Below are 56,621 nucleotides of genomic sequence, written 5' to 3' on the forward strand. Positions count from 1 at the left end.
TCTACGATCCGGTGGGCGGCGATCTGTTCGACCAGGCCATCCGCTCCATCGCCTGGAATGGCCGGCTACTGGTGGTCGGCTTCGCCAGTGGACGTATTCCCGAATTGCCAGTGAACCTGGCCCTGCTAAAAGGCGCTGCCGTGGTGGGTGTATTCTGGGGCTCCTTTGCCCAGCGCCAGCCCCAGGACAACGCCACCAACTTCCAACAATTGTTCGGCTGGTTCGCCGAGGGCAGGCTCAAGCCGCTGGTCTCGCAACTGTATCCACTGGACAACGCCGCCCAGGCGATCAACGACCTCGCCCAGCGCAAGGCTGTGGGAAAGGTGGTTGTGCAGGTGCGTTGACTGCATCGATGCGGCCCCGAAGCCCACGGCATCGGGCCGCGACTCCGTAATATCCAAGCGCTTGCAGCACCAAGGCCCACAACGTCGCCCGCTTGTGCCTGGGCGACGCGTTCGTTTATGAACATCCCTCCGGCAATATTTCCACTGTGCAGTGCAAAACAAGCGATGCTATTTTCGGTAATGAAACTGTAACATTCGCATTCGCAGTCATAACAAGAATCCGGAGTCCTTGAATGTTTGCTTTCTTTCGCCCTGCCGCACACCAGGCCCCCCTGCCTGAAGAAAAAATAGACAGCACCTACCGACGCCTTCGTTGGCAGATTTTTGCCGGGATTTTCATTGGGTATGCGGGTTACTACCTGCTGCGCAAGAACTTCACCCTGGCATTCCCTGACCTGATCGCCCAAGGCTATACAAAAGGCCAGCTTGGCGTGGCGGTGTCGGCGATTGCGATCGCCTACGGTCTTTCCAAGTTTCTGATGGGCATCGTGTCCGACCGTTCCAACCCTCGCTACTTCCTGCCGTTTGGCCTGGTGATGTCCGCCGCGGTGATGTTCGTGTTCGGTTTCGCACCGTGGGCGACGTCCAGCGTGACCATGATGTTCATCCTGTTGTTCATCAACGGCTGGGCGCAAGGCATGGGTTGGCCACCAAGCGGGCGAACCATGGTGCACTGGTGGTCGCAGAAAGAACGTGGCGGTGTGGTTTCGGTATGGAACACCGCGCATAACGTCGGTGGCGGCCTGATTGGCCCGTTGGCGATCCTTGGCATGGGATGGTTCAACGACTGGCATAGCAAGTTCTACGTACCGGCTGCCGTGGCCCTGCTGGTGGCTGCATTTGCCTTCATTGTCATGCGCGACACCCCGCAGTCAACGGGCTTGCCGCCCATCGAGAAGTACAAGAACGATTACCCGGAAGGGTACGACGCCAGCCACGAGAACGAATTCAGCGCCAAGGACATCTTCGTCAAATATGTGCTGCGCAACAAAATGCTCTGGTTCATCGCACTGGCCAACGTCTTCGTCTATTTGCTGCGCTACGGCATCCTGGACTGGGCGCCGACCTATCTTAAAGAGGTCAAGCACTTCGACTTCGACAAGACGTCCTGGGCTTACTTCCTGTACGAATGGGCAGGGATTCCCGGCACGCTGCTGTGCGGCTGGATGTCGGACAAGATCTTCCGGGGCAACCGTGGCCTGACGGGCATGGTGTTCATGGCGCTGGTGACCGTAGCGACCCTGGTGTACTGGCTCAATCCGCCGGGCAACCCGATGATCGACATGATCTCGTTGTTCGCGATCGGCTTCCTGATCTATGGCCCGGTGATGCTGGTGGGTCTGCAGGCGCTGGAATTGGTACCCAAGAAAGCGGCCGGTACGGCTGCCGGTTTTACCGGCCTGTTCGGTTACCTGGGCGGCTCAGTCGCGGCCAGTGCCCTGATGGGTTACACGGTGGACTATTTCGGCTGGAACGGCGGTTTCATCCTGCTGATTGCCGCGTGCCTGCTGGCCATGGCGTTCCTCGCGCCAACCCTTGGGCACAAGCAAGTCAGCAGTCAGAGCCGCGAGGCGGTGGCCTGATCGAGGGTTGATCTGCAACGCTTGAGCCGCGCCTCCAGATTCCGATCCGGCATGGCGTGGCTACGCAGGGCGTGGATGGTCTGCTCGACATAATCGCGAGTCGTGCCGAAACGCCCGCAGGCACTTTCGAACACCTGGCTCAGCACATGGTCCGGCAGGTTGCCGGCATAGCTGGGCAGGTGTCGCTCCAGCACAAAGCCCAGGGCCTGCACACGGTCGCCGTTCTCAAGGCGGCAACTGAGCCAGTGCGGGCGATAGGACGGAACCGGCATTTCCCGCTGCCACAAGGCAAACAACGAGTCCTCGAGATTCTCCTCCGGCAATCGGTAGGCGAAACCGCTGCATGAGCCGCCGCGATCCAGCCCGAACACCAGCCCCGGCAATTCCGGCGTACCGCGATGCTCGTGGGACCACAGGTACAAGCCGCGATGATAACCGTGGATCCGTCCGCGCATCCGCTCCACTGCCGTGCATTCAGGCCGCCAGATCAATGAACCGTAAGCGAACAACCAGACCGGGCCACCCTGGTGAAGGCTCATGGTCGATTGCATCGAAGCGAGCAATTGTTCTCGGGTCAGTTGCGCGCCCAAGTCGAGCCGTGGCGGGTAGAGGGCGCAGGTAATGGCGGTTTCGATAGCGGTCATGGCCGGTAGCGGAAGGCTCCTCGCAAGGATGAGAAATGGATGGCGCGCGCGTCATGGGGCTGACGCTTGTCAGAACCCACGCAAGTTGGATGCCACTGACACCCATGGCACTGGAAAATACCTGTGGCGAGGGGATTTATCCCCGTTGGGCTGCGTAGCAGCCCTAAAACCTGAGCGCTCGGTGGGTCAGATAAATTGATGGGGGCTGCTACGCAGCCCAGCGGGGATAAATCCCCTCGCCACAAAAAAGCATCATCTAGAATCGTTCAAGATCAAGGCTCAGGCGCGTGGTGCGTAGGCAAACACGTCGGCGCGCATCTGATGGGCATCCATCCCGGCTTCCACCAGCGCGTCGAGGGTGGCATAGATCATGGCCGGTGAGCCGCTGGCGTAGACATGCACACCCGACAGGTCGCTGATGTCCTCGCATACCGCTTCATGGAGCATGCCACAGCGCCCTTCCCAGCCACACAGGTCGCTGACGACCTTGTGCAGGAACAGGTTCGGCAGCTTCTTCCACTCGTCCCAATGCTCGATTTCATAGAAATCGTCCGGCCGCCGCACGCCCCAATAGAGATGCACCGGATGCTTGAAGCCCTCTGCCCGACAGTGCTCGATCAGGCTGTGCATCTGCGCCATGCCGGTGCCGGCGGCGATCAACACCAAGGGGCCGTCCGGCAATTCGGACAAGTGAGTGTCGCCAAAAGGCATTTCGACATGAACGTTGGGGTTGCGATGCAGTTGATCCAGCAGCGCCTTCGCACTGTTTTCGCGCACCAGCACATGCAATTGCAGATCGCGTCCCGAATGAGGCGCCGACGCCAGGGAAAAAGCCGACTTATCGCCGTTCTCCCGCTCGATCATCAGATACTGCCCCGCGTGATAGCGCGGCGGCTTGCCCGCCGGTGCACGCAGACTGACCCGCCAGACATCGCCGCCCACATCAACGCAGCCAGTGACCTGACACGCCAGGCGACGCACCGGCAGCTCGCCCGGCGCCAAGACCCCGTCCCACAACACCACACAGTCCTCCAGGGGCTCGGCGATGCAGGTGAAGATCTCTCCGTGATCACGCACGTCGCCAGCCTGCTGCACGCGGCCTTCCACCAGCAACGCGCCACAGACATGGCAGTTGCCGTTGCGGCAGCTTTGCGGGCATTCATAGCCCAGGCGCCGCGCACCATCGAGAATCCGCTCGGCGGGCCGTATCTCCAGCACCGCACCGGACGGCTGCAAGGTCACACGCATCAATCTATTCCTAACTGATTCCAAATGGCATCGATCCGTTGGGTAACGGCTTCATCCTTGACGATAACCCGGCCCCACTCACGGGTGGTTTCACCGGGCCATTTATGCGTGGCATCGAGTCCCATCTTCGACCCCAGGCCGGAGACCGGCGAAGCGAAGTCGAGGTAGTCGATCGGCGTGTTCTCGATCATCACCGTGTCGCGCTTGGGATCCATGCGCGTGGTGATGGCCCAGATCACATCGTTCCAGTCCCGTGCATTGATATCGTCGTCAGTGACGATAACGAACTTGGTGTACATGAACTGTCGCAGAAACGACCAGACACCCAGCATCACCCGCTTGGCATGCCCTGGATACGACTTCTTCATGGTCACCACGGCCATGCGGTACGAGCAGCCTTCCGGCGGCAGGTAGAAGTCAGTGATCTCCGGGAACTGCTTTTGCAGGATCGGCACGAATACTTCGTTCAGCGCCACACCGAGGATGGCCGGCTCATCGGGCGGACGACCGGTGTAGGTGCTGTGGTAGATCGGTTTGATCCGATGGGTGATGCGCTCGACGGTGAACACCGGGAAGCTGTCGACTTCGTTGTAGTAGCCGGTGTGATCGCCGTACGGACCTTCATCGGCCATTTCGCCGGGGTGGATCACGCCTTCGAGGATGATCTCGGCGGTGGCCGGGACCTGCAGGTCGTTGCCGCGGCATTTCACCAGTTCGGTACGGTTGCCTCGCAGCAGGCCGGCGAAGGCGTATTCGGAGAGGCTGTCCGGTACGGGCGTGACCGCCCCGAGAATGGTCGCCGGGTCCGCGCCCAGTGCTACCGATACGGGGAAAGGCTGGCCGGGGTGTTTTTCGCACCACTCGCGATAGTCCAGCGCACCGCCACGATGGCTCAGCCAGCGCATGATGACCTTGTTGCGACCAATCACCTGCTGGCGATAGATACCGAGGTTCTGGCGATCCTTGTTCGGGCCTTTGGTGACGGTCAGGCCCCAGGTGATCAGCGGCCCCACATCGCCCGGCCAGCAGGTCTGCACCGGCAGCATCGCCAGGTCGACGTCATCACCCTCGATCACCACTTCCTGGCAAATCGCATCCTTGACGACTTTCGGCGCCATGGAAATGATCTTGCGGAAAATCGGCAGTTTGGACCAGACGTCCTTCAGGCCCTTGGGTGGCTCGGGCTCCTTGAGAAACGCCAGCAGCTTGCCGATCTCGCGCAGCTCGTCGACCGACTCGGCGCCCATGCCCATGGCCACGCGCTCAGGCGTGCCGAACAGGTTGCCCAGTACCGGTATGTCGTAGCCTGTTGGGTTCTCGAACATCAACGCCGGGCCTTTGGCCCGCAGCGTGCGGTCGCAGACTTCCGTCATCTCCAGCACCGGAGAGATGGGAACCTGGATGCGTTTCAACTCGCCGCGCTGCTCAAGCTGCTGCACGAAATCCCGAAGATCCTTGAATTTCATTGAGATGCCACCCCGAAAATAGGCGTACATCCTACCTTCTCCAGCGCCCGAACAGCAGCCCGCACGTGCGCAGAGCGGTCAATTATCGGCAGTACCCAGCAGCAGTGGAGCAAACAACGGTCCCAGGCGAGCACTACCGACGTCCGACAAATGATCCTCATCCCGGTATTGCGAGTAACCATTGGCCTCGATTGGGCAGACACGATCCGAGCACATCAACGGCGTAGGGTCGATGACATGTACCCCAGCGTCGGCAGCCTTCATCGAGTCGAACAAGGCGCTCAGGAAGCGCTGGCGCGCCATGTGCTCCGAGAGTGGGCGGCCCAGCCCCTCGGCTGAACGCCCTATCCGCGCCAGACTCGTCAGTCGACCGATGGCACCCTTACGCTGCAATGGCACCTCCTTGAACAACCAGACCTGCGCACCCGTCGCCCTGATCGCTGCGACCCGTGCCTTGAGCCCTGCGGCCATGCGCGCCTCGGCTTCGGCGGTATTGTCACGAGGATCGAGCAGCACCTTCTTGTCGCCGTCCTCACGACCGTAGACATAAAGGCTCCAGTTGGATGCCAGTACTACGTCCCTGATCTTCAGGCGACGAACCTGATCCATGGTCCGCTCGTTGAAATCCTTGCAACGCGGCCTCGGGTCATCGCTGAGAATTGGCGGGCAGGCGCTCATGCTGTAAAGCCAGACCGGGCCACCACCGTGCGCGGCGCTACTTTCAATTGCCGGCAACAGCGCCGCAGCGTGACTGTCGCCCCAGAACAGCCGGGTCACCGGGGCATCCTTTTGCCCGCCCAGCAGGCATGCCTTGTCCGGACGTTTGTCTGAAGTCACCAGCATGCATTTCATCTGCCCCGCTCGCCATTCCCGCGCCTGCGCGTACTCCATGGCTTTCCCGGTAAGGCGTTGGGGAAAGCCGTCCGCCGACCGCACCACCGACCCGCTTACAGCCAGGACAGCCATGGCCAGCAGCCCTCCCACCAACACGGGTTTACGTCCAGCCAGCAGGCGCTTTTCACGGAACGGAAGCTCAACGAAACGCCAGCTCAGCCAGGCAAAAACCAGCGCCAGCAGAATCCAGCCCGCGGCCTCCCAGGGCTGGATTCCGTCGATGGAGATGGCGTTGGCATAGACGTAGACCGGCCAATGCCACAGGTAAAAGGAATAGGAAAGCAAACCAACCCAGACCAGAGCCCTGGTACTTAACACCTGAGCGACCCAGGTCGAACACCGGGCGCCTGACCAGATCAACGCCGTGGTACCGAGCACCGGGAATAAAGCGGACCAGCCCGGAAACACCGTTGTTTCGTCGAAAGTGAAAACCGCCGCCAGCACCGCCACCAATCCAGCCACGGCGGCGAACTGGCAGACCCACGGCCGAACTGCGTGCCTGGGCGCAGGCAAGACCGCCAGCATCGCCCCGCACAAAAGCTCCCAGGCACGGGTCGGCAGCGAGAAGAAAGCGACGTCAGGCTTGCGGTCGATGTAAGCGATATTCAGCCCGAAAGAAATCAGCAGCAGGGCAAACAGCATCCAACGCCAATGGCGAACGTGGCGCATCAACAGCACCATCAGCAGAGGAAAGAAGATGTAGTACTGCTCTTCAACAGCCAGGGACCAAGTGTGAAGCAGCGGCTTCAAATCCGAGGCAGGCGCGAAATAGCCATCTTCACGCATGAACAGGATGTTTGAGATAAACAGCGACTGATAACGAACCGTCCTGCCAAGCTCTGAAAAGTCCTTGGCCGTCAGTAGCAACCAGCCCACGGCCAACGTTGCCAGCAGCACCATGCTCAAGGCCGGGAGGATACGTCGCGCCCGACGCGCCCAGAAATCAGCGAAGCTGAAACGCTGCGCACTGATCTCGCGGAACAGGATACTGGTGATCAGGAACCCGGAAATAACGAAAAAGACGTCGACGCCGACAAAACCACCGCTGAATGTGCCGAAACCGAAGTGAAACAAAACAACCGGAATAACGGCCAGCGCCCTCAAGCCATCAATGTCACGGCGGTTGCCAAACGTATGCATAACGCTCCTTGTCGCTTTGAAGACCCATAATGAACACGGACACCAGCCGGCCCACGGAAGTTGTCCATTTTGATACAAAACTTTGCAAAAAAAAGAGCGCCTCATCTGAGGCGCCCTTTTTTCTACAACCTGACTTCGTGTTACTTGCGCTTCATCGACAGGAAGAACTCATCGTTGGTCTTGGTCGTCTTCAACTTGTCGACCAGGAACTCGATGGCAGCCACTTCGTCCATCGGGTGCAGCAGCTTGCGCAGGATCCACATGCGCTGCAACTCGTCATCGGCGGTCAGCAACTCTTCGCGGCGAGTGCCGGAGCGGTTGATGTTGATGGCCGGGAACACGCGCTTCTCGGCGATGCGACGATCCAGGGGCAGCTCCATGTTGCCGGTGCCCTTGAATTCCTCGTAGATCACTTCGTCCATCTTCGAACCGGTTTCAACCAGTGCGGTGGCGATGATGGTCAGCGAGCCGCCTTCTTCGATGTTGCGCGCGGCGCCGAAGAAACGCTTCGGTTTTTCCAGAGCGTGGGCATCGACACCACCGGTCAGCACCTTGCCGGAGCTCGGGATCACGGTGTTGTAGGCACGGGCCAGACGGGTGATGGAGTCCAGCAGGATGACCACGTCCTTCTTGTGCTCGACCAGGCGCTTGGCCTTCTCGATCACCATTTCGGCGACTTGCACGTGACGGGTCGGCGGCTCGTCGAACGTCGAGGCAACCACTTCGCCGCGCACGGTACGCTGCATCTCGGTCACTTCTTCCGGACGCTCGTCGATCAGCAGCACGATCAGATGAACTTCAGGGTTGTTACGGGCGATGTTGGCCGCGATGTTCTGCAGCATGATCGTCTTGCCCGCTTTCGGCGGCGCCACGATCAGACCACGCTGACCTTTGCCGATGGGTGCGCACAGGTCGATGACACGACCGGTGAGGTCTTCGGTGGAGCCGTTGCCAGCTTCCATCTTCATGCGCACAGTCGGGAACAGCGGGGTCAGGTTTTCGAAAAGAATCTTGTTCTTCGCGTTTTCCGGACGGTCGAAGTTGATCGTGTCGACCTTGAGCAGCGCGAAGTAACGCTCGCCTTCCTTCGGAGGGCGGATCTTGCCAACGATGGTGTCACCGGTGCGCAAGTTGAAGCGACGGATCTGGCTCGGCGAGACGTAGATATCGTCCGGGCCGGCGAGGTAGGAAGCGTCCGCGGAACGGAGGAAGCCGAAGCCGTCCTGGAGAATCTCCAGCACGCCATCACCGGAGATTTCCTCGCCGCTCTTCGCGTGCTTCTTGAGCAGGGAGAAAATCACGTCCTGCTTGCGCGAACGGGCCATATTTTCTATGCCCATCTGTTCGGCCAATTCGAGCAGTTCGGTAATCGGCTTTTGCTTGAGTTCAGTCAGATTCATATAGGAATGACGTAATCATTTATGGAGGGGAAATTAAGCTTTTGGCTTAATGAGGCCGCGCCGCGGAGAAGGCGACAGGATCGCGTACTTATTCGAAAGGAGTGCGTCGGCGACGGCTTGCAGGGGGCAATGGAGAAACCAGTGCGGGGCCGAATGTACCACCTGGATTTGCGAGCGTCTAGCCCCGAATAACGAAAAAGCCCCGCGATTGGCGGGGCTTTTTCAATGGCATTCGGCGCTTAGATGTTGGCGTCGAGGAAAGCAGCCAGTTGCGATTTCGACAGCGCACCGACCTTGGTGGCTTCGACGTTGCCGTTCTTGAACAGCATCAGCGTCGGGATACCACGCACGCCGTGCTTGGCCGGGGTTTCCTGGTTTTCGTCGATGTTCAGCTTGGCGACAGTCAGCTTGCCCTTGTAGGTCTCGGCAATCTCGTCCAGAACCGGAGCGATCATCTTGCAGGGACCGCACCACTCAGCCCAATAGTCGACCAGTACCGCGCCTTCGGACTTGAGTACTTCGTCGTCGAAGCTAGCGTCGGTAACGTGTTTGATCAGATCGCTGCTCATGGAAATCTCCGGGGTTGTCAGCAAAAAAACGTGGCCCATCATAGCTGCCCTTCCCGGGTTCAGGAAGTCACTGTTGATTGAGTCTCGCTATGGCGCCAGACGCATTTTGACATGAGCCAGGTCATCAGGCGGCCGGGGCGACGAAGCAGATTCCGGTGCGTAGCGCAGCGTTGCGGACATGCTCCTGCATGGCTTTCTGGGCAGAGCCCGAGGAGCGCCGGGACAGTGCCCGCAGGATTTTTCGGTGCTCCTGCCAGGTTTCCATGGCCCGTTCCGCCCTGATGAACGGCAACTTCTGGCTCTCCAGGAAGATCTCGGCGCTGGCGGTGAGGATGTTCAGCATCGCCTGGTTGCCGCCGGCCTGCAGGATTCGCCGATGAAATTCGAAATCCAGCCGCGCCGCCGCGTCGAAATCCCCTGATTTCAGCTCCCGGCGCATGGCCTCGACGTTGTCACCCAGCACGTCGAGCTCATCGGGGCTCAGCGTCGCCGCCGCCATTCCGGCTGCGAAACCCTCCAGGGCATAGCGCAACTGGAAGATATCCAGTGGCGAGACCTGGGCCGCGAATGGCCAACCCGCTGTCGACTCACCGTGAGAAACCTCCACCGACGATTGTACGAACACCCCTTTGCCGGGCTGCACGCTGATCATCCCCAGCGCACTCAACGACGACAGGGCCTCGCGCAAGGACGCCCGACTCACGCCCAGTTGCAGTGCCAGATCCCGTTGCGACGGCAACGCATCCCCCGGACCGAAGCCTTCATCGGCGATCAGTTTGCGGATGCCTTGCAAGGCCACTTCGGGAACTGCACGGGAGATGGAATTCATGTTTTTTCGGGTATATCCGGCCAGTGAGCGACTAGTTGTAAAGCTATTCGCCGCGCCCGGCAAGTCGTGCCCCAGCAGGGTTCGACGGCCGATACCGACGCTCGATAAAGGTGCGAAACGCGGCCCAACTGTTCAGACCAGTCAGACCGAGCCGCGCCAGCAAATCCGCGGCCTTGGCGGGTTTGAAATCGCGTTGGCATGGCCTGTGCTCTGTCCGAACGCAGAAATCACATCACCGACCGCGGAGATTCACCATGATCCAGCGTTGCAGCGCCCTGCTCACCGTCCTGTTTGCCAGCCTGATGCTCTGCCAGTTGCCCGCCCACGCCGACGGACTGGAGGACGTGGTCAAGCGCGGCACCCTCAAAGTCGCGGTGCCCCAGGATTTCCCGCCGTTCGGCTCGGTAGGCCCGGATATGAAACCCCGCGGCCTGGACATCGATACCGCGAAGCTGCTGGCCGACCAGCTCAAGGTCAAGCTTGAGCTTACGCCGGTCAACAGCACCAATCGCATTCCGTTCCTGACCACCGGCAAGGTCGACCTGGTGATCTCCAGCCTGGGCAAGAACCCGGAACGCGAGAAGGTGATCGATTTTTCCAGCGCCTACGCGCCGTTCTATCTCGCCGTATTCGGCCCGCCCGAGGCCGCCATCAATGGCCTGGACGATCTCAAGGGCAAGACCATCAGCGTCACCCGGGGCGCCATCGAAGACATCGAACTGACCAAGGTCGCCCCGGAAGGCACCACCATCAAGCGCTTCGAAGACAATAATTCGACCATCGCAGCCTACCTCGCCGGCCAGGTGGACCTGATCGCCAGCGGCAACGTGGTGATGGTCGCCATCAGTGAGCGCAACCCCAAGCGTGTCCCGGCGCTGAAAGTGAAACTCAAGGACTCGCCGGTGTACGTCGGCGTGAACAAGAACGAGCCCGCGCTGCTGGACAAGGTCAACCAGATCCTCGCCACGGCCAAGACCGATGGCAGCCTGGAGAAAAACTCTCAGACCTGGCTCAAGCAGCCGCTGCCGGCCGATCTCTGATCGTCATTCGAGAGGCTGAGCATGGCTTATCAGTTCGATTTTCTGCCGGTGATGCAAAACACCGAGCTACTGTTGCGCGGTGCGCTGTTCACCCTGGAACTGACGGCCATCGGCGCGGTGCTCGGGGTTGGCCTGGGCATCGTCGGTGCCGTGGTGCGGGCCTGGAAGATCCGCCCGTTCGCGGCGATATTCGGGGTGTATGTGGAGCTGATCCGCAATACGCCGTTCCTGGTGCAGCTGTTTTTCATCTTCTTCGGCCTGCCGTCCCTGGGCGTGCAGATTTCCGAATGGCAGGCGGCGGTACTGGCCATGGTGATCAACCTCGGCGCCTACTCCACCGAAATCATTCGTGCCGGCATCCAGGCTGTCCCCCACGGGCAGCTGGAAGCCGCCGCAGCCCTGGCGATGAGTCGCTTCGAGGCCTTTCGCCACGTGGTGCTGCTGCCGGCGCTGGGCAAGGTCTGGCCGGCCCTGAGCAGCCAGATCATCATCGTGATGCTCGGCTCGGCGGTCTGCTCGCAGATTGCCACCGAAGAATTGAGCTTTGCCGCGAACTTCATCCAGTCGCGCAACTTCCGCGCCTTTGAAACCTATGCACTGACCACGCTGATCTATCTGTGCATGGCGCTGTTGATCCGCCAGTTACTGAACTGGGTGGGTCGTCGCTGCCTGTACAAGAGCAGCGCCAGGAGCGACCAATGAGTGACTTCACTTTCTGGGACGTGGTGCGCAACCTGCTCACGGGCCTGCAATGGACCCTGGCACTGTCGCTGGTGGCGTTTATCGGTGGCGGCGTGATCGGCTTGCTGGTCATGGTGATGCGCATCGCCAAAGGCCCCCTGCCCCGCCATGTCGCCCGTACCTACATCGAGCTGTTCCAGGGCACGCCGCTGTTGATGCAGCTTTTCCTGGTGTTCTTTGGGGTGGCCCTGGCCGGGGTGGAGATTTCGCCGTGGATGGCCGCAGCCATCGCCCTGACGCTGTTTACCAGCGCCTATCTGGCGGAGATCTGGCGCGGTTGCGTCGAAGCGATCCCCAATGGCCAATGGGAGGCATCCTCGAGCCTGGCGCTGAACCGGCTGGAGCAGTTGCGCTACGTAATCCTGCCCCAAGCCCTGCGCATCGCCGTGGCACCCACCGTGGGCTTCTCGGTGCAAGTGGTCAAGGGCACCGCCGTCACGTCGATCATCGGCTTTACCGAACTGACCAAGACCGGCGGCATGCTTGCCAACGCCACGTTCGAACCCTTCATGGTCTATGGCCTGGTTGCCCTGGGCTACTTCCTCCTCTGCTACCCCCTGTCCCTCAGTGCGCGCTACCTGGAAAGGAGACTGCATGCCTCTGCTTAGAATTTCCGCCCTGCATAAATACTACGGCGATCATCACGTGCTCAAAGGCATCGACCTCACCGTCGAAGAAGGCCAGGTGGTCGCGATCATCGGCCGCAGCGGCTCGGGCAAGTCCACCTTGCTGCGCACGCTCAATGGCCTGGAGTCGATCAACGATGGCGTGATCGAAGTGGACGGCGAGTACCTCGATGCCGCTCGCGCCGATCTGCGCAGCCTGCGGCAGAAAGTCGGGATGGTGTTCCAGCAGTTCAACCTCTTCCCACACCTGACCGTTGGCGAAAACGTGATGCTCGCGCCTCAGGTTGTACAAAAAGTATCCAAGGCTAAAGCGATCGAACTGGCGCGACAGATGCTGGAGCGGGTCGGGCTCGGTGAAAAATTCGACGCCTTCCCGGACCGTCTGTCCGGCGGTCAGCAGCAACGTGTGGCGATTGCCCGGGCCCTGGCGATGTCTCCCAAGGTATTGCTCTGCGACGAGATCACCTCGGCCCTGGACCCGGAGCTGGTCAATGAAGTGCTCGGCGTGGTGCGGCAACTGGCCAAGGAAGGCATGACGCTGATCATGGTCACCCACGAAATGCGTTTCGCCCGCGAGGTGGGGGACAAACTGGTGTTCATGCACCAGGGCAAGGTGCATGAGGTGGGGGATCCCAAGGTGTTGTTCGCCGCTCCGAAGACGGCCGAACTGGCGAATTTTATCGGAATGGTCGAGCCTGCCTGATCCACGCTGCCAAGGGCGCTTCCTCGCCACGAGGACCCGCGCTGGCTCAAGGGTTTGGTTCAGGCGCGTTGGCGTAAGCGGTTGATCGTGGCAGGATGGCAGGGTTATCGACCGAGACTTTCCGACATGCCGCCATCCCAAGCCAAGAATCTGTCCCTGATCGCTGCCATTGACCTGGGCTCCAACAGCTTCCACATGGTTGTCGCCAAGGCCCAGAACGGGGAAATCCGCATTCTTGAGCGACTCGGTGAAAAGGTCCAGCTGGCCGCCGGCATCGATGAAGAGCGCAAACTGAGCGAAGAGTCCATCCAACGCGGGCTCGATTGCCTCAAGCGATTCGCCCAACTGATCAACGGCATGCCTCTGGGCGCCGTACGGATTGTCGGCACCAACGCCCTGCGCGAGGCGCGCAACCGTGGCGAGTTCATCCGCCGCGCCGAAGAGATCCTCGGCCATCCGGTGGAAGTCATCTCCGGCCGGGAAGAGGCCCGCCTGATCTATCTCGGCGTCTCCCACACCCTGGCCGATACACCCGGCAAGCGGCTGGTGGCGGACATCGGCGGCGGCAGTACCGAATTCATCATCGGCCAGCGCTTCGAGCCGCTGTTGCGCGAAAGCCTGCAGATGGGCTGCGTCAGCTACACCCAGCGCTATTTCCGCGACGGCAAGATCACGCCGGCCCGCTACGCCCAGGCCTATACCGCGGCGCGGCTGGAAATCATGAGCATCGAGCATGCCTTGCACCGCCTGACCTGGGATGAAGCCATCGGCTCCTCAGGCACCATTCGCGCCATCGGCCTGGCCCTCAAGGCCGGCGGCTATGGCAGTGGCGAGGTCAACGCCGAGGGCCTGGCTTGGCTCAAGCGCAAGGTGTTCAAACTCGGCGAATCGGACAAGATCGATTTCGAAGGCATCAAACCTGACCGTCGGGCGATTTTCCCGGCGGGCCTGGCGATTCTCGAAGCCATTTTCGACGCCCTCGAGCTGCAACGCATGGACCACTGCGAAGGCGCCCTGCGCGAAGGTGTGCTGTACGACCTGCTGGGACGCCATCACCACGAAGACGTTCGCGAACGCACCCTGGGCTCGCTCATGGAGCGCTATCACGTCGATCAGGAACAGGCCGTGCGGGTCGAGCGCAAGGCGCTGCATGCCTTCGACCAGGTGGCCGACGACTGGGACCTCAACGACGGGGTCTGGCGCGAATTGCTCGGCTGGGCCGCCAAGGTCCATGAAGTGGGCCTGGACATCGCCCACTATCACTACCACAAGCACGGCGCCTACCTGATCGAGCATTCGGACCTGGCGGGCTTCTCCCGGGAAGACCAGCAGATGCTCGCGCTGTTGGTGCGCGGCCACCGACGCAACATCCCCAAGGATAAGTTTGCCGAATTCGGCGACGAAGGCATCAAGCTGATTCGCCTGTGCGTGCTGCTACGGTTCGCGATCCTGTTCCACCACATCCGCGGTACCCAGCAAATGCCCCAGGTGGCCTTGCACGCCGACGGCGATCAACTTGACGTGATATTTCCCGACGGCTGGCTGGAAGAAAACCAACTGACCCAGGCCGACTTTGCCCAGGAAGCGGAATGGCTGACCCGGGTCGGGATTGTGCTGAATATCCACTGATCGGACAGCAACAGAGATCTTTTGTGGTGAGGGGATTTATCCCCTCGCCACAAAAAGCTGAGCTCGCCGTTCCTTAATTGACCGCCAACACCGGGCTGCTCAGGCGATCCAGCAACGTCGCCTGGGCGCTGCGCGGGTTCTGGTTGCCGGTCGGCGTGTTGCGGATGTAACGGCCGTCCGACTGCAAGCTCCAGCTGTGAGTGTTGTCGGTCAGATAGCTTTCCAACTCCTTCTTCACCCGCAGGATCAGCTTCTTGCCCTCCACCGGGAAGCAGGTCTCGACGCGCTTGTCGAGGTTGCGCTCCATCCAGTCGGCGCTGGACAGGAACATCTGCTCTTCGCCGCCGTTGAGGAAGTAGAACACCCGAGTGTGCTCCAGGAAGCGTCCGATGATCGAACGCACGTGGATGTTATGGGAAACTCCTGGGATACCCGGCCGCAGGCAGCACATGCCCCGGACCACCAGGTCGATGCGCACGCCTGATTGGCTGGCCTTGTACAGCGCGCGGATGATCTTCGGATCGGTCAGCGAGTTGAATTTGGCAATGATGTGCGCCGGTTTGCCATCCAGGGCAAATTGGGTCTCCCGGGCGATCATGTCGAGCATGCCCTTTTTCAGGGTGAACGGCGCATGCAACAGTTTCTTCATGCGCAGCGTCTTGCCCATGCCGATCAACTGGCTGAACAGCTTGCCGACGTCTTCGCACAAGGCATCGTCGGAAGTCAGGAGACTGTAGTCGGTATACAGGCGGGCGTTGGCAGCGTGGTAGTTGCCCGTGCCCAGGTGAGCATAACGTACGATCTCGCCGGCCTCACGCCGCAGGATGAGCATCATCTTGGCGTGGGTCTTGAAACCGACCACACCATAGATCACCACCGCACCGGCCGCTTGCAGACGGCTTGCCAGTTGCAGGTTGGACTCCTCATCGAAACGCGCGCGCAACTCGATCACCGCCGTGACTTCCTTGCCGTTTCGCGCCGCATCCACCAGGGCGTCGACGATTTCCGAGTTGGCGCCGCTGCGGTACAGGGTCTGGCGCACCGCCAGGACGTGAGGGTCCTTGGCGGCCTGGCGCAGCAGGTCGACCACCGGCGTGAACGACTCGAACGGGTGCAGCAACAGGATGTCCTGCTTGCTGATTACGTTGAAAATGTTCTCGCTGTTCTGGAGCAGCTTCGGGATCTGCGGCGTGAACGGCGAATATTGCAGCTCCGGATGACTGTCCAGGCCGGTAATGCTGAAGAGCCGGGTCAGGTTGACCGGACCATTGACCTGATACAGCTCGGTCTCATGCAGGTTGAACTGCTTGAGCAGGTAATCGGACAGGTGTTTCGGGCAAGTGTCGGCCACTTCCAGGCGCACCGCGTCGCCGTAGCGACGGGAGAACAGCTCGCCGCGAAGGGCGCGGGCCAGGTCTTCAACGTCCTCGGTGTCCACCGACAAATCGGCGTTACGCGTCAGGCGGAACTGGTAGCACCCCTTCACCTTCATGCCCTGGAACAGGTCATCGGCGTGAGCGTGGATCATCGACGACAGGAACACATAGTTGTCGCCAGGGCCGCCAACGTCTTCCGGCACACGGATGATGCGCGGCAACAGGCGTGGCGCGGGGATGATCGCCAGACCGGAATCGCGGCCGAAGGCGTCGATGCCTTCCAGCTCGACGATGAAGTTCAGGCTCTTGTTGACCAGCAGCGGGAACGGATGCGTCGGGTCGAGGCCGATCGGCGTGATGATCGGCGCGATCTCGTCGCGGAAATAGCGGCGCACCCAGGTCTTGAGTTTGGTGGTCCAGTAGCGGCGACGGATGAAGCGGACCTGATGCTTTTCCAGTTCCGGCAACAGGATGTCGTTGAGGATCGCGTATTGGCGGTCGACGTGACCGTGGACCAGCTCGCTGATGCGCGCCAGGGCCTGGTGGGGTTGCAGGCCATCGGCACCGGCTTGTTCACGGGCGAAGGTGATCTGTTTCTTCAGGCCGGCGACGCGAATTTCGAAGAACTCATCCAGGTTGCTGGAGAAGATCAGCAGGAACTTCAACCGCTCCAACAAAGGGTAGGACTCATCCAGCGCCTGCTCCAGTACGCGGATGTTGAACTGCAGTTGCGACAACTCGCGATGGATGTACAGGCTGCTGTCATCCAGGTTGGGAATCGCAATCGCCGGGGCCGGGGCGGGCTCGGCGGCAGCCACCGGGGGAGCGGGCTCCAGCTCCGGTGGTGTTTCAGCGATTTGCTCGACCACGGGTTGAGCGTCTTTTACGGCAACTTCAGAGAGTCCTTCGGTATTCATCGCAAGTTCCTGGGAGGCTATTTCTGCTCTCGTAACAATTGGGCGGCGCGCACGGCAAAGTAAGTCAGGATCCCATCAGCGCCCGCGCGCTTGAAAGCGGTGAGGGACTCGAGAATGACCCCTTCGCTCAACCAGCCGTTCTGGATCGCCGCCATGTGCATGGCGTACTCGCCGCTGACCTGATAAACAAAGGTCGGCACTTTGAATTCGTCTTTGACCCGGCAAAGGATGTCGAGATAAGGCATGCCCGGCTTGACCATGACCATATCTGCCCCTTCTGACAAGTCGGCCGCCACTTCGTGCAAGGCTTCCTGACTGTTGGCCGGGTCCATCTGATAAGAGGCCTTGTTGGCCTTGCCCAGGTTCAGGGCCGAGCCGACCGCATCGCGGAACGGGCCGTAATAGGCACTGGCGTATTTTGCCGAGTAGGCCATGATCCGTACGTTGACGTGTCCGGCCACCTCGAGGGCTTCGCGGATCGCCTGGATACGACCGTCCATCATGTCCGACGGCGCCACTACCTGGGCACCGGCCTCGGCATGGGACAGCGCTTGCTTGACCAAGGCGTCGACGGTGATGTCGTTCTGCACATAGCCGTCTTCGTCGAGGATGCCATCCTGCCCGTGGGTGGTGAACGGATCCAGCGCCACGTCGGTGATCACCCCCAAATCCGGGAAGCGTGCCCGCAGGGCGCGGGTCGCGCGCTGGGCAATGCCATCCGGGTTCCAGGCTTCGGCAGCGTCCAGGGACTTGAGCCCCGGCGGCGTCACCGGGAACAGCGCCAGCGCCGGAATGCCCAGTTCCACCCATTGGGCGGCTTCTTCGAGCAGCAGGTCGATGGTCAGGCGTTCCACCCCGGGCATCGATGCCACCGCTTCGCGCCGGTTCTCACCGTCGAGCACGAACACCGGCAGGATCAGGTCGTCGGTGGTCAACACGTTCTCACGCACTAGCCGACGAGAGAACTCATCACGGCGATTGCGACGCAGACGGGTAGCAGGGAACAGACGATTGGCGGGGGTAAAGCTCACGGCAGACTCCTGAGCCCACTAACGGGCGAGCGTGACAGTTATAAGCGGCCATTATGACCAACATATGACAGTTATGTGCACCTGTGACCTGTCGTCGCAGTTATTGTGGTTGTAGGAAATGTTCACGTCGAGACACATTTCGACACTTTCCTGAATGTGCCCGAAGGGTTAGGCTGCGCGTTCATTTCGCCAGCACCCAGACAATGCTCCAGCAATTTCTACATGACTTCGGCTATCTGGCCCTTTTTATCGGCACGTTCTTCGAAGGCGAAACCATCCTCGTGCTCGCAGGTTTCCTGGCGTTCCGTGGCTACATGGACATCAATCTCGTAGTGGTCGTGGCATTCTGCGGCAGCTACGCAGGTGATCAGCTGTGGTATTTCCTGGGACGCAAGCACGGGCGCAAGCTGCTGGCGCGCAAGCCTCGCTGGCAACTGATGGGCGATCGCGCGCTGGAGCACATCCGCAAGCATCCGGACATCTGGGTCCTGAGCTTTCGCTTCGTCTATGGCTTGCGTACGGTGATGCCGGTGGCGATCGGCCTGTCAGGCTATCCGCCGGGGCGTTACCTGCTGCTCAACGGCATTGGCGCGGCGATCTGGGCGACCGCACTGGCCGCCGCCGCCTATCACTTCGGCGCCGTGCTCGAAGGCATGCTGGGCAGTATCAAGAAATATGAATTGTGGGTACTCGGCGCGTTGCTGTTGCTGGGCTTGTGCCTGTGGTTGCGTCGACGCATCAAGAATGCGCGACTGGCGAAAAAAGTCCTCGAAGCCGAACGGCTTGAGCGCGCCACCGCTGGCAAACCTACGACACCAACCGAGCAAACCGGTTGCGACAGTAATAGAGTCCCATGAGGCTGAGCAGGCTGTAGCTGAGCAAGCCGACCCAGGCCACGGGGCCGTCCGGCCACAATCCGGCCAGCGGCGCCAGCCATACCAGCGGCAGGTTCGAGGCCAGCCGCAACAGCTCCAGCCTCAGCGCCCACGGGCGATTCTCCAGGGCCACGCCCAATACGAACAGACCGAACGCCACCGCGCCCCATCCCAGCAACAAGGCGGCGATGGGCAGGCTGTTCTCCAGGTTCATCAAATAACTGCCCAACGCGATGTAGAAGCAGAACTGCAGCGCCACGTAGCCCTGCTGGCGTCCGTCCAGCGGCACTTCGAATTTGCGGAAACGGCTCAGGTCCGGTTTGTTCAGTGGGTATCTCACCGCCACGTCTGCCGGTCGCCACCCCGTGGGCATGAACCAGATCCGCACCTTGTCCCACCAGTGTCCGGCCCGTCGGGCATCCGTCCACAACTGCACATAGAACTGCACGTTGGCCCACAACGGATTCCAACTCGCCAGCGGCGTGGTGACGCCAAAAATCAGCGGCTCGCGGTCGTCTTCCTCCTGGAAGGTGCCGAACAGACGGTCCCAAATAATGAACACCCCGCCATAGTTGCGATCCATGTAGAGAGGGTTCTGCGCATGGTGAGCACGATGATTGGACGGCGTGACGAAGCACCACTCCAGCCAGCCCAGCTTGGGAATGTGCTGGGTGTGTACCCAGAACTGGTACAGCAGGTTCAGCGCCGCAACGCTGACGAACACCGTCAGCGGCACGCCCAGCACCGCCAGCGGCAGGTAGAACACCCAACTCAACAGGAACCCGGTACTGGTCTGGCGCAGCGCCGTGGAGAGGTTGTAGTCCTCGCTCTGGTGATGCACCGAATGAGCCGCCCAGAGGATGTTGCGCTCATGGCCCATGCGATGCAGCCAGTAGTAGCAGAAGTCATAGAACACGAAGGCAAACGCCCAGACCCAGGCCTGGTCGGCAGGCAACCGGACAAGAGCAAGGTGTTCCAAGGCAAAGGCGTAACTCACCAGCCCCACACCCTTGGTCAGCAGGCCCGTGGTGGTCGACAACACACCAGTGCTCAGGCTGTTGATCGCATCGGCCAGGCGGTAATGACTCTCACCGCGCCGGCGATCGGCCAGCAGCTCGACAGCGATCAGCACGAAGAAGAACGGCACGGCATACAAAATGAAATTCATGCTGCGATCCGGGCAGGAGATAGTCGGCAGATTAGGTTTAGCCGCCGGATAACCCTATGGCAACGAGTGACAAATTAGTGGACATTTAACGCCATGAATCTGGAGAAAAACCCATGAGCAAAAAAGTTGCAGTGATCCTTTCCGGCTGTGGCGTGTACGACGGCGCCGAGATCCACGAAAGCGTGATCACCCTGCTGCGCCTGGACCAACGCGGCGCGCAGGTCCAGTGCTTCGCCCCCAACATTGCCCAACTGCATGTGATCAATCACCTGACCGGTGAAGAAATGCCCGAAAGCCGCAACGTGCTGGTGGAGTCGGCGCGGATCGCCCGCGGTAACGTGAAGGACTTGCGCGACGCCAGGGTCGAGGATTTCGACGCCCTGATCGTACCTGGCGGTTTCGGTTCGGCGAAGAACCTCTCCAACTTCGCCGTCGAAGGCGCGGATTGCACCGTCCAACCCGAACTCCTGGCGTTGACCGAAGCCTTCGCCGAGGCCGGCAAGCCGGTGGGCCTGATCTGTATTTCCCCGGCCCTGGCGGCGAAAATCTATGGCCCTGGCGTGACCTGCACCATCGGCACGGATGTCGATACCGCTGCCGCCGTGACCAAAATGGGCGGCACTCACGAAGATTGCGCCGTCACCGACATCGTTGAAGACCGCGCGCGCAGGTTGGTCAGCACCCCGGCCTACATGCTGGCGCAGAACATCAGCGAAGCGGCCTCGGGGATCAACAAACTGGTGGATCGGATACTCGAGCTCACCCACGAAAACGATGCCTGAGCAACACCCAGCCAATGTGGGAGCGAGCCTGCTCGCGATAGCGTCGGTTCAGTTGATACTTTGGTTAGCTGACACACCGCCATCGCGAGCAGGCTCGCTCCCACAAATGAACAGTGTCAGGCTCCAGACATCCGGCTCAAGCGCGTGAGGATCCGATCCAACGCATTGGCGAACCCTTGCTTGTCCCGCTCGCTATAGGCCGCAGGACCGCCACCCATCTGGCCCTGCTCACGCAAATCGGTGAACAGGTTGCGCACCGCCAGCCGGTCCCCCATGTTCTGCGCGTTGAACTCCTTGCCGCGCGGGTCCAGGGCGGCGACCCCCTTCTTCACCAACCGGTCGGCCAGGGGGACGTCGCTGCAGATCACCAGCTCACCCGGGCCCGCGTGCTCCACCAGATAGTCGTCCGCCGCGTCAGGGCCGCTGGGGACCACGATCAACTTGACGCAGGCCAGGCTTGGCTTGATCTGCGGTTGCCCGGCCACCAGCACCACCTCGAACTGGCGCTTCAAGGCGAACTTGACCACCAGCTCCTTCGCTGCCTTGGGACAGGCGTCGGCGTCGATCCAGACACGCATCAGGACACCTGCACCCTGCGCTTCTCCGCCACCCAACTGCGACCATACAGCACGACAATCGCCAGGATCGCGATCACTTGAGCAGTCAGCGAATAAGCATCGGCGTGAATACCCAGCCAATCGAAATCGAAGAACGCCACCGGACGGGTGCCAAAGATCCCGGCTTCCTGCAGGGCCTTCACGCCATGTCCGGCGAAGACCACCGACAGCGCGCACAACAACGCGGCGTTGATGCTGAAGAACAGCGCCAATGGCAGTCGTGCCGACCCGCGCAGAATCACCCAGGCCAGTCCTACCAGCAGCACCAGCGCTGTAGCGCCACCGGCCAGCACGGCGTTATGCCCGGCGGGACCGGCTTGCAGCCACAGGGTTTCGTAGAACAGGATCACTTCGAACAGTTCGCGATAGACCGAGAAGAACGCCAGGACGGCGAAGCCGAAACGGCCACCACCACCGACCAGGCTGCTCTTGATGTAATCCTGCCAGGCCGCCGCGTGACGGCGGTCGTGCATCCACACCCCCAACCACAACACCATCACACTGGCGAACAACGCTGTCGCACCTTCAAGCAATTCACGCTGGGAACCGCTCACGTCGATCACATAGGCAGCCAGACCCCAGGTCGCCAGACCGGCCAGCAGCGCCAGGCCCCAACCCGCGTTGACGCTGCGAACCGCCGACTCCTGGCCGGTGTTGCGCAGGAAGGCCAGGATCGCCGCCAGCACCAGGATCGCTTCCAGTCCTTCGCGCAACAGGATCAGTAACCCCGAGATGTAACTCAGCGACCAGCTCAGACCATCCCCGCCCAGCAGCCCCGCCGAGGCCTTCAGCTTGGCCTTGGCCGCATTCAGACGCTGTTCGGCCTGCTCCACCGGCAAGCCGTCCTGCAGGGACTGACGGTAAGCCATCAGGGCCTTTTCAGTGTCCTTGCGCACAACGGCATCGACGTTATCCAACGAGCTTTCCACCAGCTCGAAGCCTTCCAGGTACGCCGCTACCGACAAGTCATAGGCCTGGTCGTGATCACCGGCACGATAGGCCGCGATGCTCTTGTCCAGGGTGGCGGCGGTGTAGTCGAGCAACTGCGCCGGGCCACGCTGTACCTGCGGCGGCTGGGCACGCTGGGCGCGGAACGTTGCGGCCGTAGCGGGGCCCTGGGCCGCCAGCACTTCAGCCGGGGTCTGGCGGGCCAGATCGGCAAGGTTGAAGGTCTGTTCGCTTTTGGCCGCTGCCGGGTCGACACTGAAACCGGCGATGTAGGTGGCCAGGTCCCACCGCTGACGCTCATCGAGCTGATCGGCGAAGGCCGGCATGTCGGTCCCTTCGATGCCCATGCCGAGGGTGTTGTAGATCGCGTAGAGGCTCAGGTGATCGAGACGTTGACCGTCGCGCAGATTGGAAGGCGCCGGCACCAGACCGACACCGGCAGGGCCGTCGCCGGCGCCGCTGTCACCGTGGCACACCGAACAGTTCTGGGCATACAGCGGCGCACCGCGGGTCGGGTCCGGAGTAATGACCGGCGCCTGGCTGACTTCATAGGCCACCGCCAGCTTCGCCCCCAATTGGCGCGCCAGGCGGGCGACATCACCGCCGTCCTGATGCTGGGTGATCGCTTGGCGCAAGGCAGCGATGCCCTGTGTGAGCTCAGCCTTTTCCGGCTTGGCCGGCAGCGCAACGATCAGCCCTTCCAGCACCTGGGTGAATTCCAACTGCTCGCGATACTCGGACTCGTCGATGACCTTGCCCGCTTCGACGGTCTCCGGGTAATCCGCCCCGATGTAATCCAGCAAGTGCAGCGCCTGGGGAGCGCCTTCAACGGTGTTGGCCAGCAATGGATTGCTGCACAGGGCAAGCAGCGGCAGTGCAAGCCAGGCCAGAAAACGAAGCGAGGCAATCATGAATGACTCTCAATTGGAAATAAGAAGTAACACATTGTTCACTTACACGGACTTTGGCTCAAGAGCGAATGTGCTGTGGTCGCGCATTTTCATCGGATTTTCATGCTTTGGAAGTGATGTCACAAAAACAGCGCTTCGAGATTAAAAAGCCATTACATAGCGAACGGCCATGTCTATAATCGCGCCGCCTTCTTATAAGAACTTGGCATAAAAGCTCCTCCGGTTATGAGGAACCGATAGCGTCCCGACGCCGTCCGTGGATCGACCCAGCCCGACCCGCTCACCTGGCTGTTACTCAGGGAAGAAATGTTCATGGCCTCCCGTGCCGTTTTTTCGATCGCCCTCGGTGCGATCACCTTGCTGTCCGGCTGCTCGGTTTTTCGCAACTACGACAGTGAACTGACCCAGACCAATCAACAGCTGGCGTCCGGCAACGTCGACGCTGCATTGACCCTGCTGGACAAGAACAACACCAGTCAAGACCGGGATCTGCTGTATTACTTTGAAAAAGGTGAGCTGCTACGGGCCAAAGGCGATCTGTCCGGCAGCCAGGCGGCCTGGACCAGCGCCGACCGGCAAGTCGGCCAGTGGGAAGATGCGGTCAAGCTCGATACCGCCAAGTACGTGGCGCAGTTCGGCAGTTTCCTGGTCAACGATAAGGTCCGGCGCTACGAGGGCTACGATTACGAAAAGGTCATGCTGACCACGCAGATGGCCCTGAATCTGCTGGCCGTAAATGACTTCGACGGTGCCCGGACCCAGATCAAGAAGACCCACGAGCGCGAAGCGGTGATTGCCGATTTGCGGGACAAGGAATACCTCAAGCGCGAGGAAGAGGCTGAGCAGCAAGGGGTCAAGACCGAGTACAAAGACCTCCAGGGTTACCCGGTGGCCAGCCTCGACGCTCCGGAAGTGGTGGGTCTGAAAAACAGCTACCAGAGCGCGTTCAGCCACTATCTGGCCGGTTTCGTCTACGAAGCCCTGGGGGAAAAAGACCTGGCCGCACCGGGTTATCGCAAGGCTGCCGAGCTGCGTCCCAACACCCCCTTGTTGGAACAGGCACTGCTCAACCTGGACAAGCCTGCCGCCAAGGACGATGACAGCGACATCCTGATCGTGGTGCAAAGCGGCCTGGCGCCGTCCCGTGACTCGATCCGCATCCCCCTGCCCTTGCCTATCAGCGGCCACCTCGTGATCACGCCGCTGTCGTTCCCGGTGATCAAGCCCGACACCTCCACCGCCACCTTCGCCCAGATCGGCGTCGATGGCCGCCAGATGGATCTGACCCAGCTCAACAGCATCACTGCCATGTCCCGCCGCGCCCTTCGCGACGACATGCCCGGCATCATCCTGCGCACCACCGTGCGAGCCGTCACCCGTGGCGTGGCGCAAAAGCAGATCAACGATACCAATCCGTTGGCCGGCCTGGCCGTGGGCCTCACCTCGGCCGTGCTCGAAGGCGCCGATACCCGGACCTGGCGCACCCTGCCGGATTACACCCAGGTGGTGCGCCTGCGTCTGAAGAAAGGCGAGCACCAGGTCACCCTGCCCAACGCGGTAGGCGGCTCGGTGGTCAAGGTGGTCGTCGACCAGCGCTACCAGGTGGTGACTCTGCGGGCCGTGGGCAATCAGGTCTTTACCGGTGGCCTAGCCGCCCGAGTGACGCCGAATGCTAATCCGACCGCCGTCGCCAGCCTCAAACAACCTTAAGAACGGAGTCTTGTTCACATGCGTTTAAAACTGATCGCCGTCGGCGCTCTGGCCTTGCTGGCCGGCTGCACCACCCCGCCCCCCCCTGCGCCGGGCAGCGCCGCGAGCAAGGTCGTGGCGATGGGCAAGACAAAGAATATCGTGGTCGGTGCCATGCGCGTGGCCCGGGAAAACGGCTACATGACCGTCAATGTGCAGTTGAGCAACACCAGCTACAACAACCAGACGATGTACTACCGCTTTGCCTGGCTGGGGCCTGAAGGCTTTCCGATTGCCGAAGAGGAAACCTGGAAAAGCCTGACACTGTATGGCGAACAAACCAGCTTCCTGCCGGCCATCGCGCCGACACCCAAGGCCGTGGACTTCCGGTTGGAAATCAATACGCCTTGAGCCTGATGACCGACATCTCGCGTTAACCCTTTTTCAGCTTTAGAGAGCGCTTCCATGTTCACACGCGTTGCATTCATCACCCTCGCCGTCCTGCTGGTCAGCGGCTGCGCCAACAACTCCCCGGTACTGGGCAACAAGAACATTACCTACGGCGACACCAAGGCCGTGGAAACCGTGACCAACGAGTTCGGCTCAACCGACCTGCAGATGATCGCCGAGTCCATGACCCGCTCCCTGGCCCAGTCCGGCATCCTGCACGGTCGCCCGGTGGTTCAGGTCTACGACGTGAAGAACAAGACCAGCGAGTACATCGACACCCGCGAAATCACCACCAGCATCAAGACCCAACTGATGAAAACCGGCGCGGCACGTTTTGCCAGCGACAACAATGCCATGGACAGCCAGGTCGACCAGCTCAAGCTGCAGAACCAGAGCGGCCTGTACAAGAAGAGCACCGTGGCCAAGACCGGCAACATGATCGCCGCCAAATACCGCCTCGAGGGCTCTATCAGCTCGATCGTCAAGCGCAGCAGCGACTACAAGGACGTCTTCTACAAATTCAGCCTGCAATTGATCGACGTCGAAAGCGGTCTGGCCGAGTGGATGGACGAAAAAGAAATCCGCAAGACCACGGAGCGCTAAGCCATGCGCACATGGATAGGCATCATGGCCCTGGCCTGCGCGTTCGGTGCGCAGGCGGCCCCGAAAGTCGCCGTTACCGACCTGGCTTACCAGCAACGGGTGGAGGAATACATCCACACCGTTTCGGCCCAGAGCAACTTCCAGGCAAACACCTACAGCGCCAGCGCGTCGTCGAGCTACGACGAGATGGAAGCCACCAGCAGCTACATCGAGCAGGGCGAACTGCGCAAGTTCACCGGAGACATCAAGGGTGAAATCCTGCGCAGCGGCATGTTCCAGCTGGTACAGGGCACGCCTCACACCGAGTCCTCCACCGGCGACGTCTACGATGTGATCAAGCGCATTAAGGCCGGACGTTTCAAGGGCGCCGACTACGTGTTGTTCGGTACGGTATCGGACATCGACTTCACCCGCGACATCAATGAGCTGGCCAACACCGACAGCTACTCGGCAGTGCTTGGGCTGACCCTGGTGGCCGACTTCAGCCTGATCAATACCCGCACCTTCGAAATCACTTCGGCGTTCACCGCCATGGGTGAAGGCCAGGACACCAAATTGCTGAACCACCGAGACGCGCGCATCAGCCTCAACCGCCCCCGTGTGGTACGCGACGTGTCCAAGGCCCTGGGTGAAGACGTGGCTCGACAACTGAGCGAACAGCTCGGCGGTCCAAGCCATGAGTTACCCGGCGAGCCCGTACCGCGCAATAACCTGCCACGGGACACCGCGCCGGTGATCCTGCGCTAAGCATCAGGGCCCCTGTTCTCCAGATCGGGAACAGGGGCCCTGATGGCGTCATCAAGCGTTTGCCTGAGCCGCCCCAACCAGCCACTCTCAGGCTTTCTCGCCGATTGTTCGTGCAACGATGCTGACGACGACCAGGCCTGTGCCAGCTTCAAGACATTTGCGACTTGCCGCGTGTAGGCACGAACCTCATCGAGCCCTTCGACCAACGGCAGGGCGATGCCGGTGGCGCTATCAAAGGCCTCGATCGTCGGAGCGACGCCGAGCTTGCCACGGAACAACGGGATACCGAGCCCCGGCATCAACAGGCCCACCAACAGCCGTGGATCGCGGCGGCTGACACTCAGGCCAACACTGGCGAGCGCCACGGCCACGCCAATGACCTGGCCGGCCGTTGCCAACAGCGACAGGCGTTTATTGGACTCGTCATCGAAAAAAATCGCCCGATATCGAAAGTAATCACTGAACACTTCCCGCTCGTCCAGCGCCGCATTCATGAACCAGGCGCGAGAGTCGTGGACATGTTCATCGAACAACCGCACCAGCTCCCTCGCGTCTTCATCGCGAGGCGCCAGATCTTCACCGAACCAGCGCATGACCTCCCGATTGCCGGCCCGGCGCAGGTCACGGTATTCCTCGGCCTCATCCTGCTCGTTGAGCAGGTATACCAAGCCGCCTACCGACGCATTAATGAGACGACCTTGGCTCAGGCCCGAACCGAAGGGACTCAGGCTCCACTCAGGTATGTAGTCGCGGCGAAAATCCAGCATGGCGTCGTGTAGCTGTCGCTGATCCAGGCTCGGCTCGAACGTCTTTGCCGGATTGAGCGCGATCTCGTGCGCACCAGTCCGTTGTTCATAAGCACGCTTCAGGGCCAAGTGTCTTTCATGCTCAACGGAGGCAGCGGGCGGCTCCTTACCGGCACGCAGGGCAGTATCTTCCTCCCGTTGTCGCAGGTGCAGCGCGGTGAAGGCCGAACGTTCCTCTTCGCTCATGTCCTTGCCCTGCACATGGGCCCAGGCCGAAGTCGTGCGAAAGAGAAAATTGGCATAGCGACTGATGCGCCAACCAGTGATCAATCCGGCTTCCCGGGCCATCACCTCTTCGAGCGGCCCATTGTCCTGGGCATCGAGCCAGATGTTGAAGCGACGGGTCAGTGTTGGGGAGATGTCGAAAGCCTCGTACGTCGCGCCATCCATGACCAACCACGGCCAGCGCTCTTTCTGCTCATCGCTGAGGGCATCGGCGGGGGCCTGCAAGGGAGCACCGACCTGATAGGCCTCATGAAACATGTGCTGCAGGGGCAATTGGGACAGCAGCTCGTGATTGCCTCCCAATGCCTTACCCTGGTCTCCCGGCGGATACCCCCCGCCAACATCCGAGTGCACACCCGGATAGAGGTATTCAAACGTACCCGCGCGATAGGTGGAGGGACAATCGGGATCGTCGGGGTTGGCTTTTCGACGGATCGAATCCAAGGGAAAACTGCCCCGCTGCTCATGGGCTGCGACCAGGTGCACACAACGCTCCAGGAATACCGGCGACTCGGGCAAGCGTAGCGAACCGTCCGCCCAGCCCATGTGACCGCTGACAAAGGGCGCCAGATACGCCATGCCCACCGATGCCACCGTGTCGAACAGACCGAGGAAACCGACGCTGATGGGCACACCGGCGAACAGGTAGCAGGTTTCGCCGTTCGCCTCGACTTCGGTCAGTTGTTGTAACCACTGGGTAAACGTCCGGGCCTGGGCGGCGCCACGGGAGAAGCCATAGACATACAGGCGCAGAGCCTTGATCCGGGGGATCGAGCGACTGGCGTGCAAGCGCTCGACAGTCTCGCCCAAGACGGTCAATGGCTCTTGCAGCACGGCCCGCCGGCGCTGTTGTCCGCGGTCGAGTACATCGCCGAAGCCACTGCTCATCTGCCGGACCCAGGCAACGGCTTGCATCGGTTCCAGGTGTGACTCGCCACAGTGTCGACGCAAAGCATCGATCAGCCGCGTCAGGCCCCAGTTGATACGATTTTCTCCACCGCGAGCCGCCACCAGCCCCATGGCGTCAGGTTCAGACTCGCCGATTTCCGGGAACTCGGTGCCGACACCCTGCATGTAATAGGCATAGAAACCTGCCTCATTGGCCCGGCTTTGCCCCGGACCGCCCCCCCTACCCAGGCAGGCGTGATACAGCCGCGCCACGTTGCTGGTGGTCGGCGGGTGGTTCCGTTTGTCTGTGGGTTCGTGGTTATTGGTGCCGTCAAAACACACCGTGATATGCAACACGTCCATGCAGGGTGGGCCGGAATAGGGAACATTCGCCTCCCTGCAAGCCGCCCTGGAAATGTCTGCAGCTTCAATCAGGGTTCTCTGCTGTTCGACCTGATTGCGCGCCACGTCTTCAGGCGTTCGCGGCAACATGCCCTCACTCGTGAAGAATGGCGTGGCGGCCAGGGCCTGCGCCCCGCTTTTCAATGTACCGGGCATGGCGACGGCGCCTCCATTCTGGAGGGGAAACCGAAAGGATAACCGGGCTTGCCCGGCAACATCACCCCCGCGGACACGGCGACTTGATCGCAAGGCAGGAAGTGCACATCGACCACACCGAGCCGCTCGTAGGACGCCACTTCTGCCCAGACCCTGTGCCGGCTGTAGCCGGCCCGATGTGCGTTCATCCGTGCCCGCCATTCATCGGTGTGCCGTTGCTCCGGCCAACGGCCATAAGCGTGGGGCGCCGGATCCTTCTCCCACTCCACCAACACCTTCAGCCCCGGACGCCATTGGGCAGGCATTGCGACGCAACAGTTCTGCTTGCCTCCGCCGCCATAAGGCCCGATGTCCGGCCCACCGTTGCGGTTGACGCTGAAGTGATGGATGGCCGCCGCCGTGTGGTTATAGCCTTCGATGGGTGTACCGATCAGGGTAGTTTGCGCAGGCATGCAACCGCAAAGAACACCGAAGACCGACAGCCCCCATGTCCTCATGCACGTCATGGGTCGATACCTCGCTCACCCTTCGCTTGCGCGGCGCATTTCGCGAGCCAGCCCTGGAGAAACTGCTCCCGCGCCATGCCTATCAGTTGCTGGCGGTCTGCATCGACATGAACGCGAAAGGCCTGGTAGGTGAACATCTCGAACGAATCGAAACCGTATGTACTCGGAAGGATTTCCTGACGAATACACCATTGTTGCGTATCGCTGAGGGCGCCCACCTCAGTGACTTGCGCATCGCTCAATCGCAACGCCAACGCGCCCCGCCCTGCCGCCCTCTGCCGGACATCGAACCCCGCCATCTGGCAGGCCTTGCCATCGCGGTCGATCCATTGCCAATTGATAACACCCTCATGGAGCATCTTGAGCTGGTCGGGATCGAGCAGTTCACACACGAGCCTGAACAAGCGGGTGTCGTAGTAGCGCAGCACACCGCTTTTGTGGCCCTGCTCCCATTCGGCCTGGGTGCACCACCCCAGACGTTCGCCAAGGGCATCGAACGACCAGCGGCTGAACAGCGCCAGCACCCGCGAACGGCGGTAGCACACCTGGAGAAAGCCCGACAGCCAGTCCCGCTGCGCGGTATTGAACAGCAGAACCCGCACCAGCACGGGCCCCTGGTCGGCGAAGGCACGCTCGGGGGAGTCCTGAAACAGAAGCCGGTAGCGCGGCGACGGTGCGAGTTGGTTCAACCGTCGCAACAGCGGATAGTCGAACAGCGCGCAGTCGATCAGCAGATCCACATGAGCGAGGCCGCAGGCCTTGGCCTGGGCGCATAGATGTTGCAGCCATTGCAGGGCAGTTGGAGACATGATCATCCTTGAAAGTTGAACCGCTCAGAGGCGGGAGGCCAGGCCTTTGGCCTGAGCTTGGGCCTGTTGAAAGCAGCGCTTGCACAGCACGCCGATCGACAAGGGCGAGCGACCTGCCGGCGGCCCGGTCGCGGCTTCGCTTATCGCGACGGCACCCGTCGAAGTGCCTGCATGTCTAGACTCAGGCTCGTCGGTTTCGCCCGGTCGGCGGGCCGGTTTGTACCGCAGAGCCGCTCCAGGACCCGGACCACCTCCCTGCTCGACGGCAATGCTGCTGAAAATGCCGTCAGCACCAATGCGCAGGAAATGCCCACCGCCCTCCAGGGTCAGCTGCGATCCGGACTTGACTGTCAGGGCACCTGCGCATTCGAGCTGCAGGACCTGCCCGGCTCGGATTACCAGGGTCTCGCCAGCCTGTGCATGGAAGCTGCCGTTGATGTTGAGAAAGTCGTCGGCATCCAGTTGCGTCACGCGATGCCCTCCGACGGTGTGGTGCTCCTCGCCCCGCACTTCGCTGTAACGCTGACCGGCCAGGGTAATGCGCTGGTCGCGGCCGATCTCCAGCGTGTGGTCATTGCGCACGTTGGCGAACAGGTCGCGTTCGGCCCGCAAATAGATCCGTTCAGCCCCCTTTCGGTCTTCGATGTGCAATTCGTTGCTGCCACCCCCTCCCGGTGAACTCCGGCTCTTGAAGACACTGCGGGTGTCGTTGAGGGGTAACCCATGGGGAACCGGGTTGGCCTGGTTCGGCACGCAACCGGTGATCAGCGGTTGATCGGGGTCGCCTGCAAGGAAGGTGACCACGACTTCCATGCCGACCCGGGGGATCAACTGGGTGCCGAAGCCATCCCCTGCCCACCCCGTGGCAACCCGCACCCAGCAACTGCTCCGTTCCGGGTTACCTTCGGCGCGATCCCAATGGAATCGGACCTTGACCCGACCATACTCGTCGCAATGAATCTCGCTGCCTTGCGGGCCGCTGACCGTGGCCGTCTCACTGACCAGCAGCGGTCGCCGATGCCTCACGGACGGGCGATAGAACACGTCCCACGGAATCGCCTTGAACCGGTTGCCATAGCCCTGCTCCGGATTCCCCTCCCCCACATCGCCAATGGCATCTTCAAGGACTTGGGGTTGCGAACCTTCATGCCTGAGCCAGGTGAGCAACCAACGCTGGTTCCAGCAAGCCCGGCCGTGGTTCTCCAGCCTCATGAAATGCCCGCTCACCAGGGCTGGCTGGTTGCTGCCACCTTCGGCAACGCAGGTGTCTCTTTGCCGGCGTTGCAGGGCCCGCAGGGCCGCCTGTCGGCCTTGGGCCAATGTCAGGAAACGCCCTGGCGCGTAGGCATAGTCCTCGCGATCCGGCTGCGCGCCCTCTTCGCCAAACGGCTTGTGTCGAGAGGCACCTTCCAGGGTCAGGCGAGGCTTTTCGAAATCATGGTCACGCCGGGTGACCCGGCTGGTGGCGCCTCGTACCCGAACGGAGAAGGTCCTGATCGTGGGTTCGTCGGCGACCATCGCGCTGTCAGGCACGAACGGTGTAGGTGGAAGACTCCTGAACCGGGACTGGTCATCACCAAATACCAGGACATGCCGCTGCGGCCCATGCTCGAAGTGGTAATGCCAACCTTCTTCTTCGCACAGACGCTGGATAAAGGCCAGGTCGCTTTCTTCGTACTGGGTGCAATAGTCCCGGGGCGGATATTCCGTGGGGCCCAGTTGAAAACGAAAGGCATCTTCCAGCAGACCCTGCAGCTTGAGCACCTCGGTGATGATCTGGCGAACGGTCTGCCGCTGGAAGATTCGCCGATTGAAAGCCAGGTCGAGACTGCTCAGGCGCGGCACCAGCGTCGCGTGATAATGGGTCAGCCGCTGCCCGGACTCACCCACGGCGAAATCCGCGATTTGCCCATGGATGCCATTGCCCAGGGTATCGAAAGCCAGGAAGGCGGGACGATGCAGAAACCGCTCAAGCGCCAGGCCGGCGAGCTCGCTGACGAGCCTGATCCTGAATTGAAAAGGTCGACTGATGGCCTCCGTGCCCTCGAAGGCGAGCACACCGAACTCATGGGGCACGCTGTCGATCGTGAACCTGAACTGCGCTGTGGAGGGAGCGGGCATTGGCGGTCACCGGATGAACGAGAGAGCCCCCATGATCGAAAAATCGACGCGGGCCGTATGCCGCCTCAATCCGAACACCGCATAAGTAAATTCCCCGCTTACCCCCAGTTCGGTCTGTCAGAAAAGGTGGATTTGTAGGCTGATACCTACCCGCAAGACAAAAAAAATGTGGGAGCGAGTCTGCTCGCTCCCACAGGTTTCAAGCCGTAGCAAAAAAGCTTTACACGGCGGCTTTGCGAATCGTCGCCAGTAGACCCGCCGCGCCAATGAACAACCCGGCGAAGGTCCGGTTCATCCGCCTTTGCTGCGTGGGAGTGCGCAACAGGCGCAGGACTTTGGAGGCCAGCCCGGTGTAGCCGGCCATGACGATGAGGTCGACGCCAATCATGGTCACGCCCAGGATCAGGTACTGTTTGAGCAGAGGGGCATGGGGATCGATGAACTGCGGCAGTACCGCCAGCATGAACACCAATGCCTTGGGGTTGCTGATGTTCACCAGAAAGCCACGGAACATCAGCGCCAAGGGCTTGCCGATGGGCCGTGGAGTGGCGTCATCGCTGATCTCGCCGGGGATGGCTCGCCACTGCTTGATGCCCAGGAACACCAGGTAGGCAACCCCGAACCATTTGATTGCATAGAACGCCGTGGCTGAGGTGGAGAGGATCGCGCCGACGCCCGCTGCGACAATCACGATCTGCAATGCCAGGCCCAATTGCAGGCCCAGGGCATTCCAGTAGCCACGCCAGAAACCGTACTGCAGACCGCTGGACATCGATGCGATGGCACCCGCGCCCGGCGAAAGACTGATCACCCAACAAGCGGCGAAAAACGCCAGCCATGTTTCCAGCACCATTGCACACCTCGGCCAAGATTCGTCTAGACGACTAAACTAATGCGCCGCCGAGCAACTGACCATCGTTATTTTTCAAAAACCCGCGGCGTGCCAAGGGCTGGCTATTCGACGAAACCACCCACCGGAAAAGCCTCGCTGCCGCGCCAACGCCGGACCGAACGCTGGAAGAACAAGCTGTTGGGCACTTGCACCATGGAGCTGCCGGTGCCGAGCTCCTCGGGTTCGATCAAGGTGGTGTAAAGCAGGTTGATCGCCACCACTCGCCCTTTGATGCCGGGCTTGTCGGTCGCTTCCACCAGCTCGACCACATCGCCCAGGCGAAAGGGTCCGACGGTGTAGATCAGGACGGCGCACAGCAGGTTCGACAACACGCTCCAGATGGCGAAAAACGCCACCGCCGCCACCGCGACGAAGCCGGAAATCGCGGTCCACAATACCGTGGCCGATACCCCCAGGCGCTCGAGCACCACCAGCACCGCACTGCCCATGATCAGCCAGCGCAGCACGCCCCGCAGAACGATCAATAGGTGAGGTGGAAACGGGTAGCGCTCGCCGAGTCCCGTCAGCGCACGCGCCACGACACGCTGCATCACGTAACCGACCAGCAGGATCAGCAGGACTTGCACGCCGAGCCAGAGCGGCTCGATCCACATGACCGGGATGGGCAAGGTCAACGCTTCCATCAGGACAGCGCCTCCAGCTCCGCTTGCAGGGTTTCCAGCAATTCCAGGGCTTGCATCCACGCCTCCTCCAGCTCCGCTTCCCGCACCTTCAACCGGGCCTGTTCGGCCAGCAGATCGCGCAGTTCATCCTTGCGCGCCGCCTCGTAGAGACCACTGTCCCCGAGGCGGGTTTCGATTTCATGCAGTTTTTCATGCAGCTTGCCCAGCTCGGATTCGAGCTTGTCGGCCTCGCGCTTGTGCGGTGCCAGCTGCTGTCGCAGGGCAGCGGCGGCCTGGCGCTGGGCTTTCTTGTCGGTCTTGTCCGGGTTCGCCGACGTCGTGCTGACCGGCGCATTGCGCTGGCGGTAGTCCACCAGCCAACGGGCATAGTCTTCGAGGTCGCCGTCGAACTCCTCGACCTTGCCGTCGGCAACCAGGAAGAAATTGTCCGTGGTGCTCTTGAGCAGATGCCGATCGTGAGACACCACCAGCACCGCCCCGCTGAACTCCTGCAAGGCCATGGTGAGGGCCAGACGCATTTCCAGGTCCAGGTGGTTGGTCGGTTCGTCGAGCAAGAGCAGGTTCGGCCTCTCCCACGCGATCAGGGCCAGCGCCAGACGTGCCTTCTCGCCACCGGAGAAATTCAGCACCGGCTCGTCGATGCGCGCGCCGCGGAAGTCAAAGCCGCCGAGGAAGTCACGCAGGGTCTGTTCGCGTTCGGTCGGCGCCAGGCGCTGCAAGTGCAACAACGGGCTGGCCTTGGCATCGAGTGAATCCAGCTGGTGCTGAGCGAAATAGCCGACCACGGTGTTCTCGCCACGGGTCAGGCGCCCGGCCAGGGGCTGGAGTTCACCGGAGAGGTTCTTGATCAGGGTCGATTTACCGGCACCGTTGGGGCCCAGCAGGCCAATCCGGGCACCGGGCGTCAGCTGCAGCTTGACCTTCTCCAGTACAGTCTTGTCGCCATAGCCCAGTCGCGCATCGGACAGGTCGATCAATGGGCTGGAGATCTTGGTCGACTCGCGGAAGACAAAATCGAACGGCGAATCGACGTGGGCCGCCGACAGCTCCTCCATCCGTTCCAGTGCCTTGATCCGGCTCTGGGCCTGACGAGCCTTGGTGGCCTGGGCCTTGAAGCGGGCGATGTAGCTTTCCATGTGCGCACGCTGCGCCTGCTGCTTTTCGTAGGCCTGCTGTTGCTGGGCCAGGCGCTCGGCACGGGCGCGCTCGAAAGCCGTATAGCCACCGCGATACAGGACGAGCTTGCGCTGATCGACGTGGGCGACGTGGTCCACCACTGCGTCGAGAAAATCACGGTCGTGGGAAATCAGCAGCAGAGTGCCCGGGTAACTCTTGAGCCAGTCCTCGAGCCAGATGATGGCGTCGAGGTCCAAGTGGTTGGTCGGCTCGTCGAGCAGCAGCAGATCCGAGGGGCACATCAAGGCCTGGGCCAGGTTCAGGCGCATCCGCCAGCCGCCGGAAAAATCCCCGACCTGGCGGTCCATCTGTTCGTTGGTAAACCCCAGGCCGGCGAGCAATTTGCGGGCGCGGGCATCGGCGGTATAGCCGTCGGCGCTGTCGAGCTCCGAATGCAACCGGGCCAGGGCGGCGCCGTCGTGAGCCGCTTCGGCGACAGCCAGCTCGCGTTGAACCTGACGCAGGCGTATATCGCCGTCGAGCACATAGTCCACCGCCAGGCGTTCGAGGGTATCCACCTCCTGGCGCATGTGGGCAATACGCCAGTCAGCGGGCAGCGAGCAATCACCGGAGTCCGGGTGAAGCTCGCCTCGCAACAAGGCGAACAGGCTCGATTTGCCGGCGCCGTTGGCACCGATGAGGCCAGCTTTGTGGCCGGCGTGCAGGGTCAGCTCGGCGTCTTCTAGCAGACGTTGCGGGCCACGCTGTAAAGTCAGGTTCTGAAGTCGGATCATAATGGCGGCGGAGTCTACCAGCTTCGCTCGCAACTGGCGCGAGTAGCACGATGTCCTCTGACCTGTGGAGTTTCTCTCTCGACCTCTATGCCCGGCCCGGCGTGGAGCAGAGCTGCCTGGCCTTGCAGGAGGCTGGCGCGAGTGTCTGCCTGCTGCTTTGCGGCCTGTGGCTGGAACAGCGCGGCGTGGCCTGCGATGCACAAAGACTGCAACAGCTTCGGATGTTGGCAGAGCCTTGGGACAAAGAAGTGGTACAGCCATTACGGACGCTTCGCACCCAATGGAAAGCGGAGGCCGTTCAAGACACGGACCTCACTCACCTGCGCGAGCAGGTCAAGAAACTGGAGCTGCAAGCCGAGCGGTGTCTGTTGGAGCGATTGGAGGCCGTGGCTGCACATTGGCCTGAGGGCCAACAGGAAGATTCAGGTCGATGGCTGCAAGGGCTGGCGGCGAATGCCGGGCCAGCGAACCACGACGCGCTGCATCAGCTGCGCGTCGCGGTCTCCAGCACTTAGGAAGCGCTGGTTGGGGTGCTGGTGCTCGGCGCAACGGAAGCGGATGGGCTGACCGTCGAAGCCGGAGTGCTGGCGGCTGGAGCAGGGGTCGCTGTCGGGGCCGGCGACGCAGGCTTGGCGGCTGGCGCAGTCGCGGGCTTGGTAGCGGCCGGCTTTTTCACAGCGGGTTTTGCAGCTGGCTTGGCAGCAGCAGGTTTCGCTGCTGGTTTTACAGCCGCAGGTTTGGCAGCGGCCGGCTTGGCGGCAGCTGGCTTGGCGGCGGGTTTGGCCGCAGCCGGTTTGGTCGCAGCCTTGGCTGGTGCCTTGGCAGCGGCTGGCTTGGCAGCGGCGACAGGTTTGGCAGCAGCAGGTTTGGCGGCAGGCGTTTTCGTCGCGGCTGGTTTAGCAGCAGCTGTTTTCGTCGCTGCTGGTTTGGCAGCGGCCGCTTTGGTCGCCGCGGGTTTGGCAGCTGGCTTCGCCGCGACAGCTTTTACAGGCGCTTTGGCAACCGGTTTAGCCGCAGCGGTTTTCGTCGCGGCGGGTTTGGCGGCGGTTGTTTTAGCAGCAGGTTTGACAGCCGCTTTTGCAGCAGGCTTGGCGGCCGCTGTTTTTGCAACAGGCTTGGCGGTGGCTTTGACAGCGGTTTTTTTGGCCGTCGGTTTAGCAGCGCTGGCAGCGACCGGTTTAGCCGCAGGCTTGCTTGCCGCTTTGGCCGATGCTTTCGCGGCAGGCTTGGCAGCTGCCTTGGCCGGTGTTTTTGCCGCGACAGGTTTAGCAACCGGTTTCTTGGCCGATACAGCGGCAGGCTTGGCCGCACGAAGCGTCAGCGCCTTGCCGGCAGCTTCTTGCACGCGACCAACACCCTGGGCCAGCTTCAGGCTTTCCTGGGCATCACGCTTGAGTTGCAGAATGTAGCCGCGGGTTTCGGACTGACGATCCTTCAGGGCATCGAGCAGGTCTTCGAGTTCTTTCACGACGTCCTTGGCCTTGGCTTGTGCCTTGGCCTTGCCGGCGGTGGCTGCGTCTTGCAGTTTGGTGCGCGACTTGTGCAGTTTTTCCTGCGCCTTGCCGCGTTGTTTTTCCAGTTTGGCGAGCAATTTTTCAGCATCAGCCAGGGCTTGGGAGCAGGCATTTTCCAAATGATCGAGCAAGGCGCCCGAGAGTTGTTGGAGCAAGTGCAACGGAGTGTTTACAGGCTTCTTGGGGGCCGACATGGTTTACCTCCTGACTGACGTGAGTGCGGCTCATACTAGACCTCTGCTGCAACCGCCGCTAGGGCATGTTGACAGTACACAGGACGTTGCGTTGCAAGAGACAAAAAATCTTCTGCGCCATTGCCGGAGCAATCTCACTTCGCAGCGATCGGCGCTGGCATAATTCCTCCATTCGAGCTCGGAGAGCACACATGTCGCGTCACCTGTTTTTCCTCCTGTGCATGGTTTGCTCCATGGTCCAGGCGGTTGAAAAAACCAGCGCAAACGATGCCCATGACCTGGCCTACAGCCTGGGTGCGAGCCTGGGGGAGCGCCTGCGCCAGGACGTGCCCGACCTGCAGATACAGGCATTGCTGGAGGGCCTGCAACAGGCCTACCTGGGCAAGCCGCTGGCGCTCAAGGATGAACGCATCGAACAGATCCTGGCCAAGCATCAGGCACAGCTGACAGCGCAATCGACGACCCCACAGATTGAAGTGGCGCTGAAGACAGAGCAGAAATTTCTCAACGAGGAAAGAAACCGGCCAGGTGTAAAACAGTTGGAGGACGGCATCCTGCTGACTGAACTCAAGCCTGGCAACGGGGTGAAAGCCGGCCCCCACGGCAAGGTCCAGGTGCTGTATACCGGTCGATTGCCCGACGGCACCGTGTTCGACTCCAACCACCAGGCGCAGTGGTTCAGTCTCGACAGCGTGATCGATGGCTGGCGCAGCGCGTTGCCGCAGATGCCCGTAGGCGCGAAATGGCGACTGGTGATTCCTTCGACCCAGGCCTATGGCGCCGAAGGTGCCGGGGATGTGATTCCACCGTTCACGCCACTGGTGTTCGAGATCGAGTTGCTGGGTGCGACGAGCTGACATTGCCCAAACGAAAAACGGTGCGCAATGCGCACCGTTTTTTTTGCAGCAGAACCGTCAAGCCTGGACCGCCGCCTCTTCCTTATGGGCGTTATGCAGCACTTCGATCAGACAGTCTTCCAGCTCGAAGCGCTCGTGCAGCAGGCCACCCAGCTCCTTGAATTTTTCCGCTACGCATTTGCCTTCATCGCACAGGTCATTGAACGCCAGCAGCTTTTCGGTGATGACGTCGATGCGCGGGTAGATCTGTTCGGCGAGTTCCAGACCACGCTTGTCGTTGAAGGCCTTGGCCTCGCCGGTGAGCTGCTCGTAGATCTCGAAATGCCCGGCAGAGACATAGTCCACCAACACACCGCAGAACTCCTGCAACGGTTTACGGCTTTCACCCAACGCTTCAGGTTTATCACCGAGAGCATCATAGGCCCGAACCAGTTCGTGACGCTCCTGCAACCAGCGGTCGATCAGCAGATGCACCCCACCCCAGCGTTCCTGAGCATTCTGACAACTTTCGAGCATGGCGATTTCTTCCCTTGTGAGTCATGCCCCTCGCAGCCTGCATACACCTTGATGATTCATGGCAAGCCGGACACAACATGATCGAGCGGCATAATTCCAATGATACGTGCGGGCCAGATTATGCCCGCACGACAGCCGCTTCAAGGTACGCAGGCGACAAAGTTCATACAAGTGTTTAATCCGCGACTCGGATGAATTGCGACGTCTTGTCGCCCAGCGGTCGGATCAGAGCGTTCCAGACCAGGCGAAGCAGCAGGTAGGTCATTGCAATGGAGACGGCGAGGAAAAACAGCAGGCTCCATTCCGGGATGCTCAGATCGAACAGTGTCCAAGTGACGCCCGCACAGTCGACCGCGCCGTCGAGGGCTCGCTCCATGGCACTCCACCATGAACCCACGCCCTTCATTTGGGCCAGGCAATCGGGCATTGGCTCGAGCGAATGGCTTTGCAACAGAACCTGACGCCATGCCAGGGCCATTCCTCCCGACACGAAAACCAGTCCCGTCACCCCATAGAGAATGCTGCCCCTTCGACCCGGGCCATGCATGCAGGCCGCGAGACCGTTCACCAGAAACAGCACCAGGCACAAGCGCTGCAAGACACACAGGCTGCAAGGCGTCAGACCGACTGCATACTCCAGATAACTGGCGATGCCCAAAGCCAGGGCCGCGGCGGTGGAAGCCATGAAAAACAAGAAGCGAGAGCAAGCCAAAGACATGGCGGTTCCGTAACAGAAGAGACAAGCAGTTACGGTAGAGGAAAGCCCTCGGGCCTTTCAAGGCAGGCTCACGCAGACACTTCACCAAGGGTGTAGGGAATTCCCGACAGAGACGAGGGGATTCAGCGCAATCCCCTGTAGGACTTTCCCGAATACGTCATTTGAGCCTTGAGTCAGGCAGCGATCGGCGACCAATCCTCCTGGCAAAACCCACTCGAACCGCCAAACGCGATCAGTGTTTCTTAACTGGACAGCGCCTGGGCCGGAACCGGCAACGGCGCAGCAAGCAAGCGCTCATCCAGCAGTCCCAGGCCCTCCTGGAACAGCTGGTTGCTGCGCTCGGCATCGCCCAGTTGTGCCAGTAATCTCGCCAGTTCGGCACACGCTTCGGGATTGCGCTGGATCTTCAGGCTGCCTTCCAGATAATCCCGCGCCTTGCCCCACAGGCTGTTCTGCAGACACAGGCGACCCAGCGTCAACAGCAGGCTGGAATCGGCCGGATGATCCTTGAGCCAACCTTCGGCCGCTTGCAGCTGTCGCGCTGGATCATTGCCGCGGACCAACCCGTACAGCCGTGCCAGGTGGCTGTCATAGTGACGCTTGAGCGCGGTGCGCAATACTTCCTCGGCGTCGCCCTGTGCCCCCAGTTGCCGCAGTTGTTCGGCATAGGCCAACACCAACGCCGACTCCTGGCGCTGCGCGGAAGTCAGCTGTTGCCAGGCGCGGTTGAGCGACTGCAAGCCGACGCTGCCGTCCTCTTCGCGATGGGCCGCCAGGGAGAGATTTTCACCCCAGGCCCGACGCTCCAGTTCAGCCAGTTCCATCGCCGGCAAGACCTTGTCCTTGCGCAGTTCCGGCAACAGGCGAATCACCGCCGACCAATCACCACGCTGCTGATGCAGTCGTTGCAATTGACGCAGGACCTGAACGTTATGGGGATGACGATCATGCATGGCTTGCAACGTGACCAAGGCGCCGTCGGTGTCGCCCCGGTCCACCTGCAACTGTGCGTGGTTCAATGCAATGGCCAGCTCTGCCTGGGGCTGGCGTTCCAGGGCGCGCTCCAGCAGGTTGTCGCTCTGTTCGTAAAGACCTTGCTCATTAGCCGCACGCGCCGCCCCGAGGTAATACAGCAACGGCTGGCGTTCGGCTTCCGCGGCACGATGCAAATGCCGTTGGGCACTGGCCCAGCGACCTTCGGCCAGGTCCAACTGACCGTGTTCGATCGCTACTTGTATGCGCCGGCTACGATTGCGCCGCGACCACGGGTTGACCACACCGCTGGACGTAGTCACCAGGCCGATCAAGGCGCGCACGCCCCGCCACAACAACCAGAGTACCGCCACCAGCGCCAGGGTGACCCACAGGCCGGCTTCGTAGCGAAAGCTCTTGTACGCCACCAGCACGTAACCCGAATGCTCGGAAATCGCCACGCCCAACAGGGCGGCGGCAGCGATGACCACGAACAGAATCACGTAGAGACGCTTCATGGCGTGGTCTCCTGCCCAGCAGGCTTGGCCAGCGGCTTGACCGACTCCTCGGCATTCAGATTGCGACGCTCCAGATAGGCCTGGACGCTGCTCAGGGTCACGGTCAGGTCCGGCGTGACCACCGTCACCGGCTGCTTGGCCAGTTCAGCCACTCGCTCGAGCATGACCTTGCTCTGCGGGTTGTCCTGGTTGAAGTTGTTCTGCAGTACATCGCGGGCCTCGAGCAACGCCTGGGTATACACCGGCGCTTGCCCGTTGAGGGCCGCCCATTGCGCCTGCTCCAATGCCAGGCTCAGGGCCAGGCGCACCTGCATCAGGCTCTGCCCGGCCAGCAGCGGACGGACGTTCTCGTCGGCATTGAAGTCGATGCGGATATAGCGCGAGATCTGATCCCACCACTGCGCCCAGCGGCTGGCCCCGTCGCCATCGGCCGTCAGGCCCAGCAGGGATTCGCCTCGATCCTTGTACTCGGGCGCCAGCTCCGAGAGTTGCAGCACTTGCTCACGCAGGGCCCCCAGTTGCAGGAACAGCCCGGTGCGATCCGGCTGCTCGGTGCTGCGCAGCGCCGCAAGCGTCTTGGCCAACTGCTCGCGGGCAGCGAACGAGCCCGGGTCGTTCTGTTCCCGCAGGATTTCGTCGGCGCCCTGGACCAGGGCCTGGGCACTGGTGATGTCTTGCAGGGCGGAAAGACGCAGGCTGGCAAGGCGCAACAGATGCTCGGCCTCGGCCAGGCGCCAATCCTTGCGGCTGGCACCCAGTACGGTTTCCAGCCGTTGGCTCAGGTGTTGCTGGTCGCCTTGTAGCTGGGCGACCTGACGCCGTCGCTCCTCCAGCTCTTCGGCCGCCGGCATCTGCGCGAGGCGCTCGCTGAGGCGTTGCTCATTGAGCTTGAGAGTCTGGGCCTGGTCATTCAGTGCCTGGACCTGGGTGGACTGTTGCTGGTTGTTGGCCTGCAGGTGACGCACCTGCCAGACGCCCCAGCCGCCAACGGCCACGCCAGCGGCCCCCAGCAGCAATGCGACAATGGCCAACCCGTTACCGCGACGCGGCGCCACCGGTGCCGGCGTTTCCACCGGAGCATCGATCACGGGTCGGTCTTGATCTTTTGGCAAGGCTGTTTCGCTCACGTATCCATCCTTTGCATTAGAAAACGGCACGGATTGTTCCCGTAAAGCCGCCAGCAAAGCCGCGGCACTGGCGCCACGACAATCCACAACTGATCGGGCCCCGGCGGCCCGCGCTATCTCGGCAACCCTGGGGCTTGGGACAAACAACGGCAACCGCGCCAGATCGGGCCAGGCGGCACCCGCCAGGCGGTGAAGATGCTCGAAGCTCTGCCCACTGCTGACCATCAGTGCGTTCAAGCGTTCCGCTTCGACCTTCGCCAGCAGTTCGCCTTCGCGATACTCAGGCAGGCCTCGCCGGTACAATTCCAGATAATCGACGCTAGCACCTTGCTCGCGCAAGCGCTCTGCCAGCAAACCGCGGCCGCCCTCACCACGCACGATCAGAACCTGGGGATTGCTCCGGGTGAGAGCCTGACGCAACACCGGGAGTTCCAGCAAGGCTTCGCTGTCGTCGCCATCGTCCGGATAAAACACCGTGAGGCCCGCATCGGCCAGGATCTGCCCGGTGGCTGCGCCCACGCTGAACCAGGGTTGCTCCGGCGGCTCCGGCCAATATTCACGCAGTTGCTCCAGGCACAACCGGGCGGCCGGCTTGCTGACGACGATCACGGCGCAGTACTGGTCGAGCCGCTGCAGCATCGCTCGGCCGGAATCGGAGAGGGGAATCGGTTCGATAGCCAGCAACGGCAGGCTGCTGCTGAATACGCCAGCCTCGGCCAAGACAGCAGCCAGGGCCGACGACTCGTCCTCCGGCCGGGTCAGCAGCAACCGCCAGCCCATCACGCGTGGCCAGCCTCGCCGTAGACCTTCTTGAGGATCTCGCCAGCGCCCTGGCTCAGCAGGTCTTCAGCGACCCGCACCCCCAGCGCTTCGGCATCGCCCCGGGGCGCCCGGGCTTCGGAGCTGAGCAGCGTGCCGCCGTCCGGATCGCCCACCAGGCCACGTAACCAGACCTGTTCGCCTTCCAGCACGGCGTAGCAGGCAATCGGTACCTGGCAGCCGCCGTTGAGGTGTTTGTTGAGGGCGCGCTCGGCGAAAACCCGGGTCGCCGTGTCTTCGTGATGCAGAGGAGCCAGCAGCGCGTGGATCCCGCTGTCGGCGCTGCGGCATTCGATGCCTACTGCTCCTTGCCCGCCGGCCGGCAGGCTGTCGTCGACGCTGATGGCCGAGGTGATGCGGTCCTCGAAGCCCAGCCGGATCAGGCCAGCGGCGGCAAGGATGATGGCGTCGTACTCGCCAGCGTCGAGCTTGGCCAGGCGAGTGTTGACGTTGCCTCGCAGAAAACGGATTTGCAGGTCGGGACGACGGGTCAGCAGTTGCGCCTGGCGACGCAGGCTGGACGTGCCGACGACGCTCCCGGCAGGCAACGCGTCAAGGCTGGCAAAGGCGTTGGAAACGAACGCATCGCGCGGGTCTTCGCGCTCGCAGATGCAAAACAGGCCCAGGCCTTCGGGGAAGTCCATGGGCACGTCTTTCATCGAATGCACGGCAATGTCGGCTTCGTTGTCCAGCAGCGCGGTTTCCAATTCCTTGACGAACAAACCCTTGCCACCGATTTTCGACAGTGGCGAATCCAGCAGTTTGTCACCGCGACTGACCATGGGTACCAGCGTCACGACCAGGCCGGGATGGGCGGCCTCCAGACGGGCTTTGACGTACTCGGCCTGCCAGAGGGCCAGGGCGCTTTTACGGGTGGCGATGCGGATCTCGCGAGGGGACATGGATCAATCCGTACTTAAAAGATACGACGGATAATAACAGCTCAGCCAAATTCGCTTTGACTTGAATCACGACCCCAAGGCCTCCCTGGCCGTCAATGTCCTGAAAAATGAATGTCTCGAACGCCCCGCAATCGCGGGCTAAAGCTGCTGCATCATCTTGCGCACGCCCGCCACATGTCGTCGACTGACAATCAGCGCGTCGCCATTGAGGCCTTTGAGAAACAGCTGAAAATGCCCGAGGGGCGTGCGTTGCAGACGCTCGATGCGCTCGCGGGCCACCAGGGCGTTGCGGTGGATACGCACGAACCGCTCGCCGAACTCGTCCTCGAGTGCCTTGAGGGGCTCGTCCAGGAGCACCTCGCCACTCTCATGGCGCAAGGTCACGTATTTATGGTCGGCAATGAAGTAGACCACCTGGTTCAACGGGATCAGTTCGATGCCCTTGCGGGTTCGCGCACTGATGTGGCTGCGCGGGCCGCTGCCACTTTCCGCTGCCGGACGGGTCAGCGCCGCCAGTTGCACGCGGTTGGGCCGTTCGGCCTTGCGCAAGGCGTCAAGCAACGCCTCGGATGCCACCGGCTTGACCAGATAGCCCACGGCACCGGCCTGCAATATCTCGGGCGGGAAGTCGTCCCGGGTGGTACAGAACACCACGGCGGGGGGCGACTCTCGTTCGCACAGCTTCGCCGCCACCTGCAGACCATCCAGGCCAGGCATGCGAATGTCGAGCAGCACGATATCCGGCTTGTGGCTGTCGATAAGGGCCAACGCCTCGTCGCCATTGGTGGCGCTCGGCTCCAGGACACTGTAACCCTCGAGCTCGCCAACCATTCGGCTCAGGCGCTCGCGGGCCAGTGGTTCGTCATCAACGATCAGGACATTCATATTGCGCTGGATTCCTGCGTGAGTCTCGCACAAGGATAGCGTAGACAGGGGAAGTGACATCCGTCACCGCGATCCACGCTAAGACTCGCTCGAGGGCCAAAAAGTGCCGCGAGGCGGTTGCCTATCTTTACCAGCGCTTGCCGACCGATGCTCGAGGCCCGTTGTCGCACGGCGTCGCCGCGGGGATTGTTGATTTTCGATCTGATCAATATTGAGCCCCCCTGGTTGGTTCGCCCCATGCGCCATGATGGAAAAAGCAAAACTCCTATCGTCCACTGTAGACGGTTGCCGCGACGATATTGCTCAATCGGAAAATATCGTTGTGCAGAAAACCTGCTTGCACGCCCGGCTCGTGCGTAAAAAACCTGCCGACCAGTGCCAGCGCCAGCCCCGGCAACCCTGCTATCATCCGCCGCAGCCTTTAACCGCTACTTTTTCCACAGCCGATCACGAGCGAATTCATGAGCACTGACAAGACCAATCAGTCCTGGGGCGGCCGCTTCAGTGAACCCGTCGACGCCTTCGTCGCCCGCTTCACCGCCTCCGTCAATTTTGACCAGCGCCTGTATCGCCACGACATCATGGGTTCGATCGCCCACGCCACCATGCTGGCCAAGGTCGGCGTACTGACCGATGCCGAGCGCGACAGCATCATCGATGGCCTGAAGACCATCCAGGGTGAAATCGAGGCCGGTCAATTCGACTGGCGTGTCGACCTTGAAGACGTGCACATGAACATCGAAGCGCGCCTGACCGATCGCATCGGCGTGACCGGCAAGAAACTGCACACCGGCCGCAGTCGCAACGACCAGGTCGCCACCGACATCCGCCTGTGGCTGCGTGATGAAATCGACCTGATCCTGGCCGAGATCACCCGCCTGCAGAAAGGCCTGCTGGAACAGGCTGAACGTGAAGCCGAGAGCATCATGCCCGGCTTCACCCATCTGCAGACCGCTCAACCCGTGACCTTCGGGCATCACATGCTGGCCTGGTTCGAAATGCTCAGCCGCGACTACGAGCGCCTGGTCGATTGCCGCAAGCGCACCAACCGCATGCCCCTGGGCAGCGCCGCGCTGGCCGGCACCACCTACCCGATCGATCGCGAATACACCGCCCAACTGCTGGGCTTCGACGCTGTGGGCGGCAACTCGCTGGATAACGTCTCGGACCGCGATTTCGCCATCGAATTCTGCGCCGCCGCGAGCATCGCGATGATGCACCTGTCGCGCTTCTCCGAAGAACTGGTGCTGTGGACCAGCGCGCAATTCCAGTTCATTGACCTGCCGGATCGCTTCTGCACCGGCAGCTCGATCATGCCGCAAAAGAAAAACCCCGACGTACCGGAGCTGGTACGGGGCAAGAGCGGCCGGGTGTTCGGCGCACTGATGGGCCTGTTGACCCTGATGAAAGGCCAACCGCTGGCCTACAACAAGGACAACCAGGAAGACAAGGAACCGCTGTTCGACGCCGCCGATACCCTGCGCGACTCGCTGCGCGCCTTTGCCGACATGATCCCGGCCATCAAGCCCAAGCACGCGGTGATGCGTGAAGCGGCCCTGCGCGGCTTCTCCACCGCGACGGACCTGGCCGACTACCTGGTGCGCCGTGGCCTGCCATTCCGCGACTGCCATGAAATCGTCGGTCATGCCGTGAAATATGGCGTGGACAACGGCAAGGATCTGGCGGAGATGAGCCTGGACGAACTGCGCCAGTTCAGCGACCAGATCGAGCAGGACGTGTTTGCGGTGCTGACACTGGAAGGCTCGGTCAACGCCCGTGACCACATCGGCGGCACGGCACCGGCGCAGGTCAAGGCTGCCGTGGTGCGCGGCCAGGCGTTGCTTGCCGGTCGCTAGAACCTAACAGCATCGCGAGCAGGCTCGCTCCCGCATGGATCTTCAGTGAACACAAAGTTGTGAACATACAGAGATCCCCTGTGGGAGCGAGCCTGCTCGCGAAAGCAATCGCTAGAGCAGTATAAAGTTCACTTCTTGGCAGCGATCATCGCCAAAAACTCTGGCATCCCCGCTTCCCTGTCCGCCGCGATCCGCTGTACGTGCGGATTCGTCCCCAACCGTTCCATCAGCGCCTTGGCCGCCGGCATGTCTGCGAACAGGTCGATATCGAACAATTTTTTGCCCACCTGTAAGGCTGGCGAAACACCATAGAGAAAGTACAAGTCGGCAATGCTCAAGCTGTCGCCCGCGACATAAGGTGAGAACTTTCCGTGCCTGCCCAGCGAGGCGAACCCCAGCAGCAGTTCAGCCTTGCTCTTTTCCTTGATGGCATCGGGTACTGTCATGCCGAAGAATGCCTCGGCGTAGCAGGCGCGCCCTGGCAGCTCGATGTACAGCTCGATCTCCCGGCACAGGGCCAGGACCTGGGCACGCTCGAACGGATCGGCGGGCAACAGGGCCTTGCCGGACTGGGTTTGCTCGATGTACTCGAGGATCACGCTGGTTTCGCTGATGAAGCCCTGCTCGGTTTTCAGCACAGGCACTTTGCCCCGTGGGCTGATGGCGAGTATTTCCGGGGTCTGCTTGCCATAGAACGACACTTCTTCGAAGGGCACGCCCTTCTCCAGCAATGCCAGTTTGACCATGTTGTAATAGTTACTGGCGCAGAAACCATAAAGCTTGAGCATTGCAGATACCTCCAGTCCGTGTGGGGTGGGCAGCCTTGCGTTATAGACTGTCGGGAGGTTTCGCGCTAGGCGCATCACGCCGCTGAATGCAGGTAAACTGGCGCCTTTCTCACAGGAGCCTGCCATGAGCGAGCCAACCGACATCGACAATGACGAAGAAGAATTCGTCGAGTCGACCCTGATCGAAGCCATTGAAAACCAGATCGAAAGCGGCAACCCGCCAGCGGCCAAGGCCACCTTCAACAAACTGACTCTGGTCAATTACGAGCGCGAAGACATCCTGAACCTCATGGCCCATGTGCTGGCCTTCGAGATCGACGCCATGCTCGATGAAGACCGCCCGTTCAATACCCAATGGTATGAAGACGCGTTGCGCAAACTGCCCGAGCTGCCACCGGAAAAGAACTGAACCCGCTGCGGTGGGAGGGACTGCCTCAAACACTGTGGGAGCAAGGCTTGCCCGCGATGAAACCGATGCGATCGCTCATGAATCGAGGCGCCTGCATCGCGAGCAAGCTTTGCTCCCACACCCGCTCCATCGCCCAAAACAAAAAAAGCCTGCCTCTACACTGGACAGCTCGGCTGAGTGCGCTCACCTTAGTGACGCTATCGACCATATTCCTAGAAAGTCTGGAGTCCTTATGTCGCTTACCCCTGAGCTGGTTGCCGAACTGGAAATCCTTGCACTCTTCAACCTGGACAGTTCCCAGGAAGGCCTGAAAATCCATCAGACCGCTGCCCCTAAAGCCATTGCCGCTGCCCAACGCCTGTACGACAAAGAACTGATCACCCAACCCGACGGCGGTTATCTGACCAGCCTGGGTCGTGACGCCGCGCAAAACGTACAAACCGTCCTGACGATACTCAGCGTCCAAGAAGCTGCCTGACTCTCCCTGTCGCCCACGGAAATCTGCTTCGCCGGATTTCCGCAGGCGCGGGCGCCTTGCGTGAAAAATCTGACGTCCACACCCTACTTTCAGCTTAAGAATTCACCGTCCCGGACGCTAAACTGCCATCACCTCTGATTTCCCACGTTCGACGCCGCGAGCCGGTTTGAGCCGACATGACCCGCAATCACGAAATACGCCCCGATCTGGACGAGGGAATCGACCGCAAGGTCCTCAGCCAGCTGCGCGCACGTTTTCTCAAGCTCAACACCGTCCGGATGGATCGCGCCATGGACGGCCTGTCGCCTCGCCAGCAGGGCGTGCTGACGCTGCTTCCTTTGTTTTTCCACGTCAACCATCCGCTGCTGCCAGGCTACGTCTCCGGCAGCACACCGGCCGGGCTGTCGAACTACGAGCCCGACGCCAGCGTCCTCGCCGACGCCCAGCGACTGACCCGATCGTTTTCCTACAAGCCACGCCATGGCAGCAATCCGCCGCGCCCCATCCTGGGTTTGTATCTGATGGGCAGCCTGGGCACCCTCGCCCAGGCGGACCAGAGTGACATGGATGTGTGGGTCTGCCATGGGCCGGACCTGAGCGACGACGAACTGGCCGAGCTGCGCAAGAAATGCCAACTGCTGGAAGCCTGGGCCGCGACCCAGGGCGCCGAAGCCCATTTTTTCCTGATCGACCCGGCCCGGTTCGTCCAGGGTGAACGGGACAATCAACTCAGCTCCGAAGATTGCGGCACGACTCAGCACTACCTGCTGCTGGACGAGTTCTACCGCACGGCGATCTGGCTGGCCGGGCGCACACCGATCTGGTGGCTGGTGCCGGTCTACGAGGAAGACAACTATGAGGCGTACACCCATACGTTGCTTTCCAAGCGCTTCATCCGCGCCGATGAAACCCTGGACCTCGGGCACCTGGCCTACATCCCGCCAGGGGAGTTCATCGGCGCGGGGCTCTGGCAATTGTTCAAGGGCATCGAGTCGCCCTACAAGTCCGTGCTCAAGCTGCTGCTGACGGAGGTCTACGCCAGCGAACACCCCAATGTCCGGTGCCTGAGCCTGCGCTTCAAGCAAGCCGTGTTCGCCAATCGCCTGGACCTGGAGGAGCTGGACCCGTACATGCTGGTCTACCGCCGTATCGAGGAATACCTCAACGCTCGTGGCGAACCCGAGCGCCTGGAATTGATCCGACGCGCGCTGTACCTGAAGGTCAATCGCAAGCTCACCGGCCAAGGGCGCAGCAGCGGCTGGCAGCGGAGGCTGCTCGAACGCCTGGCCGGGGAATGGGGCTGGGACCCGCGCCAACTGGCGCTGCTGGACAGCCGCAGCCAGTGGAAGGTGCGCCAGGTCAGCAACGAACGCCGCGCGCTGGTCAACGAACTGACCTACAGCTACCGCTTCCTTACCCAGTTCGCCCGCACCGAAAAAACCGTCAGCCTGATCAACAAGCGCGACCTCAACGTCCTTGGCCGCCGGCTGTATGCAGCCTTCGAACGCAAAGCCGACAAGGTCGAGTTCATCAATCCCGGCATCGCCCCGGACCTGGCCGAGGACACCCTGACGCTGGTCCAGTCACCCAACAAGAAAGAACCCGGACAGAACCAGTGGGGGCTCTACAACGGCAGCCTCAACGCCCTGGAGTGGGAGAACTTCGCGCCGATCAAGCGCAGCCGCGAACTGCTGGAACTGCTGACCTGGTGCCATCGCAACGGCGTGATCGACAGCAGCACACACCTGGCGCTGCACCCGGGCGACAGCGACTTGAGTGAGTTCGAGCTATTCAACCTGCTGGGCAGCCTGCAACAGGCCATCGCCCTGCCCCTGGTCACGGTCGAGGAAGAACAGCTGCTGCACGCCAGCGTCCCCAGTGAAGTGCTGATCCTGGTGAACGTCGGCATCGACCCACTCAAGCATCACCGCGACCTGAACATCCTGATGACCACCGAGCGCACCGACTCCCTGAGCTACTCCGGGGTCCGGGAAAACCTGGTACTGACCCTCGATCAGGTCACGCTCAATAGCTGGAATGAAGTACTGGTCAACCGTTTTGATGGCGAGCATGCGCTGCTCGATTGCCTGCGCGACTACCTCAACGACCTGCCCGCCACACAGCACCAGCCGCGCTTGCAGGTGCGCTGTTTCTGCCACAACCGGGCGCAGTTCATTGCGCGGCGGGTCGAAGAAGTCATCGAGACGGCCCAGACGCTGCTGCTGAGCAGACTCAATCACCGCTACTTGCTGCAGGTGCAGCAGTATTATCACGTACTGGAGCTGGTCCCCGGCCAGGTCAGGCACGTGGCGCTGGGCAGCCTGTCGGCGCTGCAGGACTACCTGGGCGAAGAGCTGGGCGCCTACAGCCCGCTGCACCTGGATCCAATGGCCTTGGAGGATCACGACCTGGCGCTGGTCCTGCCCATGGGCCAGCCGGAATGCATCCAGGTGTTCTACCGGGTCAATGAGGACGAGGCTGAGCTGTATGTGCTCGATGAGCTCAATGCCCTTTGGCAACAGCGCCTGCCTTATCACGACGAACACAGCCTGCTGGTGCCGTTGCAGCGCTTCCTGCAATCGGTGCTGTACCGTCGGGACGCCTTGCTGTCGATGGACACCGACCCGCCGTTGGGCCTGGAAACCCTGTACTATCAGCTTTTGCCCTCAGGCAGCGGACGCGCACGCCGGATCGAAATCCGTCCGGCGCCGCAGACACCCGAGAACAAGCCGTTCTATGACGTGCAGGCCATCATCGGCAAGGCGACCCATGGGCAGGTACACGTCACCCTGTATTGCAATCAACAGGAGTTTTCGGAACTGGAGCATGGCGACCAACTGTTCCGTGTGGTCGCCAGCGAGATCGTCGAACAGCGCCGCGAGGCCGAGCGCTATCGCTGCTACATCACCGATCTGGACCTCTCGGGCCTGGTGGGTGATAGCGCCTGCTCAAGCAATCTGTATCTGCGCTACAAGGCCGATCTGGAGCGCGCCCTGAACGAAGCGCTGACCCTGGTCTGAAGCCTCAGAGGTGGAAATCGCCGCCCGCTTCGGGCTGGTATTCCACCGCCAGCAACGTCAGCTTCAACGTCTTGCCGCCCGGTGCCGGCCAATCGATGTGCTGGCCGACCTTCAGCCCCAGCAAGGCGCTGCCCACCGGCGCCAGGATCGAGACCTTGCCTTCGTCGGCATTCGCGTCCTGTGGGTAAACCAGGGTCAGGTGATAGTCCTTGCCGCTGCCTTCCTCGCGGCAATGCACGCGCGCGTTCATGGTCACGACATCGGCGGGCACGTCTTCATGGCTCACCAGAGTCTCGGCGCGGTCCAGTTCGGTTTGCAACGCAATCACGCCCGGCAGCGTTTCGTCGAGACTGTCGATCAGGCGCTCCAGACGTTGGACGTCCAGGCGGGTAAGAGTGATGGAAGGTGCGGTCATGATCCAGGCAGACTCCTTTCTTCTGCACGAAAAAAGCAAAACCCCGCCACAGGAAGACGGGGTTTTTCACAGGCCTCGGTGAGTCGAGGCGTAGCCGGACACTATCACAGCTCAAAAAATATACAACCCGGGCCAGACAGATACACGATTGCCAGGTCCAGACAGTTCCTGTGGGAGCGAGCCTGCTCGCGATGGCGTCCGATCAATCAGCATTGATGTGACTGACACGCCGCCATCGCGAGCAGGCTCGCTCCCACGTGTATGCATTCACTTTCGATTCTGGCGCTTGAGCGCCTCGGCACAGATCACCCGCCGGCGCGCATCATCAGCCGAGCGCCACTCACGGATATCCTCCACATGGCGGAAACAGCCGAGGCAAACCTTCTGCTCATCCAGCTTGCACACGCTGGTGCACGGCGACGGCACGGCAGGGCTGACGTTGCTGTAGAGCGGCTTGGATGGCCGCGCCGGGACGGTCTGGCTCACGTTGTCACAGGCCTTCAAACTCGAATTCCACACCGGCCTGCTGCTTGACGATGCGCTCCAGCATCTCGCCCAACTGCTCCTCGCTCTTGTCGCACATCCAGCGCTCGCTTTCCTCGTCGTAGTCGAAATGGTAACCACCGGACACCGCCGCCAGCCACAACTGCCGCAGCGGTTCCTGACGACTGAAGATCAACTGGCTGCCGTTTTCGAACTTGACAGTGAGCACGCCGGCGGAGCTTTCCAGATCAATGTCCAGTTCGCTCTCATCGAAGATATCCTCCAGCATTTGCTGGGTGGTATCGACCAGATCGTGAAAACGGGCTTCAGTCAAACTCATTGCGACAACCTCGAAAATGTCTGCTCATGCTCAAGCGCCGCAAGATACGGGCGCTTCCCGACGATTGCAAAGGATATACCGACAACCACGGTCGGGGGCCGTGAAATGTCCGCGGAACCAGGCATATAGGCCACCAGCCCCGCCGGACGGGAGCCCCGTTGCATAGGCAAGCCGCCGGGTGGCCGGTATACTCCGGCGCAATTAACGCATTTTCAAGGATTTCGCCATGAAGCGCCTGATCTCTTCCCTTGCTGCGCTCGTCGCGGTTGCCTGCCTAGTGACAGCCTGTGGTCAAAAAGGTCCGCTGTACCTGCCTGATGACAGCAAGTCCCCTGAAGAGCAGGCCAAGTCGTCGCAATCCAAGTCCCACTCGCACGACACCCACTCCACCTACTAAGGGAACGCCATGGACGCTTTTAACTACCGTGGCGGGGAGCTGTTCGCGGAAGGGGTTGCCCTGTCCGCCATTGCCGAACGTTTCGGCACGCCGACCTACGTCTACTCCCGTGCCCACATCGAAGCCCAGTACCGGACCTTCGCCGACGCCCTCGCCGGCATGCCGCACCTGGTGTGTTTCGCCGTGAAGGCCAACTCCAACCTGGGTGTGCTCAATATCCTGGCGCGCCTGGGTGCAGGTTTCGACATTGTCTCCGGCGGCGAACTCGAACGAGTGCTGGCGGCTGGCGGCAGCCCTGACAAGATCGTCTTCTCCGGTGTCGGCAAGACCCGCGAGGACATGCGCCGTGCCCTGGAAGTCGGCGTGCATTGCTTCAACATCGAATCCACCGACGAACTGGAACGTCTGCAGGTCGTCGCCGCCGAGCTGGGCGTACGCGCACCGGTTTCCCTGCGCGTGAACCCGGACGTCGATGCCGGCACCCACCCGTACATTTCCACCGGTCTCAAGGAAAACAAGTTCGGCATCGCCATCGCCGATGCCGAAGACGTCTATGTGCGTGCCGCCCAACTGCCTAACCTGGAAGTCCTGGGCGTCGATTGCCACATCGGCTCGCAACTGACCACCCTCGACCCCTTCATCGATGCTCTCGACCGCCTGCTGGCGCTGGTCGACCGTCTCGGCGATTGCGGCATCTACCTGCGTCATATCGACCTGGGTGGCGGTGTCGGCGTGCGTTACCGCGATGAGGAGCCGCCGCTGGTGGCCGACTACATCAAGACCGTTCGTGAGCGTCTCGAAGGTCGCGACCTGGCGTTGATGTTCGAGCCAGGCCGCTACATCGTGGCCAATGCCGGCGTGCTGCTGACCCAGGTCGAGTACCTCAAGCACACCGAGCACAAGGACTTCGCCATCGTCGACGCGGCCATGAACGACCTGATCCGCCCGGCGCTGTACCAGGCGTGGATGGATGTGACCGCCGTGCGCCCCCGCGATACCGCAGCCCGTAGCTACGACATCGTCGGCCCGATCTGCGAAACCGGTGACTTCCTGGCCAAGGGCCGGGAGCTGGCACTGGAGGAAGGCGACCTGCTGGCGGTGCATTCGGCCGGTGCCTATGGGTTTGTCATGAGTTCCAACTACAACACCCGCGGCCGCTGCGCCGAGGTGCTGGTGGACGGTGATCAAGCATTCGAAGTGCGTCGCCGCGAGACGGTAGCCGAGTTGTTTGCCGGCGAAAGCCTGCTACCGGAGTAAAACCATGCTGCTGCGTTTTACCAAGATGCACGGCCTGGGCAATGACTTCATGGTTCTCGACCTGGTCAGCCAGCACGCGCACATTCTGCCCAAGCATGCCAAGCAATGGGGCGATCGGCACACAGGTATCGGTTTCGACCAGTTGCTGATCGTCGAGGCGCCCAACAACCCGGACGTGGACTTTCGTTATCGGATCTTCAACGCCGACGGTTCGGAAGTGGAACAATGCGGCAACGGCGCACGCTGCTTCGCCCGCTTCGTGCTGGACAAGCGCCTGACGGCCAAACGCAGGATTCGCGTCGAGACCAAAAGCGGCATCATCGAGTTGGATGTGCGCAACGACGGTCAGATCGGCGTCAACATGGGCGCTCCCCGCCTGGTGCCGGCAGATATCCCGTTCGAAGCATCGGCCCAGGCCCTGAGCTATCAGCTGGACGTCGATGACACCACGGTAGAACTGGCGGCGGTGTCCATGGGCAATCCCCATGCCGTGCTGCGAGTCAGCGACATCAATAGCGCGCCGGTGCATGAACTGGGGCCGAAGATCGAGAACCATCCGCGCTTTCCAGCACGGGTGAACGTGGGTTTCCTGCAGGTCATCGACCGTCACCGCGCGCAACTGCGCGTCTGGGAACGCGGTGCCGGGGAAACCCAGGCCTGCGGCACCGGCGCCTGCGCCGCCGCCGTCGCTGCGATCAGCCAGGGGTGGATGGATTCGCCCCTGTTGATCGACCTGCCCGGCGGGCGCCTGTCCATCGAATGGGCAGGCCCCGGCCAACCGGTGATGATGACCGGCCCGGCAGTGCGCGTATACGAAGGACAAGTTCGTCTTTGAGTGAGCCAAACCCATGACCGACAAGCCACAGGTTCCAGCGCCACAGCCCGATGAATCCTCGAGCCCGCTTCCGGAGGCCGCGGCGGTGGCCGCTTACCTGGAGGCCCATCCGAATTTCTTCGTCGAACGTGAAGACTTGCTTTCAGTGATGCGCATTCCCCACCGGCGCGGCGACACCGTGTCGCTGGTGGAGCACCAGATGAAGATCCTGCGTGAGCGCAACATCGAGATGCGTCACCGCCTTTCTCACCTGATGGACGTCGCCCGGGACAACGACCGGCTCTTCGACAAGACCCGCCGCCTGATCCTGGCTCTGATGGACGCCAGCACCCTCGAAGACCTGGTCATGAGCGTCGAAGACAGCCTGCGCCAGGATTTTCAGGTGCCCTTTGTCAGCCTGATCCTGTTCGGCGACAACGCCATGCCGGTGGGCCGCTGGGTGACCCATGCCGAAGCGCAGACCGCCATTGGCGGCCTGCTCACCGAGAACAAAAGCGTCAGCGGCAGCTTGCGCGAACACGAGCTGGACTTCCTCTTCGGCGAGGAACAGCGCAAGCAGATCGGCTCCACCGCCGTCGTCGCCATCGCCCACCAAGGCGTCCATGGCGTGCTGGCCATCGCCAGCCGTGACCCGCAGCACTACAAAAGCTCGGTGGGCACGCTGTTCCTGAGCTACATCGCCGAAGTCACCGGCCGGGTACTGCCACGGGTTGCCGGCTCGCTGCGCTCGGTACGCTGATGATGGAACGACAGCTGGACGCCTACTGCGAACACCTGCGCAGTGAGCGCCAGGTGTCACCCCACACGCTGGCGGCCTATCGCCGCGACCTGGAAAAAGTGCTGGGCTGGTGCCAGAAACAGAACGTCGGCAGTTGGCAGGCCCTGGACATCCAGCGCCTGCGCAGCCTGGTGGCGCGCCTGCATCAACAGGGACAGTCGTCCCGCAGCCTGGCGCGCCTGCTCTCCGCGGTACGCGGGTTGTATCACTACCT

At 61.5% G+C, this 56,621-nt stretch carries 54 protein-coding genes and 2 pseudogenes (2 of these 56 cut by a window edge); 24 read left to right on the forward strand and 32 right to left on the reverse strand.

All coding sequences use genetic code 11. The features are described from left to right. Together FGE05_RS01580 and glpT are read left to right on the forward strand one after the other, a co-directional pair. Positions 1–344: the end of an NADPH:quinone oxidoreductase family protein gene (locus FGE05_RS01580; RefSeq protein WP_139641016.1), read on the forward strand. It extends 634 nt beyond the left edge of the window; the window shows 344 of its 978 coding nt (coding positions 635–978); the start codon falls outside the window, past its left edge; its stop codon occupies positions 342–344. A gap of 233 nt (positions 345–577) precedes the next feature. Continuing rightward, positions 578–1,927: a glycerol-3-phosphate transporter gene (gene glpT / locus FGE05_RS01585; RefSeq protein WP_139641018.1), complete on the forward strand. Its 1,350-nt coding sequence runs from the start codon at positions 578–580 to the stop codon at positions 1,925–1,927. On the opposite strand, the gene FGE05_RS01590 is transcribed toward glpT, so the two are convergent. From FGE05_RS01590 to FGE05_RS01620, 7 genes are all read right to left on the reverse strand, one after another. Then, positions 1,903–2,571 (reverse strand): gamma-glutamylcyclotransferase, encoded by a 669-nt coding sequence (locus FGE05_RS01590; RefSeq protein WP_139641020.1) that lies wholly within the window; start codon positions 2,569–2,571, stop codon positions 1,903–1,905. The two genes, glpT and FGE05_RS01590, sit on opposite strands and share 25 nt — an antisense overlap. A 279-nt stretch (positions 2,572–2,850) precedes the next feature. Further along, complete coding sequence (locus tag FGE05_RS01595; RefSeq protein WP_139641023.1) at positions 2,851–3,819, reverse strand: CDP-6-deoxy-delta-3,4-glucoseen reductase; 969 nt, start codon at positions 3,817–3,819, stop codon at positions 2,851–2,853. Next, entirely contained in the window at positions 3,819–5,285 is a 1,467-nt protein-coding gene (gene ubiD / locus FGE05_RS01600) for a 4-hydroxy-3-polyprenylbenzoate decarboxylase (RefSeq protein WP_139641025.1), read from the reverse strand. The genes FGE05_RS01595 and ubiD overlap by 1 nt, the downstream gene beginning before the upstream one ends. Positions 5,286–5,363: 78 nt before the next feature. Next, positions 5,364–7,319: an acyltransferase family protein gene (locus FGE05_RS01605; protein WP_139641027.1), complete on the reverse strand. Its 1,956-nt coding sequence runs from the start codon at positions 7,317–7,319 to the stop codon at positions 5,364–5,366. A gap of 140 nt (positions 7,320–7,459) precedes the next feature. Beyond that, entirely contained in the window at positions 7,460–8,719 is a 1,260-nt protein-coding gene (gene rho / locus FGE05_RS01610) for a transcription termination factor Rho (RefSeq protein WP_003206716.1), read from the reverse strand. A gap of 239 nt (positions 8,720–8,958) precedes the next feature. Further along, the gene (trxA, locus tag FGE05_RS01615; RefSeq protein WP_024780513.1) at positions 8,959–9,288 is read right to left on the reverse strand and encodes a thioredoxin TrxA; all 330 of its coding nucleotides are present in this window, start codon (positions 9,286–9,288) and stop codon (positions 8,959–8,961) included. 124 nt (positions 9,289–9,412) lie between these two features. Beyond that, entirely contained in the window at positions 9,413–10,117 is a 705-nt protein-coding gene (locus FGE05_RS01620; protein WP_139641029.1) for a FadR/GntR family transcriptional regulator, read from the reverse strand. A 254-nt stretch (positions 10,118–10,371) separates the two neighbouring features. On the opposite strand from FGE05_RS01620, the gene FGE05_RS01630 reads away from it, so the two are divergent. The 5 genes from FGE05_RS01630 (at position 10,372) to ppx (ending at position 14,856) form a co-directional block, all read left to right on the forward strand. Beyond that, positions 10,372–11,157 (forward strand): transporter substrate-binding domain-containing protein, encoded by a 786-nt coding sequence (locus FGE05_RS01630; RefSeq protein ID WP_139641031.1) that lies wholly within the window; start codon positions 10,372–10,374, stop codon positions 11,155–11,157. Between the two features lie 21 nt (positions 11,158–11,178). Beyond that, the gene (locus FGE05_RS01635) at positions 11,179–11,859 is read left to right on the forward strand and encodes an amino acid ABC transporter permease (protein WP_053190602.1); all 681 of its coding nucleotides are present in this window, start codon (positions 11,179–11,181) and stop codon (positions 11,857–11,859) included. After that, positions 11,856–12,506: an amino acid ABC transporter permease gene (locus FGE05_RS01640; RefSeq protein WP_139641034.1), complete on the forward strand. Its 651-nt coding sequence runs from the start codon at positions 11,856–11,858 to the stop codon at positions 12,504–12,506. The genes FGE05_RS01635 and FGE05_RS01640 overlap by 4 nt, the downstream gene beginning before the upstream one ends. Continuing rightward, complete coding sequence (locus FGE05_RS01645) at positions 12,493–13,227, forward strand: amino acid ABC transporter ATP-binding protein (RefSeq protein WP_139641036.1); 735 nt, start codon at positions 12,493–12,495, stop codon at positions 13,225–13,227. Before FGE05_RS01640 ends, FGE05_RS01645 begins: the two co-directional genes overlap by 14 nt. A 126-nt stretch (positions 13,228–13,353) precedes the next feature. Continuing rightward, positions 13,354–14,856, forward strand: a complete 1,503-nt coding sequence (gene ppx / locus FGE05_RS01650; protein WP_139641038.1) for an exopolyphosphatase — start codon at positions 13,354–13,356, stop codon at positions 14,854–14,856. Between the two features lie 73 nt (positions 14,857–14,929). On the opposite strand, the gene ppk1 is transcribed toward ppx, so the two are convergent. Next, entirely contained in the window at positions 14,930–17,149 is a 2,220-nt protein-coding gene (ppk1, locus tag FGE05_RS01655) for a polyphosphate kinase 1 (protein WP_139641040.1), read from the reverse strand. Between the two features lie 17 nt (positions 17,150–17,166). Next, positions 17,167–18,180: a porphobilinogen synthase gene (hemB, locus tag FGE05_RS01660; RefSeq protein WP_139641042.1), complete on the reverse strand. Its 1,014-nt coding sequence runs from the start codon at positions 18,178–18,180 to the stop codon at positions 17,167–17,169. A 203-nt stretch (positions 18,181–18,383) separates the two neighbouring features. Here hemB and FGE05_RS01665 point away from each other — a divergent pair, with 203 nt between their 5' ends. Beyond that, entirely contained in the window at positions 18,384–19,037 is a 654-nt protein-coding gene (locus FGE05_RS01665; RefSeq protein ID WP_139641045.1) for a DedA family protein, read from the forward strand. Here the strand turns inward: FGE05_RS01665 and FGE05_RS01670 are convergent. Then, a complete protein-coding gene (locus FGE05_RS01670; RefSeq protein ID WP_139641047.1) occupies positions 18,988–20,223 on the reverse strand; it encodes a sterol desaturase family protein in 1,236 nt (411 codons plus the stop codon). The genes FGE05_RS01665 and FGE05_RS01670 overlap by 50 nt on opposite strands. Before the next feature lie 113 nt (positions 20,224–20,336). Here FGE05_RS01670 and elbB point away from each other — a divergent pair, with 113 nt between their 5' ends. Continuing rightward, on the forward strand, positions 20,337–21,005 hold the full coding sequence (gene elbB / locus FGE05_RS01675; protein ID WP_139641049.1) for an isoprenoid biosynthesis glyoxalase ElbB: 669 nt from the start codon (positions 20,337–20,339) through the stop codon (positions 21,003–21,005). Between the two features lie 116 nt (positions 21,006–21,121). Here elbB and FGE05_RS01680 read toward each other — a convergent pair whose 3' ends face one another. Beyond that, positions 21,122–21,583 carry a YaiI/YqxD family protein gene (locus FGE05_RS01680; RefSeq protein WP_139641051.1) on the reverse strand — a complete coding sequence of 154 codons (462 nt, stop codon included), beginning with the start codon at positions 21,581–21,583 and terminating at the stop codon, positions 21,122–21,124. After that, positions 21,583–23,481, reverse strand: a complete 1,899-nt coding sequence (locus FGE05_RS01685) for an FTR1 family protein (protein ID WP_139641053.1) — start codon at positions 23,479–23,481, stop codon at positions 21,583–21,585. Before FGE05_RS01685 ends, FGE05_RS01680 begins: the two co-directional genes overlap by 1 nt. A gap of 312 nt (positions 23,482–23,793) precedes the next feature. Between FGE05_RS01685 and FGE05_RS01690 the strand changes: the two genes are divergently transcribed. The 4 genes from FGE05_RS01690 to FGE05_RS01705 are packed head-to-tail and all read left to right on the forward strand — an operon-like array spanning position 23,794 to position 26,970. Beyond that, on the forward strand, positions 23,794–25,191 hold the full coding sequence (locus FGE05_RS01690) for a COG3014 family protein (protein ID WP_139641055.1): 1,398 nt from the start codon (positions 23,794–23,796) through the stop codon (positions 25,189–25,191). 18 nt (positions 25,192–25,209) lie between these two features. Next, positions 25,210–25,581 (forward strand): YcfL family protein, encoded by a 372-nt coding sequence (locus FGE05_RS01695; RefSeq protein ID WP_139641057.1) that lies wholly within the window; start codon positions 25,210–25,212, stop codon positions 25,579–25,581. A gap of 54 nt (positions 25,582–25,635) precedes the next feature. Next, on the forward strand, positions 25,636–26,223 hold the full coding sequence (gene lpoB, locus FGE05_RS01700; RefSeq protein ID WP_139641058.1) for a penicillin-binding protein activator LpoB: 588 nt from the start codon (positions 25,636–25,638) through the stop codon (positions 26,221–26,223). Between the two features lie 3 nt (positions 26,224–26,226). Then, positions 26,227–26,970: a hypothetical protein gene (locus FGE05_RS01705; RefSeq protein ID WP_041021879.1), complete on the forward strand. Its 744-nt coding sequence runs from the start codon at positions 26,227–26,229 to the stop codon at positions 26,968–26,970. Here the strand turns inward: FGE05_RS01705 and FGE05_RS01710 are convergent. The 7 genes from FGE05_RS01710 to FGE05_RS01740 form a co-directional block, all read right to left on the reverse strand. Next, entirely contained in the window at positions 26,967–29,447 is a 2,481-nt protein-coding gene (locus FGE05_RS01710) for a DUF2235 domain-containing protein (RefSeq protein WP_257225554.1), read from the reverse strand. The two genes, FGE05_RS01705 and FGE05_RS01710, sit on opposite strands and share 4 nt — an antisense overlap. Continuing rightward, positions 29,432–29,899 (reverse strand): DUF3304 domain-containing protein, encoded by a 468-nt coding sequence (locus FGE05_RS01715; protein WP_257225555.1) that lies wholly within the window; start codon positions 29,897–29,899, stop codon positions 29,432–29,434. Before FGE05_RS01715 ends, FGE05_RS01710 begins: the two co-directional genes overlap by 16 nt. A 50-nt stretch (positions 29,900–29,949) precedes the next feature. Next, positions 29,950–30,762, reverse strand: a complete 813-nt coding sequence (locus FGE05_RS01720) for a DUF4123 domain-containing protein (RefSeq protein WP_176562969.1) — start codon at positions 30,760–30,762, stop codon at positions 29,950–29,952. 24 nt (positions 30,763–30,786) lie between these two features. Further along, positions 30,787–32,883 carry a type VI secretion system tip protein TssI/VgrG gene (gene tssI, locus FGE05_RS01725; RefSeq protein ID WP_139641063.1) on the reverse strand — a complete coding sequence of 699 codons (2,097 nt, stop codon included), beginning with the start codon at positions 32,881–32,883 and terminating at the stop codon, positions 30,787–30,789. A 220-nt stretch (positions 32,884–33,103) separates the two neighbouring features. Beyond that, positions 33,104–33,736, reverse strand: a complete 633-nt coding sequence (gene rhtB, locus FGE05_RS01730; protein WP_139641065.1) for a homoserine/homoserine lactone efflux protein — start codon at positions 33,734–33,736, stop codon at positions 33,104–33,106. Positions 33,737–33,837: 101 nt separating this feature from the next. Beyond that, a complete protein-coding gene (locus FGE05_RS01735) occupies positions 33,838–34,419 on the reverse strand; it encodes a mechanosensitive ion channel family protein (RefSeq protein WP_041022638.1) in 582 nt (193 codons plus the stop codon). Beyond that, positions 34,419–36,329, reverse strand: a complete 1,911-nt coding sequence (locus FGE05_RS01740; RefSeq protein WP_139641067.1) for an ATP-binding cassette domain-containing protein — start codon at positions 36,327–36,329, stop codon at positions 34,419–34,421. The genes FGE05_RS01735 and FGE05_RS01740 overlap by 1 nt, the downstream gene beginning before the upstream one ends. Positions 36,330–36,379: 50 nt before the next feature. On the opposite strand from FGE05_RS01740, the gene FGE05_RS01745 reads away from it, so the two are divergent. Then, positions 36,380–36,844: a TIGR02444 family protein gene (locus tag FGE05_RS01745; protein WP_139641070.1), complete on the forward strand. Its 465-nt coding sequence runs from the start codon at positions 36,380–36,382 to the stop codon at positions 36,842–36,844. On the opposite strand, the gene FGE05_RS01750 is transcribed toward FGE05_RS01745, so the two are convergent. Next, positions 36,841–38,037, reverse strand: a complete 1,197-nt coding sequence (locus FGE05_RS01750; protein WP_139641072.1) for an AlgP family protein — start codon at positions 38,035–38,037, stop codon at positions 36,841–36,843. The genes FGE05_RS01745 and FGE05_RS01750 overlap by 4 nt on opposite strands. Positions 38,038–38,228: 191 nt before the next feature. Between FGE05_RS01750 and FGE05_RS01755 the strand changes: the two genes are divergently transcribed. Then, positions 38,229–38,894: an FKBP-type peptidyl-prolyl cis-trans isomerase gene (locus tag FGE05_RS01755; protein WP_139641074.1), complete on the forward strand. Its 666-nt coding sequence runs from the start codon at positions 38,229–38,231 to the stop codon at positions 38,892–38,894. A 57-nt stretch (positions 38,895–38,951) separates the two neighbouring features. On the opposite strand, the gene FGE05_RS01760 is transcribed toward FGE05_RS01755, so the two are convergent. The 8 genes and pseudogenes from FGE05_RS01760 to FGE05_RS30245 all read right to left on the reverse strand — a co-directional run. Further along, entirely contained in the window at positions 38,952–39,410 is a 459-nt protein-coding gene (locus FGE05_RS01760) for an Rsd/AlgQ family anti-sigma factor (protein WP_041022643.1), read from the reverse strand. Positions 39,411–39,585: 175 nt separating this feature from the next. Then, positions 39,586–40,128, reverse strand: coding sequence for a disulfide bond formation protein B (locus tag FGE05_RS01765; RefSeq protein WP_139641076.1), 543 nt, complete (start codon positions 40,126–40,128; stop codon positions 39,586–39,588). A 242-nt stretch (positions 40,129–40,370) separates the two neighbouring features. Continuing rightward, complete coding sequence (locus tag FGE05_RS01770) at positions 40,371–41,618, reverse strand: heme biosynthesis HemY N-terminal domain-containing protein (RefSeq protein ID WP_139641078.1); 1,248 nt, start codon at positions 41,616–41,618, stop codon at positions 40,371–40,373. Continuing rightward, on the reverse strand, positions 41,615–42,745 hold the full coding sequence (locus FGE05_RS29995; RefSeq protein WP_257225577.1) for a uroporphyrinogen-III C-methyltransferase: 1,131 nt from the start codon (positions 42,743–42,745) through the stop codon (positions 41,615–41,617). Before FGE05_RS29995 ends, FGE05_RS01770 begins: the two co-directional genes overlap by 4 nt. Positions 42,746–42,781: 36 nt before the next feature. Beyond that, positions 42,782–43,525, reverse strand: a pseudogene (locus tag FGE05_RS30000) (uroporphyrinogen-III synthase); the annotation flags it as partial. After that, positions 43,525–44,466: a hydroxymethylbilane synthase gene (hemC, locus tag FGE05_RS01780; RefSeq protein WP_139641082.1), complete on the reverse strand. Its 942-nt coding sequence runs from the start codon at positions 44,464–44,466 to the stop codon at positions 43,525–43,527. The pseudogene FGE05_RS30000 and the gene hemC, both read right to left, overlap by 1 nt. A gap of 138 nt (positions 44,467–44,604) precedes the next feature. After that, positions 44,605–45,351: a LytTR family DNA-binding domain-containing protein gene (locus FGE05_RS01785; RefSeq protein ID WP_139641084.1), complete on the reverse strand. Its 747-nt coding sequence runs from the start codon at positions 45,349–45,351 to the stop codon at positions 44,605–44,607. Next, a pseudogene (locus tag FGE05_RS30245) lies at positions 45,348–45,497 on the reverse strand (sensor histidine kinase); the annotation flags it as partial. The gene FGE05_RS01785 and the pseudogene FGE05_RS30245, both read right to left, overlap by 4 nt. Positions 45,498–45,812: 315 nt before the next feature. Here FGE05_RS30245 and argH point away from each other — a divergent pair. Further along, a complete protein-coding gene (gene argH, locus FGE05_RS01790) occupies positions 45,813–47,207 on the forward strand; it encodes an argininosuccinate lyase (protein ID WP_139641086.1) in 1,395 nt (464 codons plus the stop codon). Positions 47,208–47,335: 128 nt separating this feature from the next. On the opposite strand, the gene FGE05_RS01795 is transcribed toward argH, so the two are convergent. Then, on the reverse strand, positions 47,336–47,995 hold the full coding sequence (locus tag FGE05_RS01795) for a glutathione S-transferase family protein (RefSeq protein ID WP_139641087.1): 660 nt from the start codon (positions 47,993–47,995) through the stop codon (positions 47,336–47,338). 124 nt (positions 47,996–48,119) lie between these two features. Between FGE05_RS01795 and FGE05_RS01800 the strand changes: the two genes are divergently transcribed. The 3 genes from FGE05_RS01800 to FGE05_RS01815 all read left to right on the forward strand — a co-directional run bounded on the left by FGE05_RS01800 (position 48,120) and on the right by FGE05_RS01815 (position 51,902). Next, positions 48,120–48,404 carry a hypothetical protein gene (locus FGE05_RS01800; RefSeq protein WP_139641089.1) on the forward strand — a complete coding sequence of 95 codons (285 nt, stop codon included), beginning with the start codon at positions 48,120–48,122 and terminating at the stop codon, positions 48,402–48,404. Between the two features lie 232 nt (positions 48,405–48,636). Beyond that, entirely contained in the window at positions 48,637–48,882 is a 246-nt protein-coding gene (locus FGE05_RS01810; RefSeq protein ID WP_024780550.1) for a TIGR02647 family protein, read from the forward strand. 176 nt (positions 48,883–49,058) lie between these two features. After that, positions 49,059–51,902: a class I adenylate cyclase gene (locus tag FGE05_RS01815; RefSeq protein WP_139641092.1), complete on the forward strand. Its 2,844-nt coding sequence runs from the start codon at positions 49,059–49,061 to the stop codon at positions 51,900–51,902. Between the two features lie 4 nt (positions 51,903–51,906). Here the strand turns inward: FGE05_RS01815 and rnk are convergent, their stop codons facing one another. From rnk to cyaY, 3 genes are all read right to left on the reverse strand, one after another. Next, on the reverse strand, positions 51,907–52,317 hold the full coding sequence (gene rnk, locus FGE05_RS01820) for a nucleoside diphosphate kinase regulator (protein ID WP_139641094.1): 411 nt from the start codon (positions 52,315–52,317) through the stop codon (positions 51,907–51,909). A gap of 267 nt (positions 52,318–52,584) precedes the next feature. Next, positions 52,585–52,803, reverse strand: coding sequence for a DUF1289 domain-containing protein (locus tag FGE05_RS01825; protein WP_139641095.1), 219 nt, complete (start codon positions 52,801–52,803; stop codon positions 52,585–52,587). Positions 52,804–52,807: 4 nt separating this feature from the next. Continuing rightward, positions 52,808–53,140, reverse strand: a complete 333-nt coding sequence (gene cyaY, locus FGE05_RS01830) for an iron donor protein CyaY (RefSeq protein WP_139641097.1) — start codon at positions 53,138–53,140, stop codon at positions 52,808–52,810. A 226-nt stretch (positions 53,141–53,366) separates the two neighbouring features. Between cyaY and FGE05_RS01835 the strand changes: the two genes are divergently transcribed. The 5 genes in view from FGE05_RS01835 to xerC are tightly spaced (at most 13 nt apart) and all read left to right on the forward strand, a layout consistent with a single transcriptional unit that may run on beyond the window. Further along, complete coding sequence (locus FGE05_RS01835) at positions 53,367–53,537, forward strand: lipoprotein (protein ID WP_139641099.1); 171 nt, start codon at positions 53,367–53,369, stop codon at positions 53,535–53,537. A 9-nt stretch (positions 53,538–53,546) separates the two neighbouring features. Next, positions 53,547–54,794: a diaminopimelate decarboxylase gene (gene lysA, locus FGE05_RS01840; RefSeq protein WP_139641100.1), complete on the forward strand. Its 1,248-nt coding sequence runs from the start codon at positions 53,547–53,549 to the stop codon at positions 54,792–54,794. Between the two features lie 4 nt (positions 54,795–54,798). Next, positions 54,799–55,629, forward strand: a complete 831-nt coding sequence (gene dapF / locus FGE05_RS01845; RefSeq protein WP_139641102.1) for a diaminopimelate epimerase — start codon at positions 54,799–54,801, stop codon at positions 55,627–55,629. 13 nt (positions 55,630–55,642) lie between these two features. Next, a complete protein-coding gene (locus FGE05_RS01850) occupies positions 55,643–56,368 on the forward strand; it encodes a DUF484 family protein (protein ID WP_139641104.1) in 726 nt (241 codons plus the stop codon). Between the two features lie 2 nt (positions 56,369–56,370). Continuing rightward, a protein-coding gene (gene xerC, locus FGE05_RS01855) for a tyrosine recombinase XerC (RefSeq protein ID WP_055127496.1) crosses the window boundary here: on the forward strand, positions 56,371–56,621 show its 5' portion. Its footprint extends 649 nt past the window's final position; 251 of the gene's 900 nt are visible here — the first part of the coding sequence; its start codon is at positions 56,371–56,373; its stop codon lies off the right edge, out of view.

Source organism: Pseudomonas sp. ICMP22404, from assembly GCF_006227205.1.
Taxonomy (GTDB): domain Bacteria; phylum Pseudomonadota; class Gammaproteobacteria; order Pseudomonadales; family Pseudomonadaceae; genus Aquipseudomonas.

Coding starts and splice junctions, on each gene's coding strand:
- glpT (WP_139641018.1), top strand. CDS start 578: ATGTTTGCTTTCTTTCGCCCTGCCGCACACCAGGCCCCCCTGCCTGAA.
- FGE05_RS01590 (WP_139641020.1), bottom strand. CDS start 2,571: ATGACCGCTATCGAAACCGCCATTACCTGCGCCCTCTACCCGCCACGG.
- FGE05_RS01595 (WP_139641023.1), bottom strand. CDS start 3,819: ATGCGTGTGACCTTGCAGCCGTCCGGTGCGGTGCTGGAGATACGGCCC.
- ubiD (WP_139641025.1), bottom strand. CDS start 5,285: ATGAAATTCAAGGATCTTCGGGATTTCGTGCAGCAGCTTGAGCAGCGC.
- FGE05_RS01605 (WP_139641027.1), bottom strand. CDS start 7,319: ATGCATACGTTTGGCAACCGCCGTGACATTGATGGCTTGAGGGCGCTG.
- rho (WP_003206716.1), bottom strand. CDS start 8,719: ATGAATCTGACTGAACTCAAGCAAAAGCCGATTACCGAACTGCTCGAA.
- trxA (WP_024780513.1), bottom strand. CDS start 9,288: ATGAGCAGCGATCTGATCAAACACGTTACCGACGCTAGCTTCGACGAC.
- FGE05_RS01620 (WP_139641029.1), bottom strand. CDS start 10,117: ATGAATTCCATCTCCCGTGCAGTTCCCGAAGTGGCCTTGCAAGGCATC.
- FGE05_RS01630 (WP_139641031.1), top strand. CDS start 10,372: ATGATCCAGCGTTGCAGCGCCCTGCTCACCGTCCTGTTTGCCAGCCTG.
- FGE05_RS01635 (WP_053190602.1), top strand. CDS start 11,179: ATGGCTTATCAGTTCGATTTTCTGCCGGTGATGCAAAACACCGAGCTA.
- FGE05_RS01640 (WP_139641034.1), top strand. CDS start 11,856: ATGAGTGACTTCACTTTCTGGGACGTGGTGCGCAACCTGCTCACGGGC.
- FGE05_RS01645 (WP_139641036.1), top strand. CDS start 12,493: ATGCCTCTGCTTAGAATTTCCGCCCTGCATAAATACTACGGCGATCAT.
- ppx (WP_139641038.1), top strand. CDS start 13,354: ATGCCGCCATCCCAAGCCAAGAATCTGTCCCTGATCGCTGCCATTGAC.
- ppk1 (WP_139641040.1), bottom strand. CDS start 17,149: ATGAATACCGAAGGACTCTCTGAAGTTGCCGTAAAAGACGCTCAACCC.
- FGE05_RS01665 (WP_139641045.1), top strand. CDS start 18,384: ATGCTCCAGCAATTTCTACATGACTTCGGCTATCTGGCCCTTTTTATC.
- FGE05_RS01670 (WP_139641047.1), bottom strand. CDS start 20,223: ATGAATTTCATTTTGTATGCCGTGCCGTTCTTCTTCGTGCTGATCGCT.
- elbB (WP_139641049.1), top strand. CDS start 20,337: ATGAGCAAAAAAGTTGCAGTGATCCTTTCCGGCTGTGGCGTGTACGAC.
- FGE05_RS01680 (WP_139641051.1), bottom strand. CDS start 21,583: ATGCGTGTCTGGATCGACGCCGACGCCTGTCCCAAGGCAGCGAAGGAG.
- FGE05_RS01685 (WP_139641053.1), bottom strand. CDS start 23,481: ATGATTGCCTCGCTTCGTTTTCTGGCCTGGCTTGCACTGCCGCTGCTT.
- FGE05_RS01690 (WP_139641055.1), top strand. CDS start 23,794: ATGGCCTCCCGTGCCGTTTTTTCGATCGCCCTCGGTGCGATCACCTTG.
- FGE05_RS01695 (WP_139641057.1), top strand. CDS start 25,210: ATGCGTTTAAAACTGATCGCCGTCGGCGCTCTGGCCTTGCTGGCCGGC.
- lpoB (WP_139641058.1), top strand. CDS start 25,636: ATGTTCACACGCGTTGCATTCATCACCCTCGCCGTCCTGCTGGTCAGC.
- FGE05_RS01705 (WP_041021879.1), top strand. CDS start 26,227: ATGCGCACATGGATAGGCATCATGGCCCTGGCCTGCGCGTTCGGTGCG.
- FGE05_RS01710 (WP_257225554.1), bottom strand. CDS start 29,447: ATGCCCGGTACATTGAAAAGCGGGGCGCAGGCCCTGGCCGCCACGCCA.
- FGE05_RS01715 (WP_257225555.1), bottom strand. CDS start 29,899: ATGCCTGCGCAAACTACCCTGATCGGTACACCCATCGAAGGCTATAAC.
- FGE05_RS01720 (WP_176562969.1), bottom strand. CDS start 30,762: ATGTCTCCAACTGCCCTGCAATGGCTGCAACATCTATGCGCCCAGGCC.
- tssI (WP_139641063.1), bottom strand. CDS start 32,883: ATGCCCGCTCCCTCCACAGCGCAGTTCAGGTTCACGATCGACAGCGTG.
- rhtB (WP_139641065.1), bottom strand. CDS start 33,736: ATGGTGCTGGAAACATGGCTGGCGTTTTTCGCCGCTTGTTGGGTGATC.
- FGE05_RS01735 (WP_041022638.1), bottom strand. CDS start 34,419: ATGGAAGCGTTGACCTTGCCCATCCCGGTCATGTGGATCGAGCCGCTC.
- FGE05_RS01740 (WP_139641067.1), bottom strand. CDS start 36,329: ATGATCCGACTTCAGAACCTGACTTTACAGCGTGGCCCGCAACGTCTG.
- FGE05_RS01745 (WP_139641070.1), top strand. CDS start 36,380: ATGTCCTCTGACCTGTGGAGTTTCTCTCTCGACCTCTATGCCCGGCCC.
- FGE05_RS01750 (WP_139641072.1), bottom strand. CDS start 38,037: ATGTCGGCCCCCAAGAAGCCTGTAAACACTCCGTTGCACTTGCTCCAA.
- FGE05_RS01755 (WP_139641074.1), top strand. CDS start 38,229: ATGTCGCGTCACCTGTTTTTCCTCCTGTGCATGGTTTGCTCCATGGTC.
- FGE05_RS01760 (WP_041022643.1), bottom strand. CDS start 39,410: ATGCTCGAAAGTTGTCAGAATGCTCAGGAACGCTGGGGTGGGGTGCAT.
- FGE05_RS01765 (WP_139641076.1), bottom strand. CDS start 40,128: ATGTCTTTGGCTTGCTCTCGCTTCTTGTTTTTCATGGCTTCCACCGCC.
- FGE05_RS01770 (WP_139641078.1), bottom strand. CDS start 41,618: ATGAAGCGTCTCTACGTGATTCTGTTCGTGGTCATCGCTGCCGCCGCC.
- hemC (WP_139641082.1), bottom strand. CDS start 44,466: ATGTCCCCTCGCGAGATCCGCATCGCCACCCGTAAAAGCGCCCTGGCC.
- FGE05_RS01785 (WP_139641084.1), bottom strand. CDS start 45,351: ATGAATGTCCTGATCGTTGATGACGAACCACTGGCCCGCGAGCGCCTG.
- argH (WP_139641086.1), top strand. CDS start 45,813: ATGAGCACTGACAAGACCAATCAGTCCTGGGGCGGCCGCTTCAGTGAA.
- FGE05_RS01795 (WP_139641087.1), bottom strand. CDS start 47,995: ATGCTCAAGCTTTATGGTTTCTGCGCCAGTAACTATTACAACATGGTC.
- FGE05_RS01800 (WP_139641089.1), top strand. CDS start 48,120: ATGAGCGAGCCAACCGACATCGACAATGACGAAGAAGAATTCGTCGAG.
- FGE05_RS01810 (WP_024780550.1), top strand. CDS start 48,637: ATGTCGCTTACCCCTGAGCTGGTTGCCGAACTGGAAATCCTTGCACTC.
- FGE05_RS01815 (WP_139641092.1), top strand. CDS start 49,059: ATGACCCGCAATCACGAAATACGCCCCGATCTGGACGAGGGAATCGAC.
- rnk (WP_139641094.1), bottom strand. CDS start 52,317: ATGACCGCACCTTCCATCACTCTTACCCGCCTGGACGTCCAACGTCTG.
- cyaY (WP_139641097.1), bottom strand. CDS start 53,140: ATGAGTTTGACTGAAGCCCGTTTTCACGATCTGGTCGATACCACCCAG.
- FGE05_RS01835 (WP_139641099.1), top strand. CDS start 53,367: ATGAAGCGCCTGATCTCTTCCCTTGCTGCGCTCGTCGCGGTTGCCTGC.
- lysA (WP_139641100.1), top strand. CDS start 53,547: ATGGACGCTTTTAACTACCGTGGCGGGGAGCTGTTCGCGGAAGGGGTT.
- dapF (WP_139641102.1), top strand. CDS start 54,799: ATGCTGCTGCGTTTTACCAAGATGCACGGCCTGGGCAATGACTTCATG.
- FGE05_RS01850 (WP_139641104.1), top strand. CDS start 55,643: ATGACCGACAAGCCACAGGTTCCAGCGCCACAGCCCGATGAATCCTCG.